47 protein-coding genes, 1 tRNA gene and 1 pseudogene (1 of these 49 running past the window's edge) are annotated in these 57,671 nt (G+C 71.8%); 23 read left to right on the forward strand and 26 right to left on the reverse strand.

Translation table 11 applies throughout. The annotated features are described in order from the left end of the window. Positions 1-34: 34 nt before the first annotated feature. Positions 35-3,121, reverse strand: a complete 3,087-nt coding sequence (gene uvrA, locus ACFWIA_RS18440) for an excinuclease ABC subunit UvrA (RefSeq protein ID WP_387006064.1) — start codon at positions 3,119-3,121, stop codon at positions 35-37. A gap of 231 nt (positions 3,122-3,352) precedes the next feature. On the opposite strand from uvrA, the gene ACFWIA_RS18445 reads away from it, so the two are divergent. Both ACFWIA_RS18445 and ACFWIA_RS18450 read left to right on the forward strand, forming a co-directional pair. Then, positions 3,353-4,039: a maleylpyruvate isomerase family mycothiol-dependent enzyme gene (locus ACFWIA_RS18445; protein WP_387006066.1), complete on the forward strand. Its 687-nt coding sequence runs from the start codon at positions 3,353-3,355 to the stop codon at positions 4,037-4,039. A gap of 105 nt (positions 4,040-4,144) precedes the next feature. Then, on the forward strand, positions 4,145-4,801 hold the full coding sequence (locus tag ACFWIA_RS18450; RefSeq protein ID WP_387006069.1) for an MBL fold metallo-hydrolase: 657 nt from the start codon (positions 4,145-4,147) through the stop codon (positions 4,799-4,801). 25 nt (positions 4,802-4,826) lie between these two features. Here ACFWIA_RS18450 and aroQ read toward each other — a convergent pair whose 3' ends face one another. From aroQ to ACFWIA_RS18485, 7 genes are all read right to left on the reverse strand, one after another. Then, positions 4,827-5,309, reverse strand: coding sequence for a type II 3-dehydroquinate dehydratase (gene aroQ, locus ACFWIA_RS18455; protein WP_387006072.1), 483 nt, complete (start codon positions 5,307-5,309; stop codon positions 4,827-4,829). A gap of 102 nt (positions 5,310-5,411) precedes the next feature. Then, the gene (locus ACFWIA_RS18460; protein WP_387006075.1) at positions 5,412-6,521 is read right to left on the reverse strand and encodes a calcium:proton antiporter; all 1,110 of its coding nucleotides are present in this window, start codon (positions 6,519-6,521) and stop codon (positions 5,412-5,414) included. A gap of 225 nt (positions 6,522-6,746) precedes the next feature. Beyond that, the gene (locus ACFWIA_RS18465) at positions 6,747-7,733 is read right to left on the reverse strand and encodes a TerC family protein (protein WP_387006077.1); all 987 of its coding nucleotides are present in this window, start codon (positions 7,731-7,733) and stop codon (positions 6,747-6,749) included. Between the two features lie 314 nt (positions 7,734-8,047). Further along, positions 8,048-10,027, reverse strand: a complete 1,980-nt coding sequence (locus tag ACFWIA_RS18470) for a TerD family protein (protein WP_387006079.1) — start codon at positions 10,025-10,027, stop codon at positions 8,048-8,050. A 103-nt stretch (positions 10,028-10,130) separates the two neighbouring features. Continuing rightward, positions 10,131-10,766: a TerD family protein gene (locus tag ACFWIA_RS18475; RefSeq protein ID WP_387006082.1), complete on the reverse strand. Its 636-nt coding sequence runs from the start codon at positions 10,764-10,766 to the stop codon at positions 10,131-10,133. Between the two features lie 195 nt (positions 10,767-10,961). Then, positions 10,962-13,097, reverse strand: coding sequence for an excinuclease ABC subunit UvrB (gene uvrB / locus ACFWIA_RS18480; RefSeq protein WP_387006085.1), 2,136 nt, complete (start codon positions 13,095-13,097; stop codon positions 10,962-10,964). A gap of 102 nt (positions 13,098-13,199) precedes the next feature. Further along, the gene (locus tag ACFWIA_RS18485; RefSeq protein ID WP_387006088.1) at positions 13,200-14,066 is read right to left on the reverse strand and encodes an MHYT domain-containing protein; all 867 of its coding nucleotides are present in this window, start codon (positions 14,064-14,066) and stop codon (positions 13,200-13,202) included. A 280-nt stretch (positions 14,067-14,346) separates the two neighbouring features. On the opposite strand from ACFWIA_RS18485, the gene ACFWIA_RS18490 reads away from it, so the two are divergent. From ACFWIA_RS18490 to ACFWIA_RS18505, 4 genes are all read left to right on the forward strand, one after another. Further along, positions 14,347-15,240, forward strand: a complete 894-nt coding sequence (locus ACFWIA_RS18490) for a glycerophosphodiester phosphodiesterase (protein WP_387006091.1) — start codon at positions 14,347-14,349, stop codon at positions 15,238-15,240. 46 nt (positions 15,241-15,286) lie between these two features. Next, entirely contained in the window at positions 15,287-15,895 is a 609-nt protein-coding gene (locus tag ACFWIA_RS18495) for a methylated-DNA--[protein]-cysteine S-methyltransferase (RefSeq protein ID WP_387006093.1), read from the forward strand. Between the two features lie 26 nt (positions 15,896-15,921). Beyond that, positions 15,922-17,316: an MFS transporter gene (locus ACFWIA_RS18500; RefSeq protein WP_387006096.1), complete on the forward strand. Its 1,395-nt coding sequence runs from the start codon at positions 15,922-15,924 to the stop codon at positions 17,314-17,316. A 169-nt stretch (positions 17,317-17,485) separates the two neighbouring features. After that, entirely contained in the window at positions 17,486-18,628 is a 1,143-nt protein-coding gene (locus ACFWIA_RS18505) for a magnesium and cobalt transport protein CorA (protein ID WP_387006098.1), read from the forward strand. Between the two features lie 13 nt (positions 18,629-18,641). On the opposite strand, the gene ACFWIA_RS18510 is transcribed toward ACFWIA_RS18505, so the two are convergent. Then, a complete protein-coding gene (locus ACFWIA_RS18510; protein WP_385485404.1) occupies positions 18,642-19,061 on the reverse strand; it encodes a CBS domain-containing protein in 420 nt (139 codons plus the stop codon). 109 nt (positions 19,062-19,170) lie between these two features. Next, complete coding sequence (locus ACFWIA_RS18515) at positions 19,171-19,833, reverse strand: uridine kinase (RefSeq protein ID WP_387006101.1); 663 nt, start codon at positions 19,831-19,833, stop codon at positions 19,171-19,173. Between the two features lie 150 nt (positions 19,834-19,983). Between ACFWIA_RS18515 and ACFWIA_RS18520 the strand changes: the two genes are divergently transcribed. After that, on the forward strand, positions 19,984-20,463 hold the full coding sequence (locus ACFWIA_RS18520; protein WP_387006104.1) for a DUF1772 domain-containing protein: 480 nt from the start codon (positions 19,984-19,986) through the stop codon (positions 20,461-20,463). 67 nt (positions 20,464-20,530) lie between these two features. Next, positions 20,531-22,015 (forward strand): glutamate synthase subunit beta, encoded by a 1,485-nt coding sequence (locus ACFWIA_RS18525; protein WP_387006107.1) that lies wholly within the window; start codon positions 20,531-20,533, stop codon positions 22,013-22,015. Positions 22,016-22,370: 355 nt separating this feature from the next. Here the strand turns inward: ACFWIA_RS18525 and ACFWIA_RS18530 are convergent, their stop codons facing one another. Both ACFWIA_RS18530 and ACFWIA_RS18535 read right to left on the reverse strand, forming a co-directional pair. Next, entirely contained in the window at positions 22,371-22,613 is a 243-nt protein-coding gene (locus ACFWIA_RS18530) for a DUF397 domain-containing protein (RefSeq protein ID WP_385485412.1), read from the reverse strand. Further along, entirely contained in the window at positions 22,614-23,474 is an 861-nt protein-coding gene (locus ACFWIA_RS18535) for a helix-turn-helix domain-containing protein (RefSeq protein ID WP_387006109.1), read from the reverse strand. Between the two features lie 214 nt (positions 23,475-23,688). Here ACFWIA_RS18535 and ACFWIA_RS18540 point away from each other — a divergent pair, with 214 nt between their 5' ends. Then, positions 23,689-24,198 (forward strand): ATP-binding protein, encoded by a 510-nt coding sequence (locus ACFWIA_RS18540; protein ID WP_387006112.1) that lies wholly within the window; start codon positions 23,689-23,691, stop codon positions 24,196-24,198. Then, on the forward strand, positions 24,189-24,638 hold the full coding sequence (locus ACFWIA_RS18545) for a hypothetical protein (RefSeq protein WP_387006115.1): 450 nt from the start codon (positions 24,189-24,191) through the stop codon (positions 24,636-24,638). The genes ACFWIA_RS18540 and ACFWIA_RS18545 overlap by 10 nt, the downstream gene beginning before the upstream one ends. Before the next feature lie 138 nt (positions 24,639-24,776). Here the strand turns inward: ACFWIA_RS18545 and ACFWIA_RS18550 are convergent, their stop codons facing one another. Next, complete coding sequence (locus tag ACFWIA_RS18550) at positions 24,777-25,478, reverse strand: DUF899 domain-containing protein (RefSeq protein ID WP_387006118.1); 702 nt, start codon at positions 25,476-25,478, stop codon at positions 24,777-24,779. A gap of 70 nt (positions 25,479-25,548) precedes the next feature. Next, the gene (locus tag ACFWIA_RS18555; RefSeq protein ID WP_387006120.1) at positions 25,549-26,859 is read right to left on the reverse strand and encodes a cytochrome P450; all 1,311 of its coding nucleotides are present in this window, start codon (positions 26,857-26,859) and stop codon (positions 25,549-25,551) included. 166 nt (positions 26,860-27,025) lie between these two features. Between ACFWIA_RS18555 and ACFWIA_RS18560 the strand changes: the two genes are divergently transcribed. Then, a complete protein-coding gene (locus tag ACFWIA_RS18560; protein WP_387006122.1) occupies positions 27,026-27,430 on the forward strand; it encodes a RidA family protein in 405 nt (134 codons plus the stop codon). Here the strand turns inward: ACFWIA_RS18560 and ACFWIA_RS18565 are convergent. Next, positions 27,405-27,602 (reverse strand): annotated as a pseudogene (locus tag ACFWIA_RS18565) (uracil-DNA glycosylase family protein); the annotation flags it as partial. The gene ACFWIA_RS18560 and the pseudogene ACFWIA_RS18565 sit on opposite strands and share 26 nt — an antisense overlap. Positions 27,603-27,636: 34 nt before the next feature. Then, on the reverse strand, positions 27,637-29,172 hold the full coding sequence (locus ACFWIA_RS18570; RefSeq protein WP_387006124.1) for a YfcC family protein: 1,536 nt from the start codon (positions 29,170-29,172) through the stop codon (positions 27,637-27,639). Between the two features lie 217 nt (positions 29,173-29,389). Here ACFWIA_RS18570 and ACFWIA_RS18575 point away from each other — a divergent pair, with 217 nt between their 5' ends. Continuing rightward, positions 29,390-29,995 (forward strand): RNA-binding S4 domain-containing protein, encoded by a 606-nt coding sequence (locus tag ACFWIA_RS18575; RefSeq protein ID WP_387006125.1) that lies wholly within the window; start codon positions 29,390-29,392, stop codon positions 29,993-29,995. Positions 29,996-30,032: 37 nt separating this feature from the next. Here the strand turns inward: ACFWIA_RS18575 and ACFWIA_RS18580 are convergent, their stop codons facing one another. Then, a complete protein-coding gene (locus ACFWIA_RS18580) occupies positions 30,033-31,043 on the reverse strand; it encodes an acyltransferase domain-containing protein (RefSeq protein WP_387006128.1) in 1,011 nt (336 codons plus the stop codon). 185 nt (positions 31,044-31,228) lie between these two features. On the opposite strand from ACFWIA_RS18580, the gene ACFWIA_RS18585 reads away from it, so the two are divergent. Continuing rightward, positions 31,229-31,489, forward strand: a complete 261-nt coding sequence (locus ACFWIA_RS18585) for a DUF6343 family protein (RefSeq protein WP_387006131.1) — start codon at positions 31,229-31,231, stop codon at positions 31,487-31,489. Between the two features lie 37 nt (positions 31,490-31,526). Here the strand turns inward: ACFWIA_RS18585 and ACFWIA_RS18590 are convergent, their stop codons facing one another. The 4 genes from ACFWIA_RS18590 to rpsA all read right to left on the reverse strand — a co-directional run bounded on the left by ACFWIA_RS18590 (position 31,527) and on the right by rpsA (position 35,301). After that, positions 31,527-31,907, reverse strand: a complete 381-nt coding sequence (locus ACFWIA_RS18590; protein WP_387006134.1) for a tetratricopeptide repeat protein — start codon at positions 31,905-31,907, stop codon at positions 31,527-31,529. 88 nt (positions 31,908-31,995) lie between these two features. Next, positions 31,996-32,598 carry a dephospho-CoA kinase gene (gene coaE, locus ACFWIA_RS18595; RefSeq protein WP_387006136.1) on the reverse strand — a complete coding sequence of 201 codons (603 nt, stop codon included), beginning with the start codon at positions 32,596-32,598 and terminating at the stop codon, positions 31,996-31,998. Between the two features lie 44 nt (positions 32,599-32,642). Further along, positions 32,643-33,581 (reverse strand): PAC2 family protein, encoded by a 939-nt coding sequence (locus tag ACFWIA_RS18600; protein WP_387006139.1) that lies wholly within the window; start codon positions 33,579-33,581, stop codon positions 32,643-32,645. Between the two features lie 223 nt (positions 33,582-33,804). Next, positions 33,805-35,301 carry a 30S ribosomal protein S1 gene (rpsA, locus tag ACFWIA_RS18605; RefSeq protein WP_385485442.1) on the reverse strand — a complete coding sequence of 499 codons (1,497 nt, stop codon included), beginning with the start codon at positions 35,299-35,301 and terminating at the stop codon, positions 33,805-33,807. 238 nt (positions 35,302-35,539) lie between these two features. Here rpsA and ACFWIA_RS18610 point away from each other — a divergent pair, with 238 nt between their 5' ends. Next, positions 35,540-36,547, forward strand: a complete 1,008-nt coding sequence (locus tag ACFWIA_RS18610) for a methyltransferase domain-containing protein (RefSeq protein WP_387006142.1) — start codon at positions 35,540-35,542, stop codon at positions 36,545-36,547. 128 nt (positions 36,548-36,675) lie between these two features. Continuing rightward, positions 36,676-39,276 carry an ATP-dependent helicase HrpB gene (gene hrpB, locus ACFWIA_RS18615; RefSeq protein ID WP_387006145.1) on the forward strand — a complete coding sequence of 867 codons (2,601 nt, stop codon included), beginning with the start codon at positions 36,676-36,678 and terminating at the stop codon, positions 39,274-39,276. A gap of 95 nt (positions 39,277-39,371) precedes the next feature. Here hrpB and ACFWIA_RS18620 read toward each other — a convergent pair whose 3' ends face one another. Further along, entirely contained in the window at positions 39,372-41,219 is a 1,848-nt protein-coding gene (locus tag ACFWIA_RS18620; RefSeq protein WP_387006148.1) for a lytic transglycosylase, read from the reverse strand. A gap of 838 nt (positions 41,220-42,057) precedes the next feature. Then, entirely contained in the window at positions 42,058-44,784 is a 2,727-nt protein-coding gene (gene polA / locus ACFWIA_RS18625) for a DNA polymerase I (RefSeq protein WP_387006151.1), read from the reverse strand. A 137-nt stretch (positions 44,785-44,921) separates the two neighbouring features. Between polA and ACFWIA_RS18630 the strand changes: the two genes are divergently transcribed. From ACFWIA_RS18630 to ACFWIA_RS18660, 7 genes are all read left to right on the forward strand, one after another. Continuing rightward, positions 44,922-47,201 (forward strand): FdhF/YdeP family oxidoreductase, encoded by a 2,280-nt coding sequence (locus ACFWIA_RS18630; RefSeq protein ID WP_387006154.1) that lies wholly within the window; start codon positions 44,922-44,924, stop codon positions 47,199-47,201. A 91-nt stretch (positions 47,202-47,292) separates the two neighbouring features. Continuing rightward, positions 47,293-47,760 carry a PaaI family thioesterase gene (locus ACFWIA_RS18635; RefSeq protein ID WP_387006156.1) on the forward strand — a complete coding sequence of 156 codons (468 nt, stop codon included), beginning with the start codon at positions 47,293-47,295 and terminating at the stop codon, positions 47,758-47,760. A 1,185-nt stretch (positions 47,761-48,945) separates the two neighbouring features. Then, positions 48,946-50,169: a branched-chain amino acid ABC transporter substrate-binding protein gene (locus ACFWIA_RS18640; protein WP_387006274.1), complete on the forward strand. Its 1,224-nt coding sequence runs from the start codon at positions 48,946-48,948 to the stop codon at positions 50,167-50,169. Between the two features lie 135 nt (positions 50,170-50,304). Beyond that, complete coding sequence (locus ACFWIA_RS18645) at positions 50,305-51,237, forward strand: branched-chain amino acid ABC transporter permease (RefSeq protein WP_385485452.1); 933 nt, start codon at positions 50,305-50,307, stop codon at positions 51,235-51,237. Further along, on the forward strand, positions 51,234-53,039 hold the full coding sequence (locus tag ACFWIA_RS18650; protein ID WP_387006159.1) for a branched-chain amino acid ABC transporter permease: 1,806 nt from the start codon (positions 51,234-51,236) through the stop codon (positions 53,037-53,039). Before ACFWIA_RS18645 ends, ACFWIA_RS18650 begins: the two co-directional genes overlap by 4 nt. 5 nt (positions 53,040-53,044) lie before the next feature. Then, complete coding sequence (locus ACFWIA_RS18655; RefSeq protein ID WP_387006277.1) at positions 53,045-54,013, forward strand: ABC transporter ATP-binding protein; 969 nt, start codon at positions 53,045-53,047, stop codon at positions 54,011-54,013. Further along, on the forward strand, positions 54,010-54,726 hold the full coding sequence (locus tag ACFWIA_RS18660; RefSeq protein ID WP_387006162.1) for an ABC transporter ATP-binding protein: 717 nt from the start codon (positions 54,010-54,012) through the stop codon (positions 54,724-54,726). Before ACFWIA_RS18655 ends, ACFWIA_RS18660 begins: the two co-directional genes overlap by 4 nt. A 77-nt stretch (positions 54,727-54,803) precedes the next feature. On the opposite strand, the gene ACFWIA_RS18665 is transcribed toward ACFWIA_RS18660, so the two are convergent. Beyond that, complete coding sequence (locus tag ACFWIA_RS18665; protein WP_387006165.1) at positions 54,804-55,463, reverse strand: ANTAR domain-containing response regulator; 660 nt, start codon at positions 55,461-55,463, stop codon at positions 54,804-54,806. 94 nt (positions 55,464-55,557) lie between these two features. Here ACFWIA_RS18665 and ACFWIA_RS18670 point away from each other — a divergent pair. Further along, positions 55,558-55,640 (forward strand) — tRNA-Leu (locus ACFWIA_RS18670). A 152-nt stretch (positions 55,641-55,792) separates the two neighbouring features. On the opposite strand, the gene pyk is transcribed toward ACFWIA_RS18670, so the two are convergent. Further along, entirely contained in the window at positions 55,793-57,223 is a 1,431-nt protein-coding gene (gene pyk / locus ACFWIA_RS18675) for a pyruvate kinase (RefSeq protein WP_387006168.1), read from the reverse strand. A gap of 199 nt (positions 57,224-57,422) precedes the next feature. Further along, positions 57,423-57,671, reverse strand: the 3' portion of a protein-coding gene (locus tag ACFWIA_RS18680) for an SIMPL domain-containing protein (RefSeq protein ID WP_387006170.1). 498 nt of this gene lie beyond the right edge of the window; only the last 249 of its 747 coding nucleotides appear in the window; the start codon falls outside the window, past its right edge; the stop codon is at positions 57,423-57,425.

Consider the following 57,671-nt stretch of genomic DNA (forward strand, 5'->3'; position numbering starts at 1 on the left):
CGGTGGGGGCCCCGAGGGACGGTTCGCTGCCCGCCTACGCCTTGCCGGCCCGGGTGCTCCGGGGCGATGCGGCCTTCTTGGTCGCCGCCGTCTTGCTCGCGGCGGTCTTGCTCGTCGCCGTCTTGCCCGCGGCCTTCTTCGTCGCCGCCGTCTTGCTCGCCGCCGCCTTGGTCGCCGCGGTCTTGCTCGCGGCCGTCTTGCTCGCCGCGGTCTTGGCGGTGGTGGTCTTGGCCGCCGTCTTGCGCTTGCGCGCCGGGGGGACCACCGCGGCACCGACCCGGTCGGCGCCCAGGATGTCCTGGAGGAACTTGCCGGTGTGGCTGGTCGGGACCGCCGCGATCTCCTCGGGCGTGCCCTCGGCGACGACCAGACCGCCGCCGTTGCCGCCCTCGGGGCCCATGTCCACGACCCAGTCCGCCGTCTTGATCACATCGAGGTTGTGCTCGATCACGATCACCGTGTTGCCCTTGTCGACCAGCCCGGACAGCACCGTGATCAGCTTGCTGATGTCCTCGAAGTGGAGGCCCGTGGTCGGCTCGTCCAGGACGTAGACCGTCCGGCCCGTGGAGCGCTTCTGCAACTCGCTCGCGAGCTTCACCCGCTGGGCCTCGCCGCCCGAGAGCGTCGGCGCGGGCTGTCCGAGGCGGACGTACCCGAGCCCCACCTCGTGCAGGGTCTTGAGGTGGCGGGCGATGCCGGGCACCGCCTCGAAGAAGTCGAGCGCCTCCTCGATCGGCATGTCCAGCACCTCGGCGATGGACTTGCCCTTGTAGTGGACGTCGAGCGTCTCCCGGTTGTAGCGAGCGCCGTGGCAGACCTCGCAGGGGACGTAGACGTCCGGCAGGAAGTTCATCTCGATCTTGATGGTGCCGTCGCCGGAGCAGTTCTCGCAGCGCCCGCCCTTGACGTTGAACGAGAACCGGCCCGGGAGGTAGCCCCGCACCTTGGCCTCGGTGGTCTCGGCGAACAGCTTGCGCACGTGGTCGAAGACGCCGGTGTAGGTCGCCGGGTTGGACCGCGGGGTGCGGCCGATCGGCGACTGGTCGACGTGGACCACCTTGTCGACGAGGTCGTCGCCGTCCACCCGGGTGTGGCGTCCGGGCACGCTCCGGGCGCCGTTCAGCTCGCGCGCCAGATGGGTGTAGAGGATGTCGTTGACCAGGGTCGACTTGCCGGACCCGGAGACCCCCGTGACGGCGGTGAGGACGCCCAGCGGGAAGGACACGTCGATGTCCCGCAGGTTGTTCTCACGGGCGCCGTGCACGGTGAGCCGTCGGGAGGGGTCGGTGGGACGACGGATCTCGGGCAGCGGGATGGACCGCTGCCCGGAGAGGTACGCACCGGTGATCGACTCCTCGTTGGCCAGCAGTTCGGCCATGGTGCCGCTGTGGACCACCTCGCCGCCGTGCTCGCCCGCGCCGGGGCCGATGTCGACGACCCAGTCGGCGACCTTGATGGTGTCCTCGTCGTGCTCCACCACGATCAGGGTGTTGCCCATGTCCCGCAGCCGGACCAGGGTCTCGATCAGCCGGTGGTTGTCCCGCTGGTGGAGGCCGATCGACGGCTCGTCGAGGACGTACAACACGCCCACCAGGCCCGAGCCGATCTGGGTGGCCAGTCGGATGCGCTGGGCCTCGCCGCCGGACAGGGTGCCCGCCGCGCGGTTCAGCGACAGGTAGTCGAGGCCGACGTCCACCAGGAACCGCAGCCGCTCGTTGACCTCCTTGAGCACGCGCTCGGCGATCTTCTTGTCGCGCGCGTTCAGCTTCAGCCGGCCCAGGAAGTCCGCGCAGTCGCTGATCGACATGGCGGCGACCTCGGCGATCGACTTCTCCATCACCGTGACGGCCAGCACGATCGGCTTCAGCCGGGTGCCCTCGCAGGTCGGGCAGGGCACCTCGCGCATGTAGCCCTCGAAGCGCTCGCGGCTGGTGTCGCTCTCGGCCTCGCTGTGCCGCCGCTTGACGAACTGCACGGCGCCCTCGAACGCGGTCGTGTAGACCCGCTCGCGGCCGTAGCGGTTGCGGTAGCGGACCTCGATCTGGGTGCGGTGGCCGTGCAGGAGGGCCTTCTTGGCCCGCTGCGGCAGCCCCGCCCAGGGGATGTCCGTCCGGAAGCCCAGGGCGTCCGCGAGGGCACCGATCAACCGGCTGAAGTAGTCCTTGGTGGCGCCGTGGGACCAGGGGTGGATCGCCCCCTCGTCCAGGGACTTGTCCTCGTCCGGGACGATCAGCTCCGGGTCGACCTCCATGCGGGTGCCGATGCCGGTGCAGTCCGGGCAGGCGCCGAACGGCGAGTTGAACGAGAAGGAGCGCGGCTCCAGCTCCTCGAACGAGAGGTCGTCGTAGGGGCAGTAGAGGTGCTCCGAGTACATGCGCTCGCGCTCGGGGTCGTCCTCGGGGAGGTCCACGAAGTCGAGGACGACCATGCCGCCGGACAGGCCGAGCGCGGTCTCCACGGAGTCGGTCAGCCGCCGCTTGGCACTGTCCTTCACGGTGAGGCGGTCGACGACCACCTCGATGGTGTGCTTCTCCTGCTTCTTCAGCGCGGGTGGCTCCGAGAGCTGGATCGTCTCGCCGTCGACCCGGGCGCGGCTGTAGCCCTTGGTCTGGAGGTCGGCGAAGAGGTCCACGAACTCGCCCTTGCGCTCGCGCACCAGCGGCGACAGCACCTGGAAGCGACTGCCCTCGGGCAGTTCCAGGACCTTGTCCACGATGGCCTGCGGCGACTGCCGGGAGATGGGACGGCCGCACTCGGGGCAGTGCGGCTTGCCGATCCGGGCGAACAGCAGCCGCAGGTAGTCGTAGACCTCGGTGATCGTGCCCACGGTGGAGCGCGGGTTGCGCGAGGTGGACTTCTGGTCGATGGAGACGGCCGGCGAGAGCCCCTCGATGAAGTCGACGTCGGGCTTGTCCATCTGGCCGAGGAACTGCCGGGCGTACGAGGACAGCGACTCCACGTAACGCCGCTGCCCCTCGGCGAAGATCGTGTCGAAGGCGAGCGACGACTTGCCCGACCCGGACAGCCCCGTGAAGACGATGAGGGAGTCGCGCGGCAGGTCGAGCGAGACGTTCTTCAGATTGTGCTCGCGGGCACCACGGACGATGAGACGGTCGGCCACGCCGGTCCGCACCTTTCTTGAGTGGAGCTACAGGGGCGGGGCCCCCGTCCTCCCGGACTGTGAGGGGCCGCCGTCAGCGATGGGCGGTTCTGCTGGGCGGGAACGTCTGGAACACGGTCCCGACTATCAAGCATGCACGATGCTGGGTCCGACCTTATAGCACGTGCATTCGATTTCCGTCTGTGGGACGCCGCCTTCACCCGAACGTGTGGCGGGGCTATCGTCGTGGGCATGAATGATCATGTACGCGATCTGACAGCTGTACGTGACGCGACCGAACGGCTCCTCGGTGCGGTCGCCCCCATGGACAACGCCTCGCTCGCCGGACCGTCACGGCTACCCGGCTGGACGCGGGGCCACCTCCTCGCCCACCTGGCCCGCAATGCCGACGCCCTCGTGAACGTCCTCGCCGGTCACCCCATGTACACCAGCCCCGAGGCGCGGACCAACGACATCGAGCGGGACGCCCACCGCGACCTGGACACCCAGGCCAAGGACGTCCGCGAGAGCGCGGAACGCCTGTGGACGGCCGCCCAGATCCCGGCGGACTGGTCCCGCACGGTGGAGCTGCGGGGCGGGGTCCGGGACACCGCGTCCCGCATCCCCTTCCGTCGTCTGGTCGAGGTCGAGCTGCACCACGTCGACCTGGACGTCGGCTACGAGTTGGAGGACCTGTCCCCCACGTTCGTCCAGCAGGAGATCCTCTTCCTGGCGGAGCGGTTCCGCGGTCTGGACGGGGTTCCCGCCGTACTGATCAGGCAGGACGACGGACGGGTGGTCCCCACCGGGAGCCGCGGCGGGACCCCGCTCACCGTCACCGGCCGTCAGCCGGACCTGCTCGGCTGGCTCGCCGGACGCCGCGACGGGTCGACGCTCACCGTCACCGGAGGCCCGCTGCCCGCCCTGCCGCCCCTGTGACGCCCCGGGCGGGGGCGGGACCGGTCCGCACGGGCCCGCCCCCGCCCCCGCCGCGGGAACCCCGGACCCCGCCCCCGGGCGCCGCCCGCTGAGTAGGCTGGCCCCATGACGTACAGCGGAGTGGTGAAGGTCGGCGGGCCCGCGGACGTGCACGAGTTGCAGGACCTGATGATCTCCAAGGTCGCCGTCGGCCCGATGGAGAACAACGCCTATCTGCTGCGGTGTCGGGCCACCGACGCGCAACTGCTGATCGACGCCGCCAACGACGCGGAGACCCTGCTCACCCTGATCGGCGGGGACGGCATCGGTGCCGTCGTCACCACCCACCGGCACGCGGACCACTGGCAGGCCCTCGCCGAGGTCGTCGCCGCGACCGGCGCCCGCACCTACGCGGGCCGGTACGACGCCGAGGGCATCCCCGTCCCGACCGACGTCCCGGTCGGCGACGGCGACACCCTGCGGGTCGGCCGCGTGGAGTTGCGCGCCGTCCACCTGCGGGGCCACACCCCCGGGTCGATCGCCCTGGTCTACGACGACCCGCACGGCCCCCCGCACGTCTTCACCGGCGACTGCCTCTTCCCCGGGGGCGTCGGCAACACCCGCAAGGACCCCGTCGCCTTCACCCACCTGCTGAACGACGTGGAGACCAAGGTCTTCGACGTGCTGCCCGACGAGACCTGGGTCTACCCGGGCCACGGCAAGGACACCACCCTGGGCGCCGAGCGCCCCCAGCTCCCCGAGTGGCGGGCCCGCGGCTGGTAGGCCCCGGGCCGGTCGGCCCGGACGGTCAGCCGGCCGCCTCCCGCTCGGCGGCCAGGGCCACCACCCGCTCGACGCCGAACGCGTACCCCTGGATGCCGCAGCCCGCGATGACCCCGTCGGCGCGCTGCGACACGTAGGAGTGGTGCCGGAACGCCTCGCGCCGGTGGACGTTCGAGATGTGCACCTCCACCACGGGCAGCCCGTCGCAGGCGTTGAGCGCGTCGAGCAGCGCGACGGAGGTGTGGGAGTACGCGGCGGGGTTGATGACGATACCGAGGCGGTCGAGGCGCGCTTCGTGGATCCAGTCCACCAGCTCCCCCTCGTGGTTGGACTGCCGGAAGTCGATCGTGCCCCCGTGGGCCGCGGCCGTCCGCGTGCACAGCTCCTCCACGTCCGCGAGCGTGGCGTGGCCGTAGACGTCGGGCTGGCGCAGTCCCAACAGGTTCAGGTTGGGACCGTTCAGGACCATGATCGGCGCAGTGGCGAGGGAGCGGGCGGGACGGGTCATCGCGGGGGCCTCCGGGTCGGTGCGGCACGTCAGGGGAGGTCTATCACGCGCCCGCGCACGCCCGACCCGGTCGGCGGACAGGGCTGCGTAGGTCCGCGTCGGTCAGGGGTTCACGGCGAGCACCAGATAGGCGGCGAGCAGCACCAGGTGCACCCCGCCCTGGAGCGGGGTGGCCCGGCCGGGCACCACGGTGAGGGTGCCGACCACGACGGTGAGCGCGAGCAGCACCATGTGGGTGGCGCTCAGCCCGAGCACCAGCGGGCCGGACAGCCAGATGGAGGCGACGGCCACGGCCGGGATGGTCAGCCCGATGCTGGCCATGGCCGAACCGAGGGCCAGGTTGAGGCTGATCTGCACCCGGTCCCGACGGGCGGCGCGCAGTGCGGCGATCGTCTCGGGCAGCAGCACGAGCAGGGCGATGATCACACCGACCACGGCGTGCGGCATCCCCGCCGCCTCGACGCCGGACTCGATGGTCGGCGAGACCCCCTTGGCGAGCCCCACGACCCCCACCAGGGCCAGGGTGAGCATGGTCAGGCTGGTGTAGGCGGCACGGTTGCTCGGCCGCTCGGCGGTGTCGTCCGCGGAGGCCGTGTCGATGACCTCGCCGCTGCGGTTGATCGGCAGGAAGTACGACCGGTGGCGCACGGTCTGGGTCGCGACGAACAGCCCGTACAGGACCAGGGACGCCAGGGCGGCGAAGGTGAGCTGCGAGGTGGAGAACTCGGGGCCCGGCTTGCTGGTGGTGAAGGTCGGCAGGACCAGGCTGAGGGTGGCGATGGTGGCCACGGTGGCCAGGGCCGCGCCGGTGCCCTCGGGATTGAAGACGGCGACCCGGTGGCGCAGCGAGGCGGCGAGGAGGCTCAGGCCCATGATGCCGTTGCACGTGATCATGACGGCGGCGAAGACGGTGTCGCGGGCCAGCGTCGCGCTCTTGTCGCCGCCGTCGAGCATCAGGGTGACGATCAGCGCGACTTCGATGATCGTCACGGCGACCGCCAGCACCAGGGAGCCGAGGGGTTCGCCGACCCGGTGGGCGACGACCTCGGCGTGGTGCACTGCGGCGAGCACTGCCAGGGCCAGGACCAGGGTGACCAGGCCGACGGCAACGCCGGTCAGGTCGCGCCCCCAGGTGACGGCGAGGAGCAGCACTGCGAGGACTGGCACCGCCTCGGTCCAACGGGATGCGAGTTCTCGAAGCCGAACGATCATGTGTCCGATCGTACGATCATGCATCAAAGGGTTCCAGACGGGTCAACACCCATGCGGAGCCGGAGGAAGCGCGCCGTTCGGATGCGGCGGGCGCGGCGCAACGGCCGACGGCCGCCGACCTGGAGGGTCGGCGGCCGTCGCTCGCGTGGGTGTCCCGGTCCGGGGGGGACCGGGGCGGGTGCGGCCGGTGGGCGGGGCCCACCGGCCGGCGGGGTCAAGCGGGGATCAGAGGTCGACGCCCTGGTGCTCGGCGGCCTCGGCCTCTTCGCGGGCCTTCTTCTTGGAAGCGATGAGGCTGGTGATCGTCGTGATGACGAGCACCGCACAGATCACGCCCAGCGAGACCGGGATGGAGATCTCCGGAACGTTGACACCGCTCTCGTGCAGCGCGTGCAGCACGAGCTTGATGCCGATGAAGCCGAGGATGACCGAGAGGCCGTAGCTGAGGTGGACCAGCTTCTTGAGGAGACCACCGATGAGGAAGTACAGCTGGCGCAGACCCATCAGGGCGAATGCGTTGGCCGTGAAGACGATGTACGGGTCCTGGGTCAGGCCGAAGATCGCGGGGATGGAGTCCAGGGCGAAGAGGATGTCCGTGGTGCCGATGGCCAGCATGACCACCAGCATCGGGGTCATGATCTTCTTGCCGTTCTCGACGATCCAGAGCTTGGTGCCGTGGTACTCGCTGGCCACGCCGAAACGCTTCTCCGCGGCCTTGAGGAGACGGTTCTCGTCCCAGTCCTCGTCCTCCTCGTCGGCACGCGCCTCCTGGATCAGCTTCCAGGCGGTGTAGATGAGGAAGGCACCGAAGATGTAGAAGACCCAGGAGAAGTTGGTGATGATCGCGGCACCGGCGGCGATGAAGATCGCCCGGAGCACCAGGGCGATGAGCACGCCGATCAGCAGCACGCGCTGCTGGTACTGGGTCGGAACCGCGAACTTCGCCATGATGAGGACGAAGACGAAGAGGTTGTCGACGCTCAGTGACTTCTCGGTGATGTATCCGGCGAAGAACTCACCGGCGGGGGTGGCACCGCCCCAGATCCAGAGGCCGATGCCGAACAGGGCGGCCAGCACGATCCAGACGATCGTCCAGATGCCGGCTTCCTTGATGGACACGTCGTGCGGCTTGCGACCGATGAAGAAGTCGGCCCCGATCAGAACACACAAGCCCACGATGGTGAGGACCCATAGGGTCATGGAAACATCCACTGCGCCTCCGGCAGTACGTAACGGCAGGTTCCAGCGTCGTCCGCTGCCGGAGGTCTCTTCCACCCGAAGAGCGCGGGACGTGTGACGTCCTGTGTTCCATGGGCCGGCGCCCCGGGTCCCTGTCGGGTCCGTATTGACGGGTACGCCGCAGATTAGGGAGTACTCCCCTCCGCGTGAGCCAGGTTACCCGAAGGACCAAAGAGCGGTAAAGCAGAAGGTAAAGTGAGAGCCAAGTCACCTGGTCAGGATGGGTTTTAGGGCATCTTGTCACCTACATTGACCCATTCGGGTGGCATTGACCGGCCCTCGGGCCCTCAGCCGCCCCGCGCCCGCCGGGCGGCGGCCACCTCGGCCAGCACCCGGTGGAGGACCCGCCCGCCGGACGGCGGGAGCAGCGGCTCGTAGGTCCAGGCGTGTCCGACCCAGGGGTCGGCGAGGTGATCGTCGGGAACGGGCGTCAACCGGAGCAGCGAGCGCCAGAGCGGATCGAGCAGCGGACCGTACGCGGCGGCGTCCTCGCGGTCGGCGACCATCAGGAGGTGCACCCCGACCTCGGGCCCCTCGTCGGCGAGGTAGCGCAACCGGGTGACGGCCCGGTCGTCGAAGCCGTGCGGGAAGTCATGGAGGATCAGGAGCTGCCGCGCGGTGTCCAGGTCGTCGGGCAGGGCGTCCACGGCCTGGTTGCGCAGCGCCATCTGGACGAGGTCGACCCGCCGGGTGAGGTGCCCCAGTGTCTGGTTCACCCCGCGGGCCCCGCGTGCGGGGGGCGCGGCGAGGACTCCGCTGTCGAGCAGCGGGGCGAGGGCGTTCGTACCGGCCCCCGCCGCGTCGACGACGTGGAGGGTGAGCTGGCCGGGCGGGTGCGCCGCGAGCATGCGGGCGGCGTGGGCGACCGCGGTCTCCAGGGCGAGGCGCCGGAGGGCGTCCCCGTCGGCGGAGGAGGCGGGGACGCCCTCCGGGTGGCCGCTGTCGACCCATAGGCCGCGCTCCAGGGGGAGCCGTACCAGCATGGGGATGCGCAGCCGGTCCGCCTCGGGAAGGTGGAGGTCGCCCAGCCGCAGGGCCATGGGGGCCTCCTCCGGAGCCCGGTACGCCTGCCACACGGCGTTGTCCCAGCGGGCGAAGGGGGCGGGCAGGGCGGTTTCCACGACGGCGGACTCGGCCGTGAGCTGGGCGAGGTCGCGGTCGAGGACGGCCCTGGCCCGGTCGACCAGGGAGACGTACTTGGCCCGGGCCGACTCACGGGCCGCGTCGGTCGCCCCGCCGATACGGGCGCGGGGGTCCGCGAGGGCACGGTCGAGTTCCTGTTCGCGGCGGGACTCGGCGAAGTCGACGGCGCTCCGGTACGCGGAGACGCTCCGGGCCAGGTCCTCGAACATGCCCCAGACCTGGTTGTAGAGCCGCTCGTCCAGCGACCAGCCGGCGGCGTCGCCCGCGACGGGGGCCCGGCCGGCCGCCTCGGCCGGCGCGGCCGCCTCGGCCGGCGCGGCCGGCGCGGACCGTGGGGGCGGCGAGGCTGCCGGGCCGGGCAGGTCGACCGGGGCTGCTGAGGCTGCCGGGGCCGCTGGAGCGCGGTCGCGGTGGGTGTAGTCGATGGGGCCGTCGTTCCGGGCCGGCGGAGCCGTCGACCGGGGCACCGGGGGGCTGCCCGCTCCCCCGGTGCCCGCGGTGGTGACGCCGTCGGCGGTGGCGGAGCGCTCGGCGGGGACCCCGGCCACCCGGGTCCCCCCGGTGGGGCGGGCCTCGCGGCGGGCCACGGCTTCGTCGATCGCGGCGGCCAGCTCGGCCGCCCGCGGCAGGCCCTGGTCGCCGAGCAGGTCGACGAGACCGCCCGCGTGCCCCTGGCCGACCGCGCGGACCTTCCAGGCGTCCCCTCTGCGGTAGATCTCCAGGGCGACGACCGCGGACTCGGCGCCCAGCCCGGTCACCGTGTAGCTGACGAGCTCGGTGCCGTCGGGACCGACGAGGGACGTGAAGGGCGCGGGCAGCGCCCCGAAACCGGCCGGGCGGTCACCGGACGTCGGTAGGGCCAGCAGGAGGTGGACCCGGTGCACGGAGTCCCGCAGCGCCTCCAGGTCCAGGGCGAGACGGTGGTCGGCGGCGGCTCCCGGAGACGTCTCCAGGCCGGGTAGCGACGGGGCACCCGGGTGGGCGACCCCGCCGGTGTCGAGCACCCGGCCCGATGCGTCGCAGAGCGTGGCGGCGACGACGATCCGCCCGCCGGCCGACACCCGTACCTCCAGACGGGTCCGGGTGAGGGGGTGGTTCTGCCCCCGGACCAGTTCGGCCGTCATTGCCCGTGTTCCCCCTGTGTCTGACTGGCGTGCGTCCAGCTGGCGGGCTCGGGTGGCCGAGCCCGCGAAGCCCCCGGGCCCGCGGTCCCGCCGGCCCCGCGGTCTACAGGTGCGGCAGGATCGCCGGCATGAGGTCCTGGAACGTGCGGCCGTTGGCCGCCTGTCCGACGGCGGTCATCTGCCAGCCGGCACCCGCGCGGTGGACCTTGGCCATGATCTGCGCGGTGGAGCGCTTCCAGGCGTCGCCCACCGGCCCCGCCGGCGCCTGGCCCTTGGAGATCCCGCCGGCCTCGCTGCCGTCGAGCGAGTAGCGGGCCAGCTCCTGGCCGTTCGTCTCGTCCACGAGGCGACAGAACGCGTTCTGGACCTCGGCGAAGGTCTGCCCGGTGAAGGAGTTCACCGTGAAGACGATCTGGTCGATGTGGACCGGCAGGCGCTGGAGGTCGACGACGATGGCCTCGTCGTCACCGCCCTGCCCGACCCCGCCGACGACGTTGTCCCCGGTGTGCCGCACCGAACCGTCATCGCTGACGAGGTGCCGGAAGAACACCACGTCCACGGGGCTCTTGTCGGCGAAGAGCACCGCCGACGCGTCGAGGTCGATCTCCCGGGTGCGCGAGCCGAACAGCCCCCGGCGCGGCGCGGCCTGCCAGCCGAGTCCCATGCGCACCGCGGTCAGGGTGCCCCCGTCGTTCTTCTGCAGGTTGATGGCCTGACCCTTGGTCAAGTTGACCGTCACGCGCTGTCCCCTCTCGAACCGTCCCCGGTACCGCGGTGAACGCGGTTGTCGAGAACCCTATGCACGGGCCCCGACGACGCCGCCCCGGCGTTCGGCATTTGTGTCGCTCTTGCAACACACCGGCCGGCCGTTCCCCCCGGGGCGGGGGGCGGGGGGCGGGGGCCCGCTCCCCCGCCGTGGCCCCCGACCGTGCGGTCAGGCCTGTCCGGCTTCCTTCATCTGCCGCAGTTCCTTCTTCATCTCCGACACCTCGTCGCGCAGCCGTGCCGCGATCTCGAACTGGAGGTCCGCGGCGGCGGCGCGCATCCGGGCGGTCATCTCCTCGATCTGCTCGGCGAGCTCCGCGGCGGGACGGTCCGTGGGCACCGGGGCCGCCTTGGCCCCGCCCTTGCCCTTGGCCCCCTGGCCCGCGGCGCCCCGTGCGGGGACGGGGGTCTTCGTCGGCTTGCCGTCCTTGGCCGCCCGGTAGCCGGTGCCGAGCAGTTGCTCGGTGTCGACCTCTTCGCGGGCGATGGTCGCCACGATGTCGTTGATCTTCTTGCGGAGGGGCTGCGGGTCGATGCCCCGCTCCTTGTTGTACGCGACCTGCTTCTCTCGGCGGCGGTTGGTCTCCTCGATGGCCTTGTCCATCGCCGCGGTGATCTTGTCGGCGTACATGTGGACCTGGCCGGAGACGTTGCGGGCCGCGCGTCCGATGGTCTGGATCAACGAGGTGCCCGAGCGCAGGAAGCCCTCCTTGTCGGCGTCGAGGATCGCGACGAGGGAGACCTCGGGGAGGTCCAGCCCCTCGCGCAGCAGGTTGATGCCGACCAGGACGTCGTACTCGCCGGCCCGCAGCTCCCGCAGGAGTTCGACGCGGCGCAGCGTGTCGACGTCGCTGTGCAGGTAGCGGACCTGGATGCCCAGCTCCAGGAAGTAGTCCGTGAGGTCCTCGGCCATCTTCTTGGTGAGGGTGGTGACCAGGACGCGTTCGTCGCGCTCGGTGCGCTTGCGGATCTCGTGCACCAGGTCGTCGATCTGGCCCTCGGTGGGCTTGACGACGACCTCGGGGTCGATCAGGCCGGTGGGGCGGATGATCTGCTCGACGAAGCCGTCCCCGCGCGACAGCTCGTAGTTCCCCGGCGTCGCGGACAGGTAGACGGTCTGGCCGATGCGCTTCTGGAACTCCTCCCACTTCAACGGGCGGTTGTCGAGCGCGGAGGGCAGTCGGAAGCCGTGGTCCACCAGGGTGCGCTTGCGGGAGGCGTCCCCCTCGTACATGGCGCCGATCTGGGGGACCGTGACGTGCGACTCGTCGATGACGAGGAGGAAGTCCTCGGGGAAGTAGTCCAGCAGCGTGTTCGGCGGGGAGCCCGGTTCGCGGCCGTCGAAGTGCATCGAGTAGTTCTCCACGCCGGAGCAGGAGCCGATCTGGCGGAGCATCTCCAGGTCGTACGTGGTGCGCATCCGCAGCCGCTGGGCCTCCAGGAGCTTGCCCTGCTTCTCCAGCTCGGCCAATCGGTCCGTCAGTTCCTTCTCGATGTCGTTCGCCGCGCGTTCCAGGCGCTCGGGACCGGCCACGTAGTGCGTGGCGGGGAACACGTGGAGCCGCTGGTCGTCGGAGATGATCTCGCCGGTGAGCGGGTGGAGGGTGGAGAGGGCCTCGATCTCGTCGCCGAACATCTCGATCCGGACGGCGAGCTCCTCGTAGACCGGGAAGATCTCGATGGTGTCGCCGCGCACCCGGAAGGTGCCCCGGGTGAACGCCGTGTCGTTGCGGGTGTACTGGATGTCGACGAAGCGGCGCAGCAGCTCGTCCCGGTCGACCTCGTCGCCGACCTTCAGGGAGACCATGCGGTCGACGTACTCCTGCGGCGTGCCGAGGCCGTAGATGCAGGAGACGGAGGCGACCACGACGACGTCACGCCGGGTGAGCAGGGAGTTCGTCGCGGAGTGCCGCAGCCGTTCCACCTCCTCGTTGATCGAGGAGTCCTTCTCGATGTACGTGTCCGACTGGGGGACGTACGCCTCGGGCTGGTAGTAGTCGTAGTACGAGACGAAGTACTCGACGGCGTTGTTCGGCAGCAGCTCGCGGAACTCGTTCGCCAGCTGGGCGGCCAGGGTCTTGTTCGGCGCCATCACCAGGGTGGGGCGCTGGAGCTTCTCGATCATCCACGCGGTGGTCGCGGACTTGCCGGTGCCGGTCGCCCCGAGCAGGACGACGTCCTTCTCCCCCGCGCGGATGCGCCGGTCGAGCTCGGCGATGGCCGCGGGCTGGTCGCCACTGGGGCTGAAGGGGCTGACGACCTCGAAGGGTGCCACCGTGCGTTCGATATGGGATACGGGCCGCATGACACCCACCGTACGGCGCGCCACTGACATCGGGCGCGGGCCCGGCGCGGCGGCGGCGCCGACCGGGCCGGCGCCGCGTCGTGCGGGCCGGCCCGGTGCGGGTCACCAGTTCTGCGGTCCGGGCGGGGCGGCGGACGGGGCGGGGACCGGGCCGGAGGCGTCGAAGAGGGACGGGTCGGCCGGTGCGGGGCGCGCCAGCCGGGCTTCGTCGCGGGCCCGGGCGGTCTCCCACTCCGTGCGGCCCATGATGAGCATCGGGTCGAACATCACGACCACGCCGGCGAGCAGCAGGAAGACCAGCGGACCGATCAGCATCGGGGTGAGCAGTTCCGCGGGCGAGTCGCCGGCGGGGTTGCCGGGAATTCCGTGGAGCTTGACGCTGAGCGCGGCCATCCCGGTGTAGTGCATCCCGGTGACGGCGATCCCCATGACCAGGCTGGCGCCGAGCGTCCAGCGGAAGCCGCGGACCTGGGCGGCGGCCCACAGGGCGGCGGTCGCGGCGACCACGGCGACCACGACCGACAGGACGACGACGCCGGTGTCGTAGACGAGGCGCCCGTTCATGTGCATGGCCGCCATGCCCATGTAGTGCATGGAGGCGACGCCGAGGCCGGTGAGGGTGCCGCCGGTGAACAGGGAAGCCTTCGTCGCGCCCTTGTAGCCGACGATGAAGACCCCGACGCCGACCATGACGATCGCCACGCCGAGGCTGGCGAACGTCAGCTTGACGTCGTAGTGGATGGGCGTCTCCTGGATGGTGAAGCCCATCATCGCGACGAAGTGCATGGTCCAGATGCCGGAGCCGATGGCCGCGGAGCCCATCAGCAGCCAGCCGGGCCGCCAGGAGTCGGTGATGAGCAGCGATCTGGTGGTGCAGCGCAGGCCGAGCCCCGCGCCCAGGCAGGCCATCGCGTACGCGATGACCGGGGTGACCCATCCGTAGCTGAAGCCGTCGACGGTGCCTTGCATGAAACGGTTTGCCTTTCGCTCTGTGCGAACCCCCCTGTTGGCGTCCGTTTCCCCCTTCCCAGGGCCCGGAGCGTCATGGGCTGCAACGAGATTATGACCCCAGAAAGAACGTACGAGCGATTCCGGTTTAAAGGATCATGTTCGTTCCGCTCCGCCCCCTCGGTCCCCCTTCCATGTCGGACATGCGTCCGACCGGGTCATCCGTTCCGCGCGTGTGCACGCGCCGTACACGGTCCGTTGCGATGGTGCTGGCAGGGTCGACCCCGTGCTCGTTCATATGATGCGAAAACTGCCGGTACCCGTGCGGACGGGAGCGGTGTCGTCGGTCGTCCTGTTGGGCGCGGCGGCCGTGGTCCTGCCCGCCCTGTCCAGCCAGGCACTCGCCACCGAGGACCAGGTCGCCGTGATCGCCCACCGCGGCGCTTCGGCCCAGGCGCCCGAGAACACCCTCGCCGCGGTGGACCGGGCGGACCAGCTGGGCGTCGACTGGGTCGAGAACGACGTCCAGCGCACCAGGGACGGCGTCCTCGTGGTGATCCACGACACCGACCTCCAGCGCACCACCAACGCCGAACAGGTCTTCCCCGGACGGTCGCCGTGGAAGGTCGCCGACTTCACCGCTGCGGAGATCTCCCGCCTGGACGCGGGCGGCTGGAAGGGCGAGGAGTACGCGGGCACCCGGGTGCCCACCCTGCGCGACTACCTGCGGCGGGTCGACGCCAACGACCAGAAGCTGCTCATGGAGATCAAGGCCCCGGAGCAGTACCCGGGGATCGAGGACGACGTCCTGCGGGTCCTCGCCGAGGAGCGCTGGCTCAACCAGCGCCACCTCAGGAACCGGCTCGTCGTCCAGAGCTTCAGCACGGACAGCATCCGCACCCTGCACGGTGCCCGCCCCGACGTGCGCACCGGTTTCCTCGGCACCCCCTCGCCCGCGGCACTGCCCTGGTACGCGCAGTTCACCGACCAGATCAACCCGAAGCACAGCACGGTGACCGCGGCGTACGTGGCGGCCGTCCAGAGCTTCGGCGGGCCGCACGGCCGTCGTCTGGAGGTGAACACCTGGACGGTGAACGAGGCGCCGGAGGCACGGCTGGCCGCCCGCAACGGGGTGGACGGCATCATCACCAACACCCCCGACGTCGTGGCGGAGGCGCTCGGTCAGGTCGGCTGACGGCGGCGGGCCCGCGCTGTCAGGGGGCGGGCGTACCGTGGGCCGCATGGTGAGCACGGACGACAGGCAACACACCGACGGCACCGACGGCACGGGCGGCACGGGCGGCCCCCGCCCCGGCGCCCGGGTCCCCGCCTGGGAGGTCGTCGACAGCGCCATCGGCCCGCTGCTGCTGGTCACCACGGACCGGGGTCTGGTCACGGTCGCCTTCCACGCCACGGACGCGGTGCGCGACGACACCCTGGACGCCCTGGCGGCCCGGCTGGGCACCCGGCCGGTGCACGCCCCCGCCAACCCGCTGCTCGCGGAGGCGATCCGTCAGGTGGCGGCGTACTTCGCCGGCGAACTGCGCACCTTCACCGTGCCCCTGGACTGGTCGTTGGTCTCGGGGTTCCACCGCGAGGTGTTGCGGGAGCTGCTGGCGGGCGTGCCCTACGGCGCGGTGGCGGGGTACGGGGAGTTGGCCGGTCGGGTCGGACAGCCCGGCGCCGCGCAGGCCGTGGGGGCGGCCATGGGCGCCAATCCGCTGCCCGTCGTCGTGCCCTGCCACCGGGTCGTCGAGCGGGACGGCGGCATCGGCGGCTTCGGGGGCGGGCTGGAGGCCAAGCGGACGCTGCTGGCGCTGGAGGGCGTCCTGCCGCAGCCCCTGTTCTAAGGGCTACCCGTCGTTTACGCAGGTCAATGGGGTGTTCCGAGCGGCGGGTGCCCTGTCAGACTGCGTCGGTGAATCCTTCCAGCACGCCCGAACGCGACACCACGGCCCCACGGCGCGGTCCCGGCCGCGGCCCGAGCGTCCCGGTGACGAACCCGGTGACCGTCCCGGAGGACCTGCCCGCGCTGCGCCGACGGGTGTCGACCGCCCTGATATCCAGTCAGATACTCGGCGGACTCGGGGTCGCCATCGGGGTGGCCCTGGCCGCGGTGCTGGCCGAGGAGGTCAGCGGAACCGGTTCCCTGGCAGGGCTCGCCCCCACCGCGACGGTCGCCGGGACGGCCCTCCTGGCGCTGCCGCTGGCCGCGCTGATGAACACCCGCGGCCGACGCGCCGGGCTGGTGCTCGGGTACCTGATCGGGGCGCTCGGCGCCGGGGTGATCGTGGTCGCGGGGGTGGTGGACAGCTTCCCGCTGCTGCTGCTCGGCATGGCGGCGTTCGGTGCGGCGACCGCGGCGAACCTCCAGGCGCGGTTCGCCGCGGCGGACCTCGCGGAACCCGGCCACCGGGCGCGGGCCATCTCGCACGTCGTGTGGGCCACCACCATCGGCGCGGTCCTCGGCCCGAACATCGCGGGTCCGGCCGGGGCGAGCGCCGCCCCGCTCGGGGTGCCGGAGACCGCCGGGCCGTTCCTGTGGGCGGCGGGGGTGTTCCTGGCCGCCGCGGGGGTGGTCGCCCTCCTGATGCGGCCCGATCCGCTGCTGGTGGCCCGCGCCCTGTCCCCCGGCGACGCGACGCCGGGGCGGGGCGGCACCCTGCGCGTGGGCTTCGCGGCCGTCTCGGCGTCGCCCCGGGCCCGGCTGGCGCTGGTGACCGTCACGCTCGGGCACACCGTGATGGTGGGGGTCATGGCGATGACCCCGGTGCACCTCGGGCACCACGGCGCCGGCATCGAGCTGATCGGTCTGGTGATCAGCGGTCACATCGCCGGCATGTACGCCTTCTCCCCGGTCATGGGGTGGTTGTCGGACCGGCTGGGGCGCGATGCGGTGATCGGCCTGTCGGTGGTGCTGCTGGCGTGCGCCGCCCTCCTCGCGGGTACCTCGGGCGGTGCGCACGGCCGGACGGCGGCCGGACTGTTCCTGTTGGGGCTGGGCTGGTCGGCGGCGCTGGTGGCCGGTTCGGCGCTGCTCACCGAGTCGGTCCCGAAGGCCGCGCAGGCCGCCGCCCAGGGCCTGTCCGACCTGGTCATGAGCGCGGCGGCGGGCGTGGGCGGCGCTCTTGCGGGACTCGTGGTGGCGGCGGCCGGCTACGCCTGGCTGAACCTGTGGGCCGCGCTGCTGTTGCTCCCGCTGAGCGCATTGACCCTGCTCACCCGGCGAGCGGACCGGAACGCGGCTCCCCGTCGGGGCGGCGGAGTCTAGGGCCGCTCGGGACGCCCGGAGCCCGCTGTTGCGGAAGGGGCGCAAGGGGCGAACCCGCAGGCCACCAGGGTGAGCGGGACCTTCCCGGGACCCCCGTCCACATCCCCACGGCACCCCTGCGACTGGCAGACTGACCCGCCACATCGCAGTACGACGCGAGGAGTTCGGCATGTCGATGGCGGGAAGTCTGCGGAGGGCCGGTGGCCTCCGGGGGGTCGGCGGCCTGCGCAAGGTGGCGCAGTTGACCCGTGGCCGCCGGCGGGTCGACCTCAGCCACCCCGCCCGCTCGCCGCTGGGTTCGGCCGTCGTCAACTGCGTGCGCTACCAGGGCGGCGTGCGTCAGACGGACGGGCCGGCGCTGACCGGCGAGGCCCTGGCCCGGGCCGTGGAACGGGTCCGCGCCCGCGGCGACGGCTTCTTCTGGATGGGGCTCCACGAACCGACGGAGGAACAGTTCGCGGGCATCGCCGAGCTGTTCGACCTGCACCCCCTCGCGGTGGAGGACGCCGTCCACGCGCACCAGCGGCCGAAGGTGGAACGCTACGGGGAGACGCTGTTCGCGGTGTTCAAGACCGTCGCCTACGTGGAGCACGCCGAACTCACCGCGACCAGCGAGGTGGTGGACACCGGGGAACTGATGGTCTTCGTCGGCCGCGGGTTCGTCATCACCGTCCGGCACGGCCAGCACGGTTCGCTCGGCCCGGTCCGTGAGGAGTTGGAGTCCGAGCCGGAGCGGCTGGCGAAGGGGCCGGCCGCGGTGCTGCACGCGGTGGCCGACCACGTGGTCGACGACTACCTCCGGGTCACCGACGCGATCCAGGCCGACATGGACCAGATCGAGTCCGCGGTGTTCGCCGAGGGCGGTGCCCGGGTCGACCCCGGCCGGGTGTACCAGCTCAAGCGCGAACTGCTGGAGCTGAAGCGGGCCGTCCTCCCCCTGAACCGACCGCTCCAGATCCTCTCCGGTCACCCGACGCGGTCCGTGGACCCGGAGATGCAGACGTACTTCCGGGACGTCGCCGACCACCTGCTGCGGGTCGGCGAGCAGATCAGTGCCTTCGACGACCTCCTCAACTCGATCCTCCAGGCCCATCTGGCGCAGGTGACGGTGGCCCAGAACGCCGACATGCGGAAGATCACCGCCTGGGCGGCCATCATCGCGGTCCCGACGATGGTGTGCGGGGTCTACGGCATGAACTTCACGCACATGCCCGAACTCCGGTCCCCGTACGGTTACCCGGCGGTCCTCACCGTGATCGCCACGGCGTGCGTCCTGGTGTACCGGGGGTTCCGCCGCAACGGTTGGCTCTGAGTTCCGGGAAGGGTCAGCGCGTGGCGTACACGCTCTCGACCCAGTGGGCGATCTGCTCGTCGGACAGGTGCCCGGCGAGGTCCGCCTCGCTGATCATGCCGACCAGCCGCTTGTCCTCCAGGACCGGCAACCGGCGGATCTGATGGCCCTGCATCTCGTTGAGCACCTCGTCCACGTCGGCGCCCGCATCGACCCAGCGCGGGGTGCCCTGGGCCAGGTCGCCCGCGGTGACCTTGGCCGGGTCGTGGCCCATCGCCACGCACTCGATCACGATGTCGCGGTCCGTGAGGATGCCGCAGAGGCGTTCGTCGGCGTCGGCGATGGGGAGGGCGCCGACCCCCAGGTCCCGCATCAGCTGGGCGGCCCGGTCGAGGGTCTCGTGGGCGGGGATCCACTGGGCGCCCCGGTGCATGATGTCTCCGGCGGTGGTCATGCGGTACCTCCCGGTGCCGGACGGCCGGCGCGGCGCGGGACGCGTCGCTAGTCCCGGCGCCCTCCATTGTCACCGCACCGGGAGGGGGCCGCACCCGAGACGCCCCGGGTCAGCCGTTCCACGCGGGTCGCCCGGGGTCGTCCGCCCGTACCAGGACGTCCGCCGTGGCCACCGGGTCGACCTCGGACGCGTACCGGGCGAAGGCGGGGAGCGTCCAGTGCTGCGCGGCGGGCGTACGGCGCTCCAGGGCCGCCGCGGAGAGCCCCAGGTGCACCGTGAGGTCGAACGGGAACCAGTGTCCGAGCAGGAACGGGCCGTGCAGCAGCAGCACACCGCCCGGCGGCAGGGCGACGGGGGCGCTGCGAGTGGCCCGGTCCGTGACGGGGTCCCACAGGTCGGGCAGCACCAAGCCGGTGCCTCCCGGGTCCAGCGGCGCGAACACCTCCCGCCACAGGGCGCCGGTGTCGAGCCAGCCGTCGTAGTAGGAGTCGGGGTCCTCGCGGCCGTGTTCGTAGCGGAGCGAGGCGGGACGGTGGAAGCCCTCCGTCCCGATGACCACGGCGGCCCGGCCGCGCATCCGCAGCTCCTCGGCCAGCCGCCGCGCCAGGTCCGCGGGCCGGGCCGCCGGAGCGGCGTCGAGGGCGATCCGCAGCCAGGTGCGGTCGGTGTCGTGGTCCGCGGCGGGGTCGGCTCCGCGGTCGGCCCCCGGAGCGAGCAGCCGCTCGACGAGGGCGTGGGCGAGCCGGTCCCAGGTGATCGGTTGCAGGCGCACGGGTCCATCCTCCCCGGGCCGGGCGCGGGCGGCCGGGGCGGGGGTACGCAGACGCATGCCGGTGCGCGTCTCGGCCATGGTCGGCCGGCACGGCCGGGACTTGACTGGGAGCACGGGCCCGGGACCGGGCGTCGGACGAGGGGAGCAGTGATGATCGACGGGGCGTTCTTCGGGGTGGTGTTCGCGGGGGCACTGCTGTGCGGGCTGACGGCGGGAGCGCTGTACGCGTTCTCCACCTTCGTGATGCGGGCGCTGGTCTCGTTGCCGCCGGCGCAGGGCGTCGCGGCGATGCAGGCCGTCAACCGGACGGCGCTGAGCCCGTGGGTCATGGTGGCGTTCGCGGGCGGCGCGGTGCTGAGCGCGGTGATCGTCGGATTCACCCTGGTGTCCTGGCCCGGGTCGACCGGGCTGCTGCTCACGGGCGCCGGGCTGTACCTGTTCGGGACCCTCGGGCTGAGCGTCGTGGCGCACTTCCCGCGCAACGACGCGCTGGCGGAGGTGGACCCCGCAGGACCGGACACTGCCGGGTACTGGCGGACCTGGGCGCGTGAGTGGACGCGCGCCAACCACGTCCGTACCGGCGCCGCGCTCGCGTCCTGCGCGCTGTACGTGCTGGCGCTCGCCCGGTGAGCGGGGCCGCCCCCACGGCCGGGGCGCGGCGTATCGTGGCTCGGGAGCGCACACGAGGGAGACGGCCATGGCCGACCCCAAGGGGTTCCTGCGGACGGGGCGCGAGGAGTGGCCGCGCCGCCCGGTGGAGGAACGGGTCCGGGACTGGGACGAGGTGTACGTGCCCGGGGCGCTGCTGCCCCTGGTCCGGCGGCAGGCCGACCGCTGCATGGACTGCGGGGTCCCGTTCTGCCACGAGGCGTGTCCGCTGGGCAATCTGATCCCGGACTGGAACGACCTCGTGGCGCGCGACGACTGGCGGGCGGCCAGCGAGCGGCTGCACGCCACCAACAACTTCCCCGAGTTCACCGGGCGGTTGTGTCCGGCGCCCTGCGAGGCCGGGTGCGTGCTGGCGATCAACCAGCCGGCGGTCACGATCAAGAACGTGGAGGCCGCGATAGCGGACCGGGCGTGGGCCGACGGGCTGCTGCCGCCCCGGCCCCCCGAGCGGCTGTCGGGGCGGACGGTCGCGGTGGTGGGTTCGGGCCCGGCGGGACTCGCCGCAGCGCAGCAGCTGACCCGGGCCGGGCACACGGTGGTCGTGTACGAGCGGGAGGACCGGATCGGCGGGCTGCTGCGGTACGGGATACCCGCGTTCAAGATGGACAAGGGGCAGTTGGACCGGCGGCTGGCGCAGATGCGGGACGAGGGGACGAAGTTCCACCCGGGCACGGCGGTGGGCCGTGGGTGCGGTGCGCAGGAGTTGCTGTCCCGTCATGACGCGCTGGTCCTGGCCACGGGGGCGACGGCGTGGCGCGAGTTGCCGGTGCCGGGGCGGGAGCTGGCGGGCATCCACCAGGCGATGGAGTACCTGCCCTGGGCGAACCGGGTGTGCGAGGGGGATCTGGCGGTGTCCCCGCTGTCGGCCGCCGGACGGCACGTCGTCGTCATCGGCGGTGGGGACACCGGCTCGGACTGTCTGGGCACGGCGCTGCGCGAGGGTGCCGCGTCGGTGACCCAGTTGGACATCAACGTCCTGCCGGAGCCGGACCGCGGGGCGGGGGAACCCTGGCCCACGTACCCCAGGGTCTACCGGTTGTCGGCGGCGCACGAGGAGGGCGCCCGGTTGCACAGTGCGCCGGTGTCGGACGCCGACGCGCGGCTGTTCGCCGCGTCGACCCTGGGGTTCGAGGGGGACGCGGACGGCCGGGTGCGCGGGGTGCGGGTCGCCGACGTCGATGCGCGGCGGCGGCCGTTGCCGGGGTCGGAGCGGACCTTGCGGGCCGATCTGGTGCTGCTGGCGCTCGGGTTCTCGGGGCCCGACCGGGACGACGGGCTGTTGTCGGGGTTGGGGGTGGAGGTGGACGTCCGCGGGGGCATCGCCCGGGACGGTTCCTTCGCCACGAACCGCCCGGGCGTGTTCGCCGCGGGCGACGCGGCGCGCGGTCAGTCGCTGGTGGTGTGGGCGATCGCGGAGGGCCGGGCGGTGGCGGCGGCGGTCGACCGGTACCTGGTCGGCACGAGCGGGCTGCCCGTGCCGATCGGGCCGGAGGACCGCCCGATGCGCGCCTGACCGTGCGCCCCGCCGAGGGCGCCGGGCGGTGCACCGGTTGCCGCGCACCGGTCGGGCCGGTGCACGGCGGGGCGCCCCTTCCGCTGCCGTGCCGGATCGACCCGACGCCGTGGGGGGACGCCGGGGTGCGGAGGGGGGACGTCAGGTACCGGGTGCGCGCCGACGGCGGTGTCAGGACGGGGCCGTGGGCGGTGTCAGGACGGGCCGTGGAGGGGGCGGGGCCGTGCACGCCCGGTCGGTCGGGAGGAGCGCCGCGGGCGGGTCGTGGGGGAGGACGGTACGGGTCCGGTCGGGCAGCAGGGCCCTCGCCGGTCGACCGGGGGCGCGGTCCCGGGTGGTGCGGGAGCCGGTCGGTTCAGGAGAGCAGGAAGTCGGCCTCACCCGCCTTGGCCCCCTGGATGAACGCCCTGATCTCTCCACGCGTGTAGATCAGCGCCGGCCCGTCCGGATCCGCGGACTGACGCACGGCCACCCGGCCGTCGGCCAGCTTCATGGTTTCGACGCAGTTCCCGCCGTTGCCCCCGCTCCAGGGCTTGTGCCAGCCCTCGGCGCCGAGTTCCCGAGCGGGCATGCCGTTGTATATCCCCTGTCGATCCATTCATAGCTCCTTGCGGAGATCCCGCAGGATCTCCTTCGTGCGATGTGCTGTGGCGGCCTGGGCCGCCATGCGGTCCATGACCTCAAGGTGGCGGGCGACCTCGGGACGTGCGTCGAGGTAGACGGCACCGGTCAGGTACTCGCTGTACACCATGTCGGGCAGTTCCGGCATGGTGAAGCGGAACAGCACGAACGGCCCGTACGTGCCGGGGTGCGGACCCGACTCGAACTGGGCGATCTGGAGGGTGACGTTCGGCAGCGCCGTGCGGTCCAGCAGCTTGTCGATCTGGTCGCGCATCACCTCGGGACCGCCGGCCGGACGGCGCAGCACGGTCTCGTCCATGACGACCCACAGCCGCGGGGCGTCCTCGCGGGTGAGCAGGTCCTGTCGTTGCATGCGCAGCGCCACGTGCCCCTCGATGTCCTCGGGGCGGGTCTGCCCCACGGCACCGGAGCGGAGCACCGCGCGTGCGTAGTCCTCCGTCTGGAGCAGTCCGGGCACGAAGTGGGGTTCATACGTCCGGATGAGGCTCGCCGACCCCTCCAAGCTGACGTGCATGGAGAACCAGCCCGGCAGCACCTCGTGGAAGCGCTGCCACCAGCCGGGACGGTTGGCGTCCTCCGCCAGGGTGACGAAGGTGTCGGCCTCCTCGTCGGCGACCCCGTACGCCTTCAGCAGGAGCTGCACGTACGGGATTTTGAGGGCGACTTCGGCGTTCTCCATCCGGCGGACGGTGGCGGGGGCGACCCGGAGGAGCTGGGCGGCTTCCTCACGCTTCAGTCCGGCGCGCTCCCGCAGGTCCTGGAGGCGACGACCGAGCACGACCTGGCCGACGGTCGGCGCGGACCGCGGTTCGCTCACGTCCACCTCCGGAGAGTCACCGATGATCAGGCAGCACAGAACAGCGGACCCAACTGGGGCCGCTTCGCGTGCTGTTGCGAGCAGTGTGCCATGTGCCCCTCGCCGGGCACACTGCACTCTGCAATTTTCAGAGTGCCACTTGCCAAGTGTTCACGGCGGGGAGATAGTGGCAAACGTGATTCCGTCCGCGCCGTTAGGAACAGAGGCTGCCGAAATGGGTATCGGTGCCGAGGCAGCCGGGGCGCCTCCTGGCGAGGCTGCCAGCAGGCGCCGCTTCCGCTTCGAGTTGGCTGCACATCCGGGCTCGCCCGCACAGGCCAGGCGCCTCACACGGGCCCGGCTGTCCGGCTGGTCCGTCTGTGAGGACACCTGCGACGCGGCCGATCTCGTGGTGTCCGAGCTGGTCACCAACGCCATCGTGCACACCGCTTCCACCCTGATCGTCTGCGAGTTGCACGACGACACCGAAAAGGTGCGCATAGCCGTCAGCGACGAGGGGTGCGCCCCGGGCGAGCCCCGGCCCTCGTCGCAGCGTCCCGAGGAGGAGCACGGCCGGGGCCTGCTGCTCGTCGCGGCGGTCTCCAGCGCCTGGGGCGCCCAGGAGACCGGGCCCGGCCTGCTGGTCTGGGCCGAACTGCCGCGGGCCGCCGAACCGGTGAGCGGGAAGACGGTCCCGGGCGCTCGTGCGGAGGCGTTCCGCGGGACGGGGGCCGAATGGCTGTGACGACCGCGCGGACGCTGAGTCTCGACACCCTGGTCACCCGGGAACGTCACCGCAGGGCACGGGGACGTACGCGCACCACCTGCTCGCCGCGGCTGGCACTGCCCACGGGCATGTCCCTCCCGCTCGGCTGCGACGCGGTGTCGGTGCCGGAGGCCCACGCCCGCCGGATGGTCCCCCGGCTGCCCCGGATCGGCTGCGTGTACGCCGACGACCGGGACCGCTGGTGGTGGATCGTCCCCTCGGGCTCGGACGTGGCGCTGCACTGGCCCGCACCCGCCCACTACGTGAACGGGGCCCTGCTGCCGGACGGGGGCCGCCCCCCGGGGCTGATCCACCGGCCGGCGGCGACGGTCCCCTACACCCCGCCCATACCGCTCTATCTGGCTCTATGCCGCGTCACGGGAACGACGCCCACGTGGTGCCGTCCCGTGACAGCCTGACCGGCGACCCTGGGGGTGTCGCCCGGTCACCCGGTCCGACCGGCGGCCCGTGGGGGTGCCGCCGGTCGGACCCTTTTTCCGACCTCTGACCCCCGACCCCTGGCCACTGGGCCACCCCTCCGTCGCCCGTCCGCGGCGTCAGTCCTCGTACTCGTCGTGGTACCGCAGCCAGCCCCCGGCGTCCCGGGCCCCGCGGCCCAGCCCGCGCCCCCGGGGTTCCTCCCACTCCTCCTGCCGGCCGAGCGCGGTCAGGTCGAGGAGGCTCGCCGTCGACCCGAGTCCGTCGAGACCGCGTTCCGTGGTCGAGTAGGTGTGGAACAGCCGCTCCCCGTGCCGCAGGAAGCAACTCACCCCGGACCGTTCGACGGGCCGGCCGCCCTCCCACACCGTGGCGCCGAAATCGGTGTTGAAGTCGGTGTCGAGGTCGCACCGGCCCGACGAGTACCACGGCACCGCCCAGCCCATCCGCGCCTGGAACGGCAGGATGCGGGTGAACGCGGCCCGGGACACCGCGACGAAGGCCGTGCCGCGCGCCCTGAGGTGGGCCAGGTTCCCGATCTGGTCGAGGAAGGCGGAGCAGCCGACGCACCCCGACTCCCACTCGGGGGCGAACATGAAGTGCAGGACGATGAGCTGGTCCCGGTCCTCGAAGAGGTCCCGCAGCGTCAACGCCCCGTCGGCGCCGTCGAAGACGTACTCCGTGCGCACCTCGACCATCGGCAGTCTGCGCCGCTCCGCGTTGAGCGCGTCCCGCGCGCGGGTGACGGCCTTCTCCTTGGCCAACAGGTCCTCCCGCGCACTCACCCACTCCGCTCGCGTGACGATCTGCGGAAACGACATCGTTCCTCCTCCGGACGGCGACGGCTGTGCGGGGTGGACCGTGCGGAGGACCGGAACTCATCGGCGGGGCTCAGAATCTGACGGGCAGTTCCCGCACGCCCCTGTTCCGCAGGGTGCGCCGGCGCGGCAGGGAGTCCGGATCGACGTCCAGGGCGAGCCCCGGCAGGCGTGCGAAGAGGACCGCGAGGGCGACCTCCGCCTCCAACCGGGCGAGCGAGGCACCCAGGCAGTAGTGGATGCCGTGGCCGAGGGCCAGCTGACCCGAGGCGTCCCGGGACAGGTCGAGCCGGTCGGCGTCGGGGAAGCGGTCCGGGTCCCGGTTCGCCGACGCCAGGCAGAGGAACACCGTCTCCCCCGCCCCGACGGTGACCCCGGCGATCCGTACGTCCTCGGTGGGGAACCGGCGGATGGCGAGCAGTGCGGGAGTGTCGTAGCGGGTCAGCTCCTCGACCGCGGCGGGCCAGCGCGCGGGGTCGGCGCGCAGTGCGGCGTGCGCCTCGGGGTGGGTCAGCAGGGCGAGGGCGGCGTTGCCGATGAGGTGGACGGCGTTCTCGTAGCCGGCGAAGTGGATGAGGAAGGCCAGCGAGACCAGTTCGTCCTCGGTGAGTCGGCCGTCCGCTGCGGCCCCGGACGGGTCGGACGGCGACGGTTCGGCGGTCTCGTCGCGGACGGCGACGAGGTCGGACAGCAGGTCGTCGCCGGGGGCGCGGCGCTTGTCGGCAACGAGTCCGGTGTAGAAGCGCAGCATCGCCCCCATCGTCTCCTTCGCGGCGACCGGGTCGGGGCGCTCCGGGCCGAGCAGTGTCGCGGTCCAGCTCCGGAAGTCGCGCCGGTCGCCCTCCGGGACCCCCAGCAGGTCGCCGATGACGGTGAGCGGCAACGGCCCCGCGTACCCGGCGACGAGGTCGACCCGGCCGGTGGAGCCGAAACCGTCGACCAGGGCGTGCGCCGCGCGTCGGATCGGCTCCCGGAGCCGCTCGATCCGGCGCGGGGTGAAGGCGCGCGCCACGAGACGGCGGATGCGGGTGTGGTCGGGAGGGTCCATGTTCAGGAGGTTGGCGTCGAGCGCGGGCGGCAGCCGGAAGCCGTGGTAACCGCCCGGCAGGGCGTTCTCCTTGTCGAGCGAGAGCCGGGGGTCCGCGAGCCCGGACCGCACGTCCTCGTAGCGGGTGACGAGCCAGGCGGGGGTGCCGTCGGGTCCGGTGATCCGGTGGACGGGCGCGGTGGCGCGCAGGGCCGCGTAGGCGGTGAAGGGGTCGTCGAGCAGCCGGTCCGCGGGGTCCCGGGGGACGCGACCGGCGCCCCGGACGGGGCAAGGGTCCGGGGCCGGCGGGAGCTCGTCGGAGGGTTCCGGACGCGGGTGCGCGGAAGTGGTGACCATGGGCGGCAAGCCTAGGCGCGGACGGCCGGTGGGGCGGACGGGTCGGGGCAGGAGGAAGGCCGCGTTCCGATAATCGGATGCGGGAACCCGGACGGGCGTCACATGATCGTGCCTGGTACGTCCCGCCCCGACCGGGTGCGGGGCCCGCGTCCGACCGAGGAGACCCATGATCCGTCGTGTCACCGTCCCGTCCCTGTTCACCCCGCCCACCTACGCGCACGCCTCCGTGGTGGAGGCCGGCACCCGGCTCGCCTTCCTGTCCGGCTCCGTCCCGTTGGACCCGGCGGGCGAACTCGTCGGCGCCGGCGACGCGGTCCGGCAGACCGAGCAGGTGATCGCGAACCTCGCCGAGCAGGCGAAGGCCGTCGGCGCCGGGCTGGAGGACGTCGCCTACACCGATGTGTACGTGGTCACCGATGCGCACGACACGCTGGACGCGGTCTGGGAGGTGGTCCAGGCGAGCGGTCTGAGTCGCGGCCCGCACTCCTCGACGATCATGGGAGTCACCCTTCTCGGCTATCCCGGCCAGCTCGTGGAGATCACGGCGACGGTGGCGGTGCCCCAGCACTGACCCCGGCCAGGAGCGCCCCCGCCGCGAGCGCGGGCCGGTCGCTGAACATCCGCCCCGTGCGGTTGGCACCGTGCGCGGCGGGGGCGAGGCCCACGAGCAACAGCGCGGCGTCCGGCGGCCCGAACCCGGGGACCGGCCGCGCCCCGTACTCCTGGTCACGATGGGCGGGGCGCCCGCAGCAGACCGACGGCACCGGTCGCAGCGGATCAGCCGAGCACCGCGCCGAGCGCCAGGAACCCGCAGACCAGGACCGCCAGGATCGCCAGCAACGGCCACACGAACCTCAGGTACCGGTCGTACCCGACCTTCGCCAGGGCGACCCCGCCGATGGTGACGGCCGTCGTGGGCACCCAGAGGTTCATCCAGCCGCTGGCCGCCGCCCAGGCCGTGACGACGACCGCCCGGGACACCCCCGCGAAGTCGGCGAGCGGCGCGAGGATCGGCATGGCGAGCGTGGCGTGCCCCGAGCTGGAGGGGATCAGGAACGCCAACGGGAGGTTCACCAGGAAGACGATCACCGCGAACGCGGCGGACGAGGTGCCCGCCACGATCCCCTCGATGGAGTGCAGCACGGTGTCCGTGATCTGCGAGTTGTTCATGATGACCGTGATGCCGCGGGCGAGGACGATGACCAGCGCCGGGGAGAGGAAGTCCGCGGCGCCGCGGACCACGGTGGCGCTCAGCTGCTGCTCGCCCATCCGCGCGACGACCCCGACCAGGACGGCCGCGACGAGGAACAGCGCCGCGAGTTCGGGGAACGACCAGCCGAGCTCCCATCCGTACGGGACCGCGTCCGCGCGCCCGGTGAGTGCGGACGCCCAGGGCACCACCGAGAAGATCATGAAGCTGAAGACCAGGGTGGTGAGCGCGAGGACGGCCCGGTGGGTGCCCGTCAGTTCCGGGACCGCCGCCCCGGGGCCACCGGCCGCGGCGAGCGCCCGGTCACCGGGCAGGAACCCGGACACCGACCGCTCGGGATGCGCACGCACCCGCCGGGCGTACCGGACGACATACGTGATGGTGACGGAGGTGAGCACCACCCACATGACGAACCGCAGCACGATGCCGTCGCCCAGCGAGATCCCGGCGGCGGCGGAGGCGACCCCCGTCGCGAACGGGTTGACGGTGGAACACATCACGCCCACCCCGGCACCGAGGATGATCGTGCCCACGGCCGTCATCCGGTCGTAGCCGAGGGCGAGCACCAGCGGCACCACCAGCCCGTAGAAGCCGAGGGTCTCCTCGGCGAAGCCCTCGACCGTGCCGAGCACCGAGAACACCAGCATGACGCCCGCGATGAGCAACCAGCCCCGGCTCCGCAGTCGGTGCGCGAGCCGTTCGATGCCGCGGTCCAGTGCGCCCGTCACGAAGACGACGGTGATGAACGCGCCGATCGCGAGGACGAAGAGGAAGACACCGGCGCTGCCGAACAACTCGCCCGACAGCTCGGGCCCGACCTGCCCGCTCCGGGGGTCGAGGATGCCGTAGAGGCCGTTGACCGGGGCGAGGAACAGGTCGTTCAGCCGGTCGGCGAGGCTCTGCGAGGCATCGACCCGGTGGTACGTGCCCTGGACCGGGGCGCCCCGCGCGTCACGGTCGTAGGTGCCCGGCGGGATCAGGAAGGTGAGCGCCCAGACGGCGAGGGTGACCAGGACCAGGACCGTCTGGGCGCTGGGGAAGCGGAACCCGGGGCGGGGCTCCTGCGCCGGGTCCGGTTCGGCCTCGGGGGTCCGGGTGGTCATGGGCCGCCCCCGGGGGCGGCGGTCGTGGCCTCGGTGTGCACGGGACGCGCTCCCTCCCGGTGGCGCACCGCCAGGTGGCTGTCGAAGGACCGGACCGAGGTCCGGCGGGCGGCTGGATGCCAGGATTCCGGGACCCCCGCCCCGTTGCACCCCGGGGTGGGCCGCTCGGGCGGAATATCCACGGCGTCCGGGGCACGCACCGGGCTAAGGTCGGGGCATGGCTTCTGATCTGGCGGACGGCCCCCCTCCCCCGGCCGCACCGGGTTCCTCTCGCCCGGCCGCACCGGGCTCCTCCTCCGACGCCGGGACGGACGACCCCGGTGGCCCCGGGGACGCGGACGCGAGCACCGAGCGCGGAAGCACCGGGCCCGTGGTGGCCCCCGACCCCGCGCAGGGCAGCGTCCGGGTGGACAGCTGGATCTGGTCGGTGCGCCTGGTGAAGAGCCGGTCCCTGGCGGCTGCCGCATGCCGGGGCGGCCATGTCCGGGTCAACGGCGAGCGGGTGAAGCCGGCCCACGGGGTGCGCGTCGGCGACGAGGTGCGGCTGCGGCACGCGGGGCGCGAGCGGATCGTGATCGTCAAGCGCGTCCTCCGCAAGCGGGTCGGTGCGCCCGTGGCCGTCGAGGCCTACGTCGACAACAGCCCGCCGCCCCCGCCGCGCGAGGCCGTGGCCGTCGCCGGTGTGCGGGACCGCGGCACCGGTCGGCCGACCAAGCGGGACCGCAGGGACATGGAGCGCCTGCGCAGCACCGGGGGCCTGGGCATCACCCGGGGCCCGGAAGAGCCGACGGGCTTCGGCCGGGGCCGCGCGAGCGAGCGCTGAGCACCCGGGCACCGGAGTCCACCGGACCCGTCCGGCGTCACAGCGGGAACCAGCCCCGCCCGTGGTACCAGTGCCCGCCGGACCTGAGGTGGTCACCGATCGCCCGCTCGACGGAGGTGCGCCGGGGCAGCTCCTCCCACGGCACCGTGGGATCGCCGAAGACGAAGGCCACGGGGCTGCGGTCATCGGGCTCGCCGTCGGGCGGACCCAGCCGGAACCGCTCCTGGAACCGCACGATGTTCGACCCGGGTCGCAGCCGGGCCTTGAGCTGCGGGTCCAGCAGCCAGGAGGAGCAGGCCGCGGTGCGGTACTGCTCTTCGGGGTAGTGGCGTGCGAAGAAGGAGCGCGCCCGTTGCAGGGACCGGTCACAGGCGTCCGGTGACAACGGCCCCCGGAAGTCGGGGATGTGGAGACTCGCGCAGAGGTCGGTGGGGCCACCGGCCAAGCCGGCCTCGATGACGAGCGGGGCGAGCCCTTCGAGCAGGTGCGTCCGTTGGAACTGGAGCCGTCCCAGTTGGTAGAGCTCGCCGCGGAAGGCGAGCGAGGGCCAGCCGGGCGGGGTCGTTCCGGTCTCCCCGTGCCGGCGGCGGTGGACGGCGATCTGACGCCCCAGGTCGGCGAGGGAGGCGCGGGAGACCTCGTCCTCGATGCCGCGGGCCCGGTGCAGCGCACGGGTGTGCGGGAGCGCCGCCAGATAGACGAAGATCGGGAAGCAGCGTCCGAGGGGGTCGTCCCCGGTCGGCAGGGTCTGCGGCGCGATGCCCTCGCCGATCTCGTCCGGGCGGTGCAGCAGCCCGGCGACGGCCCGCTCCAGCAGGAGCCGCGCACTCGGCTCCCGGTCGAAGCGGTCGCGCAGCGCCAGGAGCTCGGCCAGCGCTTCGTGGGGCACGGCGAGTTCCAGCAGGACGTCGGGGAGGTCGTCGACGGCCGGCAGTTCCACCCGGACGGGCGTGATGCCCGGGGCTTCCAGTGCCGCCAGCCACCGGGCGGACCGCTCGTCCGTGCGCGCCGCTTCGTCCAGCGGTGTCGTCCCCCGCTCCGCTGCCATGAACGTCCCCTGTCGTCGCGCGCCGGCTTCGGCACCGCGGGAAGGCCCGCTGCCCCGTGCCCCGTGCCCCGTTCAACGGGTTGCCCGCACGAGAAGTGCCCGGACATCACCGTACGTGTGCACCCGGCTCGCCGTCGGCACCGGGCGGCACGGGAGTACCGTGCAGATGAGGAGGGTGTTGGGCGATGCGTACGGGCAGTGAGCCGATGACCGCGCGCAGTCCGCTGCGCATGCGTTTCTGGCTGAGCCTGTGGGGGATGGTCTGGGCGCTCGCCGGCACGGTCGCCTTCGCCTGGGTGGGCCGACCCGGTTGGGCCGCGGCCTGCGCGGTGCTGTGGCTAGTCACCGTGGTCGACATGGTCGTGATCGTCCGCCACATCCGGCAGGGCCCGCACTACCAACCGGGCCGGGACGTCCCGCCCTACCCACCGCCCTCGGAGCGTTGACGCCGTGGAGGTGCTCAAGCCTCCGATGCGGGCGGCGTCAGTCGTCGAAACGGGCCGCGGCCGTGTACTCGGGGTTGGGGTCCAACGCCGCCGCGAGCCTGAAGTGCCGCAGCGCCTGCTCGGGGCGACCCGCCCGCTCGTAGGTCCGGGCGAGCGCGAAGTGGGCGAAGGCGTTGTCGGGTTCGCGCTCCAGCACGATGGTGAACTCCAGTTCGGCGGGCCTGAGCTGGGCCGCGGCGAAGAAGGCCCGCGCCCGCAGCAGCCTGGCCGCGGTGTTCTCCGGATGGGCGGCGATGACCCGGTCCAGCAGCTTCACAGCTCCCCTGGGGTCGCGCGCGGCGAGGAGTTGCTCGGCGGCGCGGAAATCGATGACATGCGTCTCCGGGCTTCGTCCGGGTGATCCACTACGCTCGGGCACGCTCCATCCCTTCCCCTCGTTCACCGGTTCAACGCCCTTTGTGGCCGGTGTCATTCCCCGTCGGCGTTCCCTCCGACCGCCACCCGCGCTACCCGGTGGCCGCGCGACGGAGCAGTTCCTCCCACACCTGCGCCACCCGCTCCCCCAGTTCGTCCCGCGACACGTCGTTGTCGATCACGATGTCGGCGACGGCGAGGCGCTGTTCGCGAGTGGCCTGGGCGGCCATCCGGGCGCGGGCGTCCGCCTCGCTCATGCCGCGCAGCCGCACCAAACGGTCCACCTGCGTCTGCGGCGCCACGTCGACCACGATCACCAGGTCGTAGAGGTCCGCCAAGCCGTTCTCCGTGAGCAGGGGGACGTCCTGCACCACGACCGCGTCCTCGGGCGCCGTGGCCTTCAGTTCGGCGGACCGCTCCCGGACGAGGGGGTGCACGATGCCGTTGAGCACGGCCAACTCCTCGGGGTCCGCGAAGACGATCGCGCCCAGGGCGGCCCGGTCGAGGGAGCCGTCCGCGGCGAGCACGTCCCGGCCGAAGGCCGCCACCACGGCGGCGAGACCGGGGGTCCCCGGTTCGACCACCTCCCGGGCGATCCGGTCCGCGTCGATCAGGACCGCGCCGTGCCCCACGAGGAGCCGCGCCACCTCGCTCTTACCGGCTCCGATGCCCCCGGTCAGGCCCACTGTCAGCATGAGCGCAGCTTAGAGGGAGGGTGCGAGGGGACGCGGGGCCCGGGTCAGCCCTCGCCCTCGCGCTCCGCGAGGAAACGCTCGAACTCCAAGCCGATCTCGTCGGCGGACGGGATCTCCGTCGGCTCCGCCAGCATGTTGCCCCGGCTCTCGGCTCCGGCAGCGGCGTCGTACTGGTGCTCAAGGCCCTGCACCAGGCTGGTGAGTTCCTCGTCGCCCTCGCGGATCTGTCGGTCGATCTCGGTCTGGGTGCGGTGCGCCTCGGTGCGCAGGGCGTGCGCGACGCCCGGCAGCACGAGTCCGGTGGCGGAGGTGATGGCTTCGAGGACGGTGAGGGCGGCGTCCGGGTACGGGGAGCGGGCGATGTAGTGCGGCACGTGCGCGGCGACGCCGAGCACGTCGTGCCCCGCTTCCATCAGCCGGTACTCGACCAGGGATTCGGCGCTTCCGGGCACCTGCGCCTCTTCGAAGGGGCTGCGGTGGCCCGGCACCAGGTCGGTGCGCGAACCGTGCGGGGTGAGCCCGACGGGTCGGGTGTGCGGCACGCCCATGGGGATGCCGTGGAAGTTCACGGCGAGGCGGACGCCGAGGCGTTCGATGATCTGTTGGACCGCGGCGGCGAAGCGTTCCCACTCGACGTCCGGCTCGGGCCCGGCCAGCAACAGGAAGGGCGCTCCCGTGGCGTCCTGGACGAGCCGCACCTCCAAGGCGGGCACCTCGTAGTCCGTCCAACGGTCGCGCTGGAAGGTCAACAAGGGGCGCCGGGCCCGGTAGTCGACCAGCCGGTCGTGGTCGAAGCGGGCGACGACCTGGTGCGGCATCGAGTCGAGGAGTCGTTCGACGATCTGGTCGCCGGTTTCACCCGCGTCGATGTAACCGTCGAAGTGGTAGAGCATCACCAGTCCGGCGGACTCCTGGGCCAGGGCCACGTCGACGACGGCCAGGCCCTTCGGTTCCCACGTGTACAAACCCTGCGGATCAAGCACAGCCGCTCCTCCTCGTGTCCCTCAGTCAGAACACGCTGCGGTACGAAGGAATTCCCGGAGTGACCGTCCGATCGTCCCCGCTCATCCGTCCGTTCGATCACCCGGACACACCCGGGACGGGAGGTACCGGTGGTGCGCGGAGTGCGTCCGGGAACGGCGTCGGGCCCGCACCCCCGAGGGGGTGCGGGCCCGACGTCAGCGGCTAGCGCCTAGTGGTTGAGCCTCAGCTCTGGCCACCGGCGAGCTTCTCACGGAGCGCGGCGAGCGCCTCGTCGGAAGCCAGGGCACCGGAGTTGTCCGCGGACTCCGAGGAGTACGAACCGCCCGTGCTCGCGGCCTGGGCGGCGATGGCCTCGCCACCCTCGGCAGCAGCCTGCTCGTCGGCCTCGCGGGACTTGATGACCTGGGCCTGGTGCTGCTCGAAGCGGGTCTGCGCCTCCGCGTACTGGCGCTCCCACTCCTCGCGCTGCTTCTCGTACCCCTCCAACCAGTCGTTGGTCTCGGGGTCGAAGCCCTCGGGGTAGATGTAGTTGCCCTGGTCGTCGTAGGACGCGGCCATGCCGTACAGGGTCGGGTCGAACTCGACCGCGGCCGGGTCGGCGCCGAAGGACTCGTTGGCCTGCTTCAGCGAGAGGCTGATGCGACGGCGCTCAAGGTCGATGTCGATGACCTTGACGAAGATCTCGTCGTTGACCTGGACGACCTGCTCCGGGATCTCCACGTGGCGCTCGGCCAGCTCGGAGATGTGGACCAGGCCCTCGATGCCCTCGTCCACGCGGACGAACGCACCGAACGGAACGAGCTTGGTGACCTTGCCGGGGACGACCTGACCGATCTGGTGCGTCCGGGCGAACTGCTGCCACGGGTCTTCCTGCGTCGCCTTGAGCGACAGGGAGACGCGCTCGCGGTCCATGTCCACGTCGAGGACCTCGACGGTGACTTCCTGACCGACCTCGACGACCTCGGAGGGGTGGTCGATGTGCTTCCAGGACAGCTCGGAGACGTGGACGAGACCGTCGACGCCACCCAGGTCCACGAAGGCACCGAAGTTGACGATCGAGGAAACGACGCCGGAGCGGACCTGACCCTTCTGGAGGGTCGTGAGGAAGGTCTGGCGGACCTCGGACTGGGTCTGCTCCAGCCAGGCACGGCGGGACAGGACCACGTTGTTGCGGTTCTTGTCCAGCTCGATGATCTTCGCCTCGAGCTCCTTGCCGACGTACGGCTGGAGGTCGCGGACGCGGCGCATCTCGACCAGGGAGGCCGGGAGGAAGCCACGGAGGCCGATGTCAAGGATGAGACCACCCTTGACGACCTCGATGACGGTACCGGTGACGATGCCGTCCTCTTCCTTGATCTTCTCGATCGTGCCCCAAGCGCGCTCGTACTGGGCGCGCTTCTTCGAGAGGATCAGGCGGCCTTCCTTGTCCTCCTTCTGAAGGACAAGGGCTTCGATCTCGTCGCCGACCTTGACGACCTCGTTCGGGTCGACGTCGTGCTTGATCGAGAGCTCTCGGCTCGGGATGACACCTTCGGTCTTGTAACCGATGTCGAGCAGGACCTCGTCCCGGTCGACCTTCACGATGACGCCGTCGACGATGTCGCCGTCGTTGAAGTACTTGATCGTCTCGTCGATCGCGGCGAGGAAGGCTTCCTCGTTACCGATGTCGTTGACCGCTACCTGCGGGGTGGTGGCGGTGGTCTCGGTGCTGCTCGTCATGTGGGAAAGGGCTCCGGTACGGACATTGAAGTCGTAGGTACTGCTACGCCGGGAGCCGTTGTCGCTCTGCAGAAGCCGGACAGCCTGGGAAGCGCGGGCCCGCTCCCCCTGACGGGAGAACGGAACGCACCTCGAAAACCGAGGGGACATACAACAGACGCGAGCGCAGCCTGCTAGGTCTGAGGAGCGCAGGCTCGCAGCGCAACTTGTAGCATACGGGGGCAGCCGGACAGGGTCAATGCGCGAAGGCGCACACCCGGGGCGGATCGCCGCATACCCGGCGCAAGAACTGCCGCGAGAGGCCGCGGAGAACGCATCCGGCCACCCGACGGCGACTCCCGGCCGGACACCCGGACGGGGGTCGGGTCGACGGACGGACGCGGGACGCGCCCCCGGCGATTCACGGAAGAGTACGACGAGGGAGCCGATCATCCAAGAGGCCGAACAGCCCGAGCCGGAAGCCACTCGGCGCACCGCATCGGGCACGGAGAGCAGCCGCGCGAACCGCGGCTGGTGGGACCGCAACGCCGACGAGTACCAGAGTGACCACGGCGCGTTCCTGGGGGACGGGAGGTTCGTCTGGGGGCCCGAGGGGTTGGACGAGGCCGATGCCCGGCTGCTGGGCCCGGCGGGCGCGCTGGAGGGTCGGGACGTCCTGGAGATCGGTGCCGGCGCGGCCCAGTGCGCGCGCTGGCTCGCGGAGCAGGGGGCGCGGCCGGTGGCGCTGGACCTGTCGCACCGGCAGCTGCAGCACGCGCTGCGGATCGGTGCGGACGGCATCGCCATGGTCGAGGCGGACGCCGGGGCCCTGCCCTTCCGGGACGGGTCCTTCGACCTGGCGTGCTCCGCGTACGGTGCGCTGCCGTTCGTCGCGGACCCGGTGCGGGTGCTGCGGGAGGTGCGGCGGGTGCTGCGGCCCGGCGGGCGGTTCGTGTTCTCGGTGACGCACCCGATCCGCTGGGCGTTCCCGGACGAGCCGGGTCCCGAGGGGCTGTCGGTGGCCGCCTCCTACTTCGACCGCACGCCGTACGTGGAGCAGGGCGAGGACGGCGAGGCGGTGTACGTCGAGCACCACCGGACGGTGGGCGACCGGGTGCGGGACGTGGTGGCCGGCGGGTTCCGACTGGTGGACCTCGTGGAGCCCGAGTGGCCGCTGTGGAACCGCGAGGAGTGGGGCGGTTGGTCACCGCTGCGGGGGCAGCTGATCCCCGGAACGGCGATCTTCGTCTGCGAACGGCACGAGTGACGCGGGTGCGCTCCGCACGTCCGGGGAAGTCAGCTCCGCACGTCCGCGTAAGTCATACGATCCGCTGATCCGACCCTGCCTGTGGATAACGGGACGCACCGGTCCCGACGAAGCAGCACACTGACCGCATGATCCGAACCGACGCACTCGACCGACTCCCGGTACGCGAAGCCGTTCCGGCCCTGCTGTCCGCCCTGGAGGCCCAGGGCACCGCGGTGCTCTGCGCGCCTCCCGGGACCGGCAAGACGACCCTGGTGCCGCTGGCGCTCGCGGGACTCGCGGGGTACGAGGGCGTCGGGGACGGCGGGGCGCCCCGCCGGGTGCTCGTCGCGGAGCCGCGACGGATCGCGGCGCGGGCCGCGGCACGCCGGATGGCGTGGCTGCTCGGGGAGCAGCCCGGCGAGAGCGTCGGCTTCACGGTGCGCGGGGAGCGGGTGGTGGGCCGGCGGACCCGGGTCGAGGTGGTCACGACCGGGGTCCTCCTCCAGCGCCTCCAGCGGGACCAGGAGTTGGCGGGGGTGGACGCCGTGGTCCTGGACGAGTGCCACGAACGGCACCTGGACGCGGACACGGCCGCCGCGTTCCTCCTCGACGTCCGGGGCACCCTCCGCCCCGACCTGCGCCTGGTGGCCGCTTCGGCGACGACCGACGCGCGCGGGTGGGCCGAGCTGATGGGCGGGGCGCCGGTGATCGAGACGGCCGGCACCTCCCATCCGGTGGACGTGGTGTGGGCACCCCCGCCCCGGGTGGTGCGTCCTGCGCACGGCATGCGCGTCGACCCGGCGATGCTGACGCACGTCGCGTCCGTGGTGCGCCGCGCACTGGCCGAGCGGGCGGGGGACGTCCTGTGTTTCCTCCCCGGGGTCGGTGAGATCGCGCGGGTCGCGGGCCAGTTGGCGGACTTCGCGGAGCAGAGCGACACGGAGGTCCTCCAGGTGCACGGGCGGGCGCCGGCCGGAGTGCAGGACGCGGTGCTGGCCGGTGGGTCCCGACGCCGGGTGGTCCTCGCGACGTCGGTGGCGGAGTCGAGTCTGACGGTGCCGGGCGTGCGGGTCGTGGTCGACTCGGGTCTGGCCCGGGAACCGCGGACGGACCACGCCCGGGGCCTCGGCTCCCTGACGACCGTGCGGGCGTCCCGGGCCGCGGCCCGACAGCGGGCGGGCCGGGCGGGGCGGGAGGCACCGGGCACGGTGTACCGCTGTTGGTCGCCGGCGGAGCACGACCGCTTGCCCCCGTTCCCCGCACCCGAGATCAAGGTGGCCGAACTGACCGCGTTCGCGCTCCAGGCCGCGGTGTGGGGCGATCCGGACGCGACCGGGCTGGCCCTGTTGGACGCCCCGCCGGCGGGCGCGATGGCCGCGGCCCGGTCGGTGCTGACGACGATCGGCGCGGTGGACGCGGCATCCGGGCGGGTCACCGCACGCGGCCTCCGGCTGGCGCGGGTCGGAGTGCACCCCCGGCTCGGGCGGGCACTGCTGGACGGGGCGGCCGAGGTCGGTGGGCGCCGCGCGGCCGAGGTGGTGGCCCTGCTGAGCGAGGAGCCTCCCCGGGAGTACGGGGACGACCTCGCCGCGGTGTGGCGCTCCGCGCGACGCGGCGGCGACGGGTACGCGGCCCGGTGGCGCTCGGAGGTGCGCCGGCTGACGGCCGCCCTGGACGGGGCGGGACCCTCGGCCGGAGCCGGGACGGGACCCGGGGCCGTGCCGACGGGGCAGGGGGACGCGCCGAACGACTCGCCGGCCGACGACCGGGACCGGGCCGGTGGCCTGGTGGTGGCGCTGGCGTTCCCCGAACGGTTGGCGCGCGAGCGGGGCGAGGGCGAGGGCGACTACCGGATGGTGTCGGGGACCCGTGCCGAGTTGGGTGGCGGTTCGGCCCTGCGGGGCGTCCCGTGGTTGGCGGTGGCGGTCGCGGACCGTCCGGCGGGCGCCGGGCACGCCCGGGTGCGACTGGCCGCCGTCGTGGACGAGGACGTCGCCCGCCGGGCCGCCGGGTCCCTGCACACGGAGGGCGCGGAGGTCGCCTGGTCCGAGGGGGACCTGATCGCCCGGCGGGTGGAACGGCTGGGGGCGGTGGAACTGACGGTGCGTCCGCTGCGGGACCCCGAACCCGAGCTGGTCCGGGAGGCCCTGCTCCAGGGACTGCGCCGGGAGGGGCTCGGGCTGCTGCGGTGGGACCGGGACGCGTTCGTACTGCGGCAGCGCCTGGCGTTCCTGCACCGGACGGTGGGCGGGGACTGGCCCGAGGTGTCCGACGAGGCGCTGCTCGCCCGGGCCGACGAGTGGCTGGAGCCCGAGCTGGGACGGGCCCGGGGTCGGGCGCAGCTCGCTCGGATCGACGCGGGGCAGGCGCTCACCCGGCTGCTGCCGTGGGCGAGCGGCGAGGCGGCCCGGCTCGACGCGCTGGCACCGGAGCGGATCGAGGTGCCCAGTGGTTCCCGCATCCGGGTGGACTACGCGGACCCCGAACGTCCCGTGTTGGCCGTGAAGTTGCAGGAGATGTTCGGGCTGGCGCGGACACCGGAGGTGGCGGGGGTGCCGCTGCTGGTGCACCTGTTGTCCCCCGCGGGACGACCGGCTGCGGTGACCGCCGACCTCGCCTCGTTCTGGACGGAGGGGTACCGCGCGGTGCGGGCCGAGCTGCGGGGGCGGTACCCCAAGCACCCGTGGCCGGAGGACCCGGCGGGGGCCCGGCCCACCCGGCACACCAAGGCGCGGGCCGGGAGCTGAACGACGCGCCTCCCCCGGGCGGTGCCGCCCGGCCGGATGTGCGACGCCCCCGCGTCCGTGGTGCCGGTGGACGCGGGGGCGGGCGGGGCAGCGGATCAGGTCGCGGGCGGGGCCTCGACCTTCAGTTCCACCGTGAGCGTGGCGCCCCCGGCGGTGGCGATGCGCAGCAGGAAGGTGCCGACGGCCTCGTCGGCGTGCAGCTGCGGCAGCCGCAGCAGTCCGTCCTTGTCGGTGACGAGGCCGGTGAGGGTGCGCACGGGCTTGCCTGCGGCGTCCTTGAAGTGCGGGCCCTTGTCGTTCGGGGTGGCGTCCTCGGCCGACGTGACCAGGGTGGCCGAGGCCGCGACGCGGGCGGCGGCAGCGCCCTTGTAGGTGGCCTTGACCTCGACGGCGTCCGCGAACTGGGCGCCGGGCACGCAGATCAGTTCCTTGTCGCCGGTGCGGACGAGGGCGTCGGCCTGGCGAGCGGTCACGGTCACCGGAAGGTCGGTCTGCACCGCACGCCCGACGAGAGCGGCGCGCACGAGGAAGCGGCCGACCTTCTCGCCCGCCACCAGCGCCGGCGCGGTGGCGATGCCGGCCCGGTCGGTGAGGACGGTGGCGACGCGCTCGCCACCGGGGAAGGTGGCGTCGGTGTCGCCGACGAGACTGAAGCGGACGCGCACCTTGCCCACCGGATCGCCCGACTTGTTCTGCGCACGGACCTTGGCGGCGTGGGCGAAGGTCCCGCCCGCGGTCGCCGTGAGTCGCCCGCCGCTCGCGTTCGCCAACCGCTTCACCGAGTCGGTCGGGGTGGAGGTGGGCGGGCTCGTGGGCGGGGTGGTCGGAGGTGTCGTGGGCGGAGTCGTCGGCGGAGTCGTGGGCGGGGTGGTGGGCGGGTCGCTCGGATCGGCACCACCGGGCGGCTTGGTGGGGTCGTCGGGGTCGGGCGACGGGGTCGGACCGGGCTTCGAAGGGCTGCGCGGCTTGTCGTTGTCGCCGTTGCCGCCGTTCTTGTCGTCGCCGTTGCCCTTGTCGTCGTCGCCGGAGCGGGGGGTGGACGAACCCGGGCGGTTGCCCGAGCCGTCGCCGCCTCCGCCGCCGGAGCCCCCGTCACTGCGGTCCCGGGGCACGGAGCCGGAGCCGTCGGGAATCTCGTGGGTGCCCTCGCGGTAGTACTCCAGCCACGACAGCACGGTGTTCGCGTACTCGGTGGACCGGTTGTAGCTGAGGATCGCCGCGCGGAGTTGGGGCGCCTTCGTGAGGTCCCGACCGCCCGCGCAGAGGTAACGTCCGGCGGCGAGCGCGGCGTCGTAGATGTTGTTGGGGTCGCGCTTGCCGTCTCCGTTGGCGTCGGCGCCCCACCCCTGGCCGTCCGGTCCGCCCTGACCCCAGGTGGAGGGGATGAACTGCATCGGTCCGACGGCGCGGTCGTACGTCGAGTCGCCGTCGAACGCCCCGTTGTCGGTGTCCGAGATGTTCGCGAAGCCGTTGCCGTCGAGGACGGGACCGAGGATCGGGGACGTCGTGGTGCCGTTGCCGTCGACCTGGCCGCCGCGGGCGTGGCCCGATTCGACCTTGCCGATCGCGGCGAGCAGCTCCCAGGGGAGGTTGCACTGCGGTTGGGAGGAACGCAGCGAGGATTCGGCCCGCTTGTAGGCGTCGAGCACGGTCGCCGGTATACCCGACTCCGATCTTCCCCCGTTGGCCGTCTCACCGGCAGTGGGCGGTACGGCCGGGCTCTTGAGCGGCGGCAGTTCGGTGTAGTAGGGCGAGTCACCGGTGGCCGAAGGGTCACCGCCCTGGAAGCCCGGTGCGTTGTCGGCGGACTGGAGCCCGGACGCCGAGTCGGTGACTCCTTGCGCACCGGGTGCGCCCGACGCGGACAGTGCCGCCACGGCCAACGCCGCGACGGCGGTGGTCGCCGCTCCCTTGCACAGCCTTCTGCCGAGGTACGCCGCCATTGAACCAGTTCTCCTCTCCGCCGCTGACAGATCCCGCGCGCGCGGTCCCTCACGCACGCTGTGACCCTACGGCAACTTCCTGTTCGGAGACATGGGTTCACACCCGAATTAAGGTGATTGATTCACCTATGGGGGATGGGCGGATACGGAGCCCGGCGGTAGGCGTTCCCCGTCGGAGACCGCTCACCGGATTCCACGCGGCGGACGCCCCGTCAGTTCCACGCCGGGACGAGCAGCGGCCCGCCCCGAGCGCGGTACGACCGGCAGACCGTCTCCCCCGAGCCCCAGTCCCCTCAGCCCCTCCAGGCCATCAGGCCATCAGGCCCAAGCATCCAAGCGCCCCGTGCCTCCGCCGGGCCCCGCGGGTTCAGCCCGTACGACGCGGTGGGCGGTTCCGCGTGCCGCTCCGGCGAAGGCGCCGGGCGAAGGAGTGCGGCAGGGCGGCCGCCCCCGGCGGCCAGCGGAAGGCGGTCGGGGACGCGCGGCGAACACTCGCCGCCGCACACCGCGCCCCGGTCCCGCGCGCCCTCCCCCACGGCCGCAGCGCGCGCAACCGACGCGACCACGACGAAGCCGCCCCACCACCCGAAGGCGGTGGGGCGGCGAGATCCCGTTCCCGGTCGGCGCGGCGCAGCACCGCGGACCGCGCGCCCTCGGCGGCGGCACCCACCGCGGATATCGGTGCCAGCAGCACCGCCACCGCCGTGGCGACCCCCGCGGTGAGGCTCGCACGCAGGTTGAGACCCATGCACGGCATCCTCGCGGTGCGGCTCCCCGGTGTCCCGGGGGCGCGGTCCAAGCGGGTGACCCGCCCCGGTGCGGCCGGCGGCCGGGGCCGTCAGTGCGCGGCGGACTCCCAGTCGCTGCCGGACCCCACGGACACGTCCAGCGGGGCCCGCAGCCGCACCGCGGCCGCCATCTCGCGGCGGACCAGTTCCTCCAGGGGTTCCCGCTCCCCGGGCGCCACCTCCAGGACGATTTCGTCATGGACCTGGAGGAGCATGCGCGAGGTCAGCCGGGCCTCCTGCATCGCTCGGTCGACGTTCAGCATGGCGATCTTGACGATGTCCGCGGCGGTGCCCTGGATCGGTGCGTTCAGGGCCATGCGCTCGGCCATCTCACGGCGCTGGCGGTTGTCGCTGTTGAGGTCGGGGAGGTAGCGGCGACGACCGAACAGGGTCTCCGTGTAGCCCGTGGCGCGGGCCTCCTCCACCACGCGGTGGAGGTAGTCGCGGACTCCGCCGAAGCGCTCGAAGTAGGTGTCCATCAGGGCGCGGGCCTCCGCCGCCTCGATGGTGAGCTGCTGGGAGAGGCCGAACGCCGACAGTCCGTACGCGAGGCCGTAGGACATGGCCTTGATCTTGCGACGCATCTCCGCGTCCACCGCGGACCGCTCCACCCCGAAGACCTGCGAGGCGACGGTGCTGTGCAGGTCCTCGCCGGAGGTGAACGCCTCGATGAGGCCCTCGTCCTCCGACAGGTGGGCCATGACCCGCAGTTCGATCTGGCTGTAGTCCGCGGTCATCAGGGACTCGAAGCCCTCGCCGACGACGAACCCGCGACGGATCGCGCGGCCCTCGTCGGTGCGGACCGGGATGTTCTGGAGGTTCGGTTCCGTGGAGGACAGCCGTCCCGTGGCCGCCACGGTCTGGTTGAAGGTGGTGTGGATGCGGCCGTCCGCGGCGATCGTCTTGATCAGGCCCTCGACCGTGACCCGCAGCTTCGCCTGCTCGCGGTGGCGCAGCATGACGACGGGCAGTTCGTGATCGGTCTGGGTGGCGAGCCAGGCCAGGGCGTCCGCGTCGGTGGTGTACCCCGTCTTGGTCTTCTTGGTCTTCGGCAGGTCGAGCTCGCCGAAGAACACTTCCTGGAGCTGCTTGGGCGAACCGAGGTTGAACTCGTGGCCCACCGAGGCGTGGGCCTCCTTCACCGCCTGCTGGACCGCACCGGCGAACATCTGCTCCATGGATTCGAGATGGGCCCGGTCGGCCGCGATGCCGTGCCGTTCCATCCGTGCCAGCAGCTCCGAGGTGGGCAGTTCCACGTCCCGCAGCAGGTCTGCGGCGCCGACCTCCGGCAGCCGCACCTCGAAGGCCCCGCCGAGGTCGAGGACGGCCCGCGCCTGCACCATCAGTGCGTCCGCTTCCGCCTGCTCGTCCGCGCCGAACGCCAACTGGCCGTCGGCCGCCGACGCGGGCGCCAACTCCCGGCCGAGGTACTCCAGGGTCAACGCGTCGAGCGCGAAGGAGCGGCGGCCCGGCTTCACCAGGTACGCGGCGAGCGCGGTGTCCATCGTGATGCCGTCGATGCTCCAGCCGTGCTCGGCGAAGACCCGCATGACGTTCTTGGCGTTGTGCAGCACCTTCGGGGCGGCGGGGTCGGCCAGCCAGGCGGCGAAGGCGTTCTCGTCGGCCTGGTCGAGCTGGGCCGGGTCGAACCAGGCCGCCGCCCCGTCCGCCGCGGCGAGCGCGATCTCGGTGACCGTGCCCGAGCCGAGCGACCAGGTGTCCACCACGGCCAGGCCGAGGGGCCGGCCGCCGTGCTCGGCGAGCCAGGGGGCGACCTCGCCCGTGGCCAGCACCGTGCCGTCGACCTCGACGCCCGCCTCGACCACCGGCTCCTCGGCGATCGCTCCCGGGTCCACCGCGAGCAGCCGCTCCCGCAGCGACGGATTGCGGATCTCCAGCGTGTCCAGGACCATCGCCACGGCCGTGCGGTCGTAGGGGGCGCGGGCCAGCTCGGTGACCGTGCGCGGCAGTTCCACGTCCCGGGTCAGTTCGGTGAGCCGGCGGTTCAGCTTCACGGCGTCCAGGTGGTCGCGGAGGTTCTGGCCGACCTTGCCCTTGACCTCGTCGACGCGTTCCACCAGCTCCGCGAACGAACCGAACTGGTTGATCCACTTCGCGGCCGTCTTCTCGCCCACTCCGGGGATGCCGGGCAGGTTGTCGGACGGGTCGCCGCGCAGGGCGGCGAAGTCCGGGTACTGCGCGGGCGTCAGGCCGTACTTCTCCTGGACCTTCTCCGGGGTGAACCGGGTCAGCTCCGACACGCCCTTCGTCGGGTAGAGCACCGTGGTGTGCTCGCTGACCAGTTGGAACGAGTCGCGGTCGCCCGTGACGATCAGCACCTCGAAGCCCTCGGCCTCGGCGCGCGTCGCCAGGGTCGCGATGACGTCGTCGGCCTCGAAGCCGTCGACCGCGAAGCGCTCCGCGTGCATCGCGTCGAGCAGTTCGCCGATCAGCTCGACCTGGCCGCGGAACTCGTCGGGGGTCTTCGAACGGTTCGCCTTGTACTCGGTGAACTCCTCGGAGCGCCACGTCTTGCGGGAGACGTCGAACGCCACCGCGAAGTGCGTGGGCGCCTCGTCACGCAGGGTGTTCGCCAGCATCGACGCGAAACCGTAGATCGCGTTCGTCGGCTGGCCCGTCGCGGTGGTGAAGTTCTCCGCGGGCAGCGCGAAGAACGCGCGGTACGCCAGTGAGTGCCCGTCCATGAGGAGCAGCCGCGGTCGGTCGCCGTCCGCGCCCGCTGCCGTCCCGGTCTTCTTCGATGCTGTCTCTGCCACGCCCCCGATCCTGCCACGCTCCACTGACAGCGGACTCCGCCGCCGCCCGCCGCCGGGGCCCTGTCACACCCCCGTGGGAGGATCGGGGGGCCGTGATCACCGCGGCGACCGGACCCGCTGCTCGACGAGGAGCCGAGATGGCCAGCAAACCGCCCCAGAGCGACCCGGTGCAGGACTCCCCCGAGGTGTCCCCGCCCCCGCACTCGGCGGCCGGGCTGCCCGGCATCGGCCACGGCCTGCGCGCGGCGCAGCAGCAGATGGGGGTGCGGCGCGCCGCACTCACCCTGCTCCGGGTCAACCAGAAGGACGGCTTCGACTGCCCGGGGTGCGCCTGGCCCGAGCCCGAGCACCGGCACGCGGCCGAGTTCTGCGAGAACGGGGCGAAGGCCGTCGCCGAGGAGGCGACCCTGCGGCGGGTCGCTCCCGCGTTCTTCGCCGCGCACTCGGTGGCCGACCTCGCCGAGCGCAGCGGCTACTGGCTCGGTCAGCAGGGGCGCCTCACCCACCCGATGTACCTGGCCGAGGGCGCGGAGCACTACGAACCGGTCGGCTGGGACCGGGCCTTCGCGATCGTGGCCGAGGAGCTGAACGCCCTGGGCTCGCCCGACGAGGCCGTCTTCTACACCTCGGGCCGCACCAGCAACGAGGCCGCGTTCCTGTACCAGCTGTTCGTCCGCGAGTTCGGCACCAACAACCTCCCGGACTGCTCGAACATGTGCCACGAGTCCTCCGGCTCCGCGCTCACCGAGACGCTGGGGGTCGGCAAGGGCAGTGTGCTGCTGGAGGACCTGTACCGGGCGGACCTGATCGTCGTCGCCGGGCAGAACCCGGGGACGAACCACCCGCGGATGCTCACCGCGCTGGAGAAGGCCAAGGCGTCCGGCGCGAGGATCATCACGGTGAACCCGTTGCCCGAGGCCGGCATGGAACGGTTCAAGAACCCCCAGACCCCCAAGGGCCTGGCGAGGGGCACCGCGCTCACGGACCTGTTCCTCCAGATCCGCATCGGCGGCGACCAGGCCCTGTTCCGGCTGCTGAACCGACTGCTGCTCGACGCCGAAGACGGCGTCGACCGCGCGTTCGTCCGGGAACACACCCACGGGTACGAGGAGTTCGCGGCGGTCGCCCGCAGCGCCGACTGGGACGAGACGCTGGCCGCCACCGGGCTGGAGCGCGGCGCGATCGAGGAGGCGCTGCGCATGGTCCTCGCCTCCCGGCGCACGGTCGTGTGCTGGGCGATGGGCCTCACCCAGCACAAGCACTCCGTCCCCACCATCCGCGAGGTCGTCAACCTCCTGCTGCTGCGCGGTGCGATCGGCCGCCCCGGTGCGGGCGTGTGCCCGGTGCGCGGCCACTCCAACGTGCAGGGCGACCGGACGATGGGCATCTTCGAGCGCCCGGCGCCCGCCTTCCTCGACGCCCTGGAGCGGGAGTTCGGCTTCGCGCCGCCGCGCGCCCACGGCTACGACGTGGTGCGGGCGATCCGCGCGCTGCGCGACGGCGACGCGAAGGTCTTCCTCGCGATGGGCGGCAACTTCGTCTCGGCGTCCCCCGACACCGAGGTCACCGAGGCGGCGATGCGGCGCGCCCGGCTGACCGTGCACGTCTCCACCAAGCTCAACCGTTCGCACGTGGTCACCGGGGCCCGCGCGTTGATCCTCCCGACCCTCGGACGCACCGAGCGCGACCTCCAGGCGCACGGCGAGCAGTTCGTCACCGTCGAGGACTCCATGGGGATGGTGCACGCCTCCCGCGGGCGCCTCGCCCCGGCGGGCCCGGAGCTGCTCTCCGAGCCGGCCATCGTGTGCCGTCTCGCGCGCGCCGTCCTCGGCGGCCGGAGCAGCACCCCCTGGGAGGAGTTCGCCGGCGACTACGCCACCGTCCGCGACCGCATCGCCCGGGTGGTCCCGGGCTTCGAGGACTTCAACGTCCGGATCGCGCGGCCCGGCGGCTTCACCCTGCCCCACGCACCGCGCGACGAGCGCCGTTTCCCCACCGCCACCGGGAAGGCCAACTTCACCGCCGCGCCCGTCGAGTACCCCCGGGTGCCCGCCGGTCGGCTGCTGCTCCAGACCTTGCGCTCCCACGACCAGTACAACACCACCGTCTACGGACTCGACGACCGTTACCGGGGCATCAAGAACGGTCGCCGCGTGGTGCTGGTGCACCCCGAGGACGCCCGGACGCTCGGCTTCGCGGACGGGTCGTACGTCGATCTGGTCAGCGAGTGGCGTGACGGGGTCGACCGCCGGGCACCGGGGTTCCGGGTCGTCCACTACCCGACCGCCCGGGGGTGCGCCGCCGCGTACTACCCGGAGACCAATGTCCTCGTCCCCCTCGACTCGACCGCCGACACCAGCAACACGCCCGCGAGCAAGTCCGTCGTCGTCCGACTGGAACCGTCCACCACCGCCTAAGCGTTCGCTCAGTCGACCTGATAGAACGGGTCCGGCGTGTCAGGTGCACCCGACACGCACGGACGTGGACGAATCCGAACGGAGTGGACCCGTGGGCGAACAGCAGGCCGTGAAGTTCCCGCAAGAGGTCATCGACGAGTACGCGAGCCTGGGCGTCGACCTGCCGTCCCTGTTCTCGGCCGGGCACCTCGGCACCCGGATGGGCATCGAACTCGTCGAGGCGTCCGCCGAGCGCGTCGTCGCCACCATGCCCGTCGAGGGCAACACCCAACCGTACGGACTCCTGCACGGCGGCGCCTCGGCCGTGCTCGCGGAGACCCTGGGATCCATCGGTGCGATGTTGCACGGCGGCGCCGGCAAGATCGCGGTGGGCGTGGACCTCAACTGCACCCACCACCGCGGCGTGCGCTCCGGCGTCGTCACCGGCGTGGCCGTCCCCGTCCACCGGGGCCGTTCCACCGCCACGTACGAGGTCGTCATCACCGATGCGGAGGACCGGCGGGTGTGTACCGCCCGTCTCACCTGCCTGCTCCGCGAGGCGGGCACCCGGGCGAGCTGACCCGGGACGGCCCCGGAGGACGCCGCCGCGGGCAGGCGACTCCGGGGACGGGCCGGGTGACCACCCGGTTCCCCCCTCCAGGGGCCACCTTGTCCACCATGCGGACAGCGCGGCGACCCGTCCACCCCTGCGCACGGCGGCTTTCGACGCTCCGGGCCGGTCGGCCCGTCGCCCCCTCGACCCCGGTCACCCAGCGAGACGCCCACCGCCCCCCTGACCGGCCCGTTCCCCCGGTGCGGACGCCCCGTCACCCCTCGTGCCGTGCAGGCCGTACGCACCGGCAGCCCCTCCGGCGCACCCGCCCGCGGGAACGACCACGACCCCGTAGCGAGCCGGCCCGCCACGCACGGGCCGCTCCCACCGGCCGGTGGGCCCCCTCGGGCACCGCGCCGCGCACCACCAGGTGCCGCCCGGTGTTCGCGTCCGGAAATCGGGCACCCCAGCGGCCCCGGGATCAGCCCGGACCAGGGCGAACCACCCCACCGCGCCCGCTTTCCGCCCGCACGACACCCGACGAGCACTCCGATGCCGTGCGGGCGCGGCGGTGACGCGCGTCAAGCCCCCGACCGGGACGCCGCGTCGCCGCAGCCCGCTCCGGCAGTCACCGGACCGGCGCGACGCGGCGGGCGGACGACCCGTTCAACATTCACAGGAATCCCAGAAACCCTTCTCCGTATCACCATCGATTCCCTCCGTTGCCGGGAAAGCCCGGACATCACACACCCCAGGAGCGGACATAGAGGGACGTTCACTTCGAACTCCCACTGAATACCGAACCCTCCTCGGAAAACTTCACGCTACGTAACACGGAAGCAATACTCGTTGAACATCTCAATGTTAGCGGCATCTAAATTATCGATCATTTCCGGACGGTCAAAACGATCATCAAACGCCCCTTCTCCGGCACCCACCGCACCACCAAGCGGAAGTGCGGACTCTCAGAATGTGGACCACACGGAGAAACCGCCGAAGCCATCCGAACGACAAGGAGCGGAATCGTAAATTCCGGCCCGTCATAACAAGAGAGTCACAAGCGCGCCCACGCCACTGCCCCGGGCCGGGGCTCAGGCTTAGAGTCACCGCCAGTCACCGCTCCATCGGGAGTTCGGTACCAGCCCGGCATTGTTCCGACCCAAACAGGGACGGACCTGTCGGCGGAAAGGACTGATTGTGCGACAGCGCTCTTTGCTGATACTCACCTCCGTTCTCACCACCGGAGCGCTCACCCTCACCGCTTGTGGATCACGCGACGACGGGGGCTCCGGAGACGACTCAGGCGGCGACACCACCCTCACCATCGGAGTGGACGCGCCCCTGTCCGGCGAGAATTCCGCCACCGGACTCGGCATCCAGTACGGCGTCAAGATCGCCATTGACGACGCGAACAAAAAGAAGCTCGTCCCCGGCGTGAAATTCGTACTCAAAGCACTTGACGACAAGGCCCAGCCCGCCACCGGTCAGCAGAACGCCTCGGCCCTCGTGGGGGACGAACAGGTCGTGGGCGTGGTCGGCCCGCTCAACTCGGGCGTCGCCCAGACCATGCAGCAGGTGTTCGCCTCCGCCAACCTGGTGCAGATCAGCCCCTCCAACACCGACCCCGCCCTGACCCAGGGCAAGGACTGGCAGAGCGGCAACAAGAAGCGCCGCTACCCCACGTACTTCCGCACCGCCACCACCGACGCCCTCCAGGGCGGCTTCGCCGCGGACTACGCGTACAACGGGCTCAAGAAGAAGAAGGTCTTCGTCGTCGACGACAAGCAGACCTACGGCGCCGGCCTGGCGAAGATCTTCCGCGAGCAGTTCAAGAAGCTCGGCGGCACCGTCGTCGGCACCGACAGCGTCAACACCGGCGACAAGGACTTCGGCGCCCTCGTCACCAAGATCGAGGACGCCAAGGCCGACCTCGTCTACTACGGCGGCCAGTACGACGAGTCCCAGCTCATCACCAAGCAGTTGAAGGAGGCCGGGGCGAAGATCCCGCTCTTCGGCGGCGACGGCATGTTCACCCCCACCTACATCGAGACCGCCGGTGGCACCTCCGAAGGCGACCTCGTGACCTCCGTCGGCGTGCCCGTCGACACCCTCCCCGCAGCCAAGCAGTTCATCGACACCTACAAGGCCAAGGGCTACAAGGGCGACTACGGCACCTACGGCGGCTACTCCTACGACGCCGCCACCGCCATCGTCAACGCCGTCAAGGCGGTCAAGGAAGCGAACGGCGACAAGCTGCCCACCGGGGACGACCTGCGCAAGAAGGTCGTCGAAGAGGTCGGCAAGAGCGACTTCGAAGGCATCGCCGGCAAGGTCTCCTTCGACGAGTTCGGAGACACCACCAACAAGCAGCTGACCGTGTACCAGGTCAAGGGCGGCAAGTGGGAAGCCGTCAAGACCGGTACCTACAACGGCTGACCCGCCCGCACCACGACCCCCGCACCACCAGACGGCACCGGTTCCGCCCAGGGCCGCGCGGCAGGCAGATCCCCACCGCGCGGCCCCTCGTCTGGCCCCGCCCTGCCCACCCCCAGTGACCATGGAGGCCACGCGGTGAACACTCTGCCGCAGCAGCTGGCCAACGGGCTGCTCCTCGGCTCGATGTACGGGCTGATCGCCATCGGATACACGATGGTCTACGGCATCGTCCAGCTGATCAACTTCGCGCACGGCGAGATCTTCATGATCGGCGGCTTCGGCGCGCTGACCATCTACGCCTACGTCCTGCCGGCCGGCACCTCGATCTGGGCGGCCCTGCCGCTGATGCTCATCGGCGGTGGACTCTTCGCCGTCCTCTTCGCCGTGGGAGCCGAACGCTTCGCCTACCGCCCCCTGCGCGGAGCACCACGGCTCGCCCCCCTCATCACCGCCATCGGCCTCTCCCTGGCCCTCCAGGAAGTCGTCCGCAACTTCTACCCCCGCGCCGACAAGCCCCGCGTCTTCCCCGAACTCGGCGGGGGCAGCTACGAGATCGGCACCCTCACCGTCACCAACGCCGACGTCTTCCTGATCAGCATCGCCGCCGTCTGCATGACCTCCCTCGCCCTCTTCGTCCGGCGCAGTCGCACCGGACGCGCCATGCAGGCCACCGCGCAGGACCCCGACACCGCGCAGCTCATGGGCATCGACACCAACCGCATCATCGTGATCGCCTTCGCCATCGGCGGATTCTTCGCCGCGGTCGCCGCCGTCGCCTACGGCTTCAAGTACGGTCACGTCGAGTACCGCATGGGCTTCATCATGGGCCTCAAGGCGTTCACCGCCGCCGTGCTCGGCGGCATCGGCAACATCTACGGCGCCATGCTCGGCGGAGTGGTGCTCGGCATCGCCGAAACCCTCGCCAGCGCCTACATCGACGGCATCCCCGGCATGGAACAGCTCGGCGGCTCCAGTTGGGCCAACGTCTGGGCCTTCTGCCTCCTCATCCTCGTCCTGCTGTTCCGGCCCCAGGGCCTGCTCGGCGAGCGCGTCGCGGACAGGGCGTGACCACCATGACGACCACCCCGCGCACCACCGCGCTGCTGCCGCTGCCGACCCCCGCAGCCCGTGCCCTGGTCCTCGCCGGCGGCCTGGCGAGCACCGTCTCGCCCTTCCTCGCCTGGACCTGGACCAGTAACTTCCCCGGTGACCTCACCGTCTACGGGTACCCCGGCGGGCTCCAGTGGATGACCCTCATCGCCGGCGTGCTCACCGCCCTCTACGCGCTCGCCTCCTACGGCGTGCCCGGCGTGCGCCGGCTGAACCCGGGTGGCGGCGACGCCCCCCTCGCCCTCACCGCACTCGGCCTCTTCGCCACCACCTGGTTCACCGTCATCGCGATCGCCGTCACCCTCGGCGGCCTGGCGAACCTCGAACCCGGGGCCTACGTCGCCGCGGTGGCCGCCGCCCTGCCCCTGATCGGCGCACTGGCCCTCCCCCAGCAGGCGCCGCCCCCCGCCGACGGCACCGCGGCACGGACCGCCGCGCTGCGCCCGCTGGTCAAGAAGCCCGACCGGATACCCGCGCCCTCCCCCCTCGCGCCCTGGGTGCAGCGGGCCGTGATCACCCTGGTCGCCTTCGCCGGACTGGGCGTCTTCACCTTCGGGGTGGACACCCCCTCCGAAGAGGGCGAGACCTTCATCGGCTACCTGATCGTGGTGGTCTTCGGTATCTGGGCGCTCAGCACCGCCGGGATCGTCGACCGGCTTTCCCGGCTCGCCGCCGACAACCGCGCCTTCACCCTGGCCATGGGCTTCGCCGCGGCCATCGTCTTCCCGTTCACCCAGACCAACGACCACTACGCCAACATCGGCGTCAACATCCTCATCTTCGGCACCGTCGCCCTCGGCCTCAACATCGTCGTCGGCCTCGCCGGACTCCTCGACCTCGGGTACGTGGCCTTCCTCGGTGTCGGCGCCTACGCCGCCGCCCTGGTCTCCGGCTCCGAGTTCTCCCGCTTCTCGGGGGTGCAGTTCCCCTTCTGGGCCGCCGCCCTCACCGGCGCCGCCGCCTCGTTGATCTTCGGCGTCCTGATCGGCGCCCCCACCCTGCGCCTGCGCGGCGACTACCTCGCCATCGTCACCCTGGGCTTCGGGGAGATCTTCCGCATCGCCGTCAACAACCTCGACGGCGAATCCGGCCCCGACATCACCAACGGCCCCAACGGCATCCCCTCCATCCCCGACCTCACGATGTTCGGATTCGACTTCGGTGAGAGCCACCAGGTCGCCGGCATCACTCTCGGTCGGTTCGCCAACTACTACCTGCTGATGGTCGTGATCATGGCCATCGTGGTCCTCGTCTACAACCGGGCCGCCGACTCCCGCATCGGCCGGGCCTGGGTCGCCATCCGCGAGGACGAGACCGCCGCCACCGCCATGGGCATCAACGGCTTCCGCGTCAAGCTCATCGCCTTCGCCCTCGGCGCCGCGCTCGCCGGGCTCGCCGGCACCGTCAGCGCCCACGTCACCTACAGCGTGGTCCCGAACCCCTACCAGTTCGCCGGGTCCACCCCGCCCAACTCCGCGTTCCTCCTCGCCGCCGTCGTCCTGGGCGGCATGGGCACCGTCAGCGGGCCCCTGCTCGGCGCCGCGCTCCTCTACCTGCTGCCGGAGAAGCTCGTCTTCCTCCAGGACAAGTCCCTGCTCGCCTTCGGCATCGCCCTGGTGCTCCTCATGCGCTTCCGCCCCGAAGGCATCATCGCCAACCGCCGCCAGCAACTCGAATTCCACGAAACCGGGCAACTCGACGTCCCCGATCGAGGGCTCGAACCGGGCCCCGGCGCGCACACCACCAAGGCGGGGGCGTGACCACCATGAGCACCGACACCACCACCGCCACCGCCGGCCCCACCCTCCTCGAAGCCACCGGCGTCACCATGCGCTTCGGCGGCCTCACCGCCGTGCGGTCCGTGGACTTCACCGTCAACGCCGGCGAGATCGTCGGTCTCATCGGCCCCAACGGCGCCGGGAAGACGACCTTCTTCAACTGCCTCACCGGGCTCTACGTCCCCACCGAAGGCACCGTCGCCTACCGGGGCACCGTCCTCCCGCCCAAACCCCACCTCGTCACCCAGGCCGGCATCGCCCGCACCTTCCAGAACATCCGGCTCTTCGCCAACATGACCGTCCTGGAGAACGTGCTCGTCGGACGGCACACCCGCACCAAGGAAGGGCTCTGGTCCGCGCTGCTGCGCGGCCCCGGGTTCAAGAAGGCCGAACGTGAGTCCGAGGAACGCGCGATGGAGCTCCTCGACTTCATCGGGCTCGCCCGCAAACGCGACCACCTCGCGCGCAACCTCCCCTACGGCGAGCAGCGCAAACTGGAGATCGCCCGGGCCCTCGCCAGCGACCCCGGGCTCCTCCTCCTCGACGAGCCCACCGCCGGCATGAACCCCCAGGAGACCCGCACCACCGAAGAGCTCGTCTTCGCCATCCGGGACCAGGGCATCGCCGTCCTCGTCATCGAGCACGACATGCGCTTCATCTTCAACCTCTGCGACCGGGTCGCCTGTCTCGTCCAGGGCGAGAAGCTGGTCGAAGGCACCAGCAGCGTGGTCCAGAGCGACGAACGCGTGATCGCCGCCTACCTCGGCACCCCCTTCGACGGGGCGCCCGAGGACTCCGCCCTCGCCGAGGTCGTCGCCGCCGAGGCCGCCGCCCACACCGACCCGGCCGGTGGCTCCGCGGAAGCCGACGCCCCGCGCGAGACACCGCCCGAGGCCCCGTCCGGCGGCCCGCACGAAGGCACCCGCGCCACCCGCCCGGAAGGGGACACCCCGTGACCGCGCTCCTGGAAGTCAAGGACCTCAAGGTCGCCTACGGCAAGATCGAGGCCGTCAAGGGCATCTCCTTCACCGTGGACGCGGGACAGGTCGTCACCCTCATCGGCACCAACGGAGCGGGGAAGACCACCACCCTGCGCACCATCTCCGGCCTCCTGAAACCGCTCAGCGGCAGCATCACCTTCGCCGGCACCCCCCTCGGCGCCACCCCCGCCCACAAGATCGTCGCCCTCGGGCTCGCCCACTCCCCCGAAGGCCGCCACATCTTCCCCCGGCTCACCATCGAGGAGAACCTCCAACTCGGCGCCTTCCTCCGCAAGGACACCGAGGGCATCCAGCAGGACGTCCAGCGCGCCTACGACCTCTTCCCCATCCTCGGCGAACGCCGCAGACAAGCCGCCGGCACGCTCTCCGGCGGCGAGCAGCAGATGCTCGCCATGGGCCGCGCCCTGATGTCCCGCCCCAAACTGCTCATGCTCGACGAGCCGTCCATGGGCCTCTCGCCGATCATGATGCAGAAGATCATGGCCACCATCGCCGAGCTCAAGGCCCAGGGCACCACCATCCTGCTCGTCGAACAGAACGCCCAGGCCGCGCTCTCCCTCGCCGACCAGGGGCACGTGATGGAGATCGGCAAGATCGTCCTGTCCGGCGCCGGGCCCGACCTCCTCCACGACGAGTCGGTCCGCAAGGCGTACCTCGGCGAGGACTGACCCCGTACACGACGAGGCCCGCCGCCCGGAGATCCCCTCCCGGGCGGCGGGCCTCCCGCGTACCGCGGTGCGCGTGCCTACTGCTGCTGGTCCTTCGCGGCCCGGCGCTCCTTGCCGTCCTCGATCACGGCCTCCGCGACCTCCCGCATCGACAGCCGACGGTCCATCGACGTCTTCTGGATCCAGCGGAACGCGGCGGGCTCCGACAGGCCGTACTCGGTCTGGAGCACCGACTTGGCCCGGTCCACCAGCTTCCGTGTCTCCAGGCGCTGCGTCAGGTCCGCGATCTCCTGCTCCAGCGTGCGCAGCTCCGTGAAGCGCGAGACCGCCATCTCGATCGCCGGCACGACGTCGCTCTTGCTGAACGGCTTCACCAGGTACGCCATCGCGCCCGCGTCGCGCGCCCGCTCGACCAGGTCCCGCTGGGAGAACGCGGTCAGCATCAGGACCGGGGCGATCGAGTCCTCCGCGATGCGCTCGGCGGCGGAGATCCCGTCCAGCTTCGGCATCTTCACGTCCAGGATGACCAGGTCCGGACGGAGTTCCCGGGCCAGTTCGACGGCCCGCTCGCCGTCGCCCGCCTCGCCGACCACGCTGTAGCCCTCTTCCTCCAGCATCTCTTTGAGGTCGAGGCGGATGAGTGCCTCGTCCTCGGCGATGACGACGCGGGTCGTCAGGGGAGGCACGTGCGACTTGTCGTCGTCTTCTACGGGCTGGGGCGGCTCGGGGGCGGTCACCTGGGGCTCCTCGTGGCGGGCCTGTCTGTCGTGGCAATGCAGCCTACCCAGCAGCGGACACGGGCGCCGACCCGGTATGCTGCTCGGGTGCCCTGCCGGGTTGGCGGAATGGCAGACGCTGATGTCTCAAACACATCTGTCCGAAAGGACGTGCGGGTTCGAATCCCGCACCCGGCACGCTTGAAGCGGAAGTTCACCTCGGTGTGAACCTCCGCTTTTTTTCTACCCGAAGCAGCCGTGCTCACGCAGGGTGGCCACGCCGTACCCGCCGGGAAAGTCGTGCGTCCTCGCCCGGCGGGTCTCGGTGGCCGCGTACCCGCGGCGGTCCGTCAGGACGGGTTGTCCCCGATGTGGTGGATGCGGACCAGGTTGGTGGAGCCGGAGACCCCGGGCGGGGAGCCGGCGGTGATCACCACCGTGTCGCCCTTCTTGCAGCGGCCGATCTTCAGCAGTTGCTCGTCGACCTGCTCGACCATCGCGTCGGTGGAGTCGACGTGCGGGCCCAGGAAGGTCTCGACGCCCCAGGTGAGGTTGAGCTGGGAGCGCGTCGCCGGGTCGGGCGTGAAGGCGAGCAGGGGGATCGGCGAGCGGTAGCGGGACAGCCGCTTGACGGTGTCACCGGACTGGGTGAAGGCGACCAGGAACTTGGCGCCGAGGAAGTCACCCATCTCGGCGGCGGCCCTGGCTACCGCTCCGCCCTGCGTACGGGGCTTGTTGGCCTCGTCGAGGGGCGGCAGGCCCTTGGCGAGGAGGTCCTCCTCGGCCGCCTCGACGATGCGCGCCATGGTCCGCACGGTCTCGACGGGGTACTTCCCCACGCTCGTCTCGCCGGAGAGCATGACGGCGTCGGTGCCGTCGATGACGGCGTTGGCGACGTCGGACGCCTCCGCGCGGGTCGGCCGGGAGTTCTCGATCATCGAGTCGAGCATCTGGGTGGCGACGATGACGGGCTTGGCATTGCGCCTGGCGAGTTTGACGGCCCGCTTTTGCACGAGCGGAACCTGCTCCAGGGGCATTTCGACGCCGAGGTCACCACGGGCCACCATGATGCCGTCGAATGCGGCGACGATGCCCTCGATGTTGTCGACGGCCTGGGGCTTTTCGACCTTGGCGATGACCGGAACGAATCGCCCCTCTTCCCGCATGATGCGATGGACGTCCCTGATGTCCTGTCCGCTCCGGACGAAGGAAAGGGCGATGACGTCGAACCCGGTGCGCAATGCCCAGCGGAGGTCGTCCTGGTCCTTGGTGGAGAGCGCGGGGACGGAGACGGCGACACCGGGGAGGTTCAGGCCCTTGTGGTCGGAGACCATGCCGCCCTCGATGACGGTGGTGCGCACCCGCGGGCCGTCCACGGCGACGACTTCGAGGGTGACCTTGCCGTCGTCCACGAGGATGCGTTCGCCCGTGGTCACGTCGGCGGCGAGGCCGTCGTACGTGGTCCCGCAGGTGTGGCGGTCGCCCTGGACGCCGTCCTCGACGGTGATGGTGAAGGTGTCCCCGCGTTCAAGGAGTACGGGACCTTCGGTGAAGCGACCGAGCCGGATCTTCGGGCCTTGAAGGTCGGCGAGGGCGCCGACGCTGCGGCCGGTCTCGTCGGAAGCCTTGCGGACGCGGTGGTAGCGCTCCTCGTGGTCGGCGTAGGAGCCGTGGCTGAGGTTGAAGCGGGCTACGTCCATTCCGGCTTCGACCAGTGACTTGATCTGGTCGTACGAGTCGACGGCGGGGCCCAGGGTACAGACGATTTTTGCTCGGCGCATGGTTCGAGAGTAGAGCTTACTGACGGGTAGGAAATTGGTATGAGGTGACTGCCCAACATCCTTTGCATGAAAGGGTTTTAACAACTGTTGAATTGTGCACAGGGGTGCTCCGATGAGCATTTCCCGACGCCGGGGTGCGGCTATTCGGGCACGCGGGGTAGCCGCGAGCAGCCACCGGGGAAAAGCCGGGCGGGCCGGGTCACAGACGCGGCGGGACGAGGGTGAAGCGGGCGTGCACGGCGGCGTTGACGTACTGGCGCTGGGGTTCGAGGTCGAGCGGCGGGGCGTCAGCACCCTTGACGGCGCCGCCGGCGCCGCCGGCGAACCCGGCGGACCCGGCGGACCTGAAGCCTCGGGCCGCTGCGGGGCTCCAGTCGGCGCCGGCCGGCGTATCGGCGCCGATGTCGGCGAGTTCGACCAGGTGGGCGACGGTGGTGCCGAGGGCCTC

The sequence above is a fragment of the Streptomyces sp. NPDC127068 genome, from assembly GCF_042724695.1.
Taxonomy (GTDB): domain Bacteria; phylum Actinomycetota; class Actinomycetes; order Streptomycetales; family Streptomycetaceae; genus Streptomyces.

Excerpts from the sequence above, each read along its gene's own strand:
- ACFWIA_RS18445 (WP_387006066.1), top strand. The coding sequence starts at position 3,353 with ATGAATGATCATGTACGCGATCTGACAGCTGTACGTGACGCGACCGAA.
- ACFWIA_RS18450 (WP_387006069.1), top strand. The coding sequence starts at position 4,145 with ATGACGTACAGCGGAGTGGTGAAGGTCGGCGGGCCCGCGGACGTGCAC.
- aroQ (WP_387006072.1), bottom strand. The coding sequence starts at position 5,309 with ATGACCCGTCCCGCCCGCTCCCTCGCCACTGCGCCGATCATGGTCCTG.
- ACFWIA_RS18460 (WP_387006075.1), bottom strand. The coding sequence starts at position 6,521 with ATGATCGTTCGGCTTCGAGAACTCGCATCCCGTTGGACCGAGGCGGTG.
- ACFWIA_RS18470 (WP_387006079.1), bottom strand. The coding sequence starts at position 10,027 with ATGACGGCCGAACTGGTCCGGGGGCAGAACCACCCCCTCACCCGGACC.
- uvrB (WP_387006085.1), bottom strand. The coding sequence starts at position 13,097 with ATGCGGCCCGTATCCCATATCGAACGCACGGTGGCACCCTTCGAGGTC.
- ACFWIA_RS18485 (WP_387006088.1), bottom strand. The coding sequence starts at position 14,066 with ATGCAAGGCACCGTCGACGGCTTCAGCTACGGATGGGTCACCCCGGTC.
- ACFWIA_RS18490 (WP_387006091.1), top strand. The coding sequence starts at position 14,347 with ATGCGAAAACTGCCGGTACCCGTGCGGACGGGAGCGGTGTCGTCGGTC.
- ACFWIA_RS18495 (WP_387006093.1), top strand. The coding sequence starts at position 15,287 with ATGGTGAGCACGGACGACAGGCAACACACCGACGGCACCGACGGCACG.
- ACFWIA_RS18500 (WP_387006096.1), top strand. The coding sequence starts at position 15,922 with ATGGGGTGTTCCGAGCGGCGGGTGCCCTGTCAGACTGCGTCGGTGAAT.
- ACFWIA_RS18505 (WP_387006098.1), top strand. The coding sequence starts at position 17,486 with ATGTCGATGGCGGGAAGTCTGCGGAGGGCCGGTGGCCTCCGGGGGGTC.
- ACFWIA_RS18510 (WP_385485404.1), bottom strand. The coding sequence starts at position 19,061 with ATGACCACCGCCGGAGACATCATGCACCGGGGCGCCCAGTGGATCCCC.
- ACFWIA_RS18520 (WP_387006104.1), top strand. The coding sequence starts at position 19,984 with ATGATCGACGGGGCGTTCTTCGGGGTGGTGTTCGCGGGGGCACTGCTG.
- ACFWIA_RS18525 (WP_387006107.1), top strand. The coding sequence starts at position 20,531 with ATGGCCGACCCCAAGGGGTTCCTGCGGACGGGGCGCGAGGAGTGGCCG.
- ACFWIA_RS18530 (WP_385485412.1), bottom strand. The coding sequence starts at position 22,613 with ATGGATCGACAGGGGATATACAACGGCATGCCCGCTCGGGAACTCGGC.
- ACFWIA_RS18540 (WP_387006112.1), top strand. The coding sequence starts at position 23,689 with ATGGGTATCGGTGCCGAGGCAGCCGGGGCGCCTCCTGGCGAGGCTGCC.
- ACFWIA_RS18545 (WP_387006115.1), top strand. The coding sequence starts at position 24,189 with ATGGCTGTGACGACCGCGCGGACGCTGAGTCTCGACACCCTGGTCACC.
- ACFWIA_RS18550 (WP_387006118.1), bottom strand. The coding sequence starts at position 25,478 with ATGTCGTTTCCGCAGATCGTCACGCGAGCGGAGTGGGTGAGTGCGCGG.
- ACFWIA_RS18555 (WP_387006120.1), bottom strand. The coding sequence starts at position 26,859 with ATGGTCACCACTTCCGCGCACCCGCGTCCGGAACCCTCCGACGAGCTC.
- ACFWIA_RS18560 (WP_387006122.1), top strand. The coding sequence starts at position 27,026 with ATGATCCGTCGTGTCACCGTCCCGTCCCTGTTCACCCCGCCCACCTAC.
- ACFWIA_RS18570 (WP_387006124.1), bottom strand. The coding sequence starts at position 29,172 with ATGACCACCCGGACCCCCGAGGCCGAACCGGACCCGGCGCAGGAGCCC.
- ACFWIA_RS18575 (WP_387006125.1), top strand. The coding sequence starts at position 29,390 with ATGGCTTCTGATCTGGCGGACGGCCCCCCTCCCCCGGCCGCACCGGGT.
- ACFWIA_RS18580 (WP_387006128.1), bottom strand. The coding sequence starts at position 31,043 with ATGGCAGCGGAGCGGGGGACGACACCGCTGGACGAAGCGGCGCGCACG.
- ACFWIA_RS18585 (WP_387006131.1), top strand. The coding sequence starts at position 31,229 with ATGCGTACGGGCAGTGAGCCGATGACCGCGCGCAGTCCGCTGCGCATG.
- coaE (WP_387006136.1), bottom strand. The coding sequence starts at position 32,598 with ATGCTGACAGTGGGCCTGACCGGGGGCATCGGAGCCGGTAAGAGCGAG.
- rpsA (WP_385485442.1), bottom strand. The coding sequence starts at position 35,301 with ATGACGAGCAGCACCGAGACCACCGCCACCACCCCGCAGGTAGCGGTC.
- ACFWIA_RS18610 (WP_387006142.1), top strand. The coding sequence starts at position 35,540 with ATGCGCGAAGGCGCACACCCGGGGCGGATCGCCGCATACCCGGCGCAA.
- hrpB (WP_387006145.1), top strand. The coding sequence starts at position 36,676 with ATGATCCGAACCGACGCACTCGACCGACTCCCGGTACGCGAAGCCGTT.
- ACFWIA_RS18620 (WP_387006148.1), bottom strand. The coding sequence starts at position 41,219 with ATGGCGGCGTACCTCGGCAGAAGGCTGTGCAAGGGAGCGGCGACCACC.
- ACFWIA_RS18630 (WP_387006154.1), top strand. The coding sequence starts at position 44,922 with ATGGCCAGCAAACCGCCCCAGAGCGACCCGGTGCAGGACTCCCCCGAG.
- ACFWIA_RS18655 (WP_387006277.1), top strand. The coding sequence starts at position 53,045 with ATGAGCACCGACACCACCACCGCCACCGCCGGCCCCACCCTCCTCGAA.
- pyk (WP_387006168.1), bottom strand. The coding sequence starts at position 57,223 with ATGCGCCGAGCAAAAATCGTCTGTACCCTGGGCCCCGCCGTCGACTCG.